Raw genomic sequence first — 57,671 nt, forward strand, 5'->3', positions numbered from 1 at the left:
ACGGTAATGTTCAAACTGTGGAGCACCCGTTATTTTCTTTTGCTGATTTATCGGATATTTATGTGAGCAGTGTATACCCAGGAGTAGAAGGCTATTCTACAATTGCAACGGTCGATAATAAGCCCTTTATACAGGTATCACCCAAAGGCGATGTAGTCGTGCTTTCCGATATACAAATGACTGATTGGCCATTAAGTCCTTCCTTCCCATTATTTATGTGGAGCGTAAAAGAACAGCTATCCAATAGTAATCTATATTTAGGAACATTTACTCCAAATGAAAGAAAACCTCAATCGTTAGGCAGTACGACGAACGAATGGGAAATATATACGATGGAGGACTCCTATTTATATTCTATTGAAAATGGAGGAGCCTTTATGGCACCAAGGGAGCCCGGTGTGTATGTTATACGTTCAGGTGAAAAAGAAAAATACTTTACGGTAGCATTATCACAAAAAGAAAAAGAAATTTCCAAAGGAGCTTCTTATTCCATTGGTGCTCAGAAAACAGATAAGCAATCCGAGAATCATGAACAATTTTCGCTAGTTCCATTTCTAATTGTTTTATTGCTCTTGTTGTTTGTTATCGAGTGGGAGGTGCAAAGACGTCGTGGATTTACGAGTTGATCAACCACTATTGCTATTAATATCACTACCTATTCTTATTTATTTTATATGGATATGGAATAAAGACAGAAAGCATTGGAAGAAGGAAGGTCTTGTAGTTTTCTTTATCCGCCTGCTTGCTATTTTTTGTTTAATACTTGGTCTTACGAATCCGTATCTATTAATGCCGATCAAAGAGGAACAGGTAGTTTTCCTTATTGATCGTTCTGCTTCTGTTCAAGGTACGGAACAACAGGTTTCTGAGTGGATTGAAAAAAGCTTAGATGCTCAAACAGACAAACATCTAGTTGGAGTTTATTCTTTCGCTGAGAATTTTCAGTCAGAGATAGCATTAACGAATGAGGATATAAAGCTACCTGTCTTCAGCCCAATGGATTTACCTGGTAATACAGATATAGCTAAAGCGTTGCAATTATCTACTGGAATAATTGATCCCAACAAAGCTACACGAATTGTTCTCTTTACCGATGGAATTGAAACAAGTGGCTCGGTGGCAGACGAACTCATGAAAATGACAGGTAGTAATGTAACTGTTGATGTGGTGGAGCTTGAGAGAATATCATCAGAGGATGTAGCGATTACTACATTTGAGACACCACCTGTAGCCTTTGAAGGAGAACAACAGCAGCTAAATGTAGAGTTAGAGGCTACTAAGGCAACTAATGCAGAGCTATTACTTTATCAAAACGATGAATTACTATCTAGAGAACAAGTATCCTTAGAACAGGGCTCCAATAGTTTTACATTCCGTAACACGTCTAAGGGTGAAGGTCTGTTGAAATATGACGTACAGGTGATCGTTCAAGGGGATGCTTTAATCGAGAACAATAAGCTTACGAGTGTTACGAATGTAGAGAACTCTCCAAGACTGCTGATTGTCACTAATGAGGATGCTACAACTAATATTACTCAAGTAATTGACCAAGAGGCAATTACTACAGATGTTATCTCTGCTAGTTCCTTGCCATATGATTTATCAAATTATCTAGCCTATGATGCAATTATTTTCGACAATGTTCCAGGGCATCTTGTTGGAGAGCAAAAAATGAACGTCATCGAACAGGCAGTCAAAAATTTTGGTACTGGATTTATGATGGTTGGCGGACAAAATAGCTTTGGACTAGGGGGATATTTTAAAACACCTATAGAAAAGTTATTACCCGTTGAGATGGAAGTGAAAGGGAAGCAACAATTACCTTCATTAGGACTTATTATAGTGATGGATAGGTCAGGAAGTATGGCTGGCTCTAAAATGGAGTATGCAAAGGAGGCCGCTGCTCGTTCGGTTGAAATGCTAAGAGATGATGATCATTTAGGCTTCATAGCCTTTGATGATAAACCATGGCAGATCATTGAAACAGAGCCACTCACAGACAGGGAAGACGCGGTTGAAAAGATCCTTTCTGTAGGCGCAGGGGGAGGAACTGAAATATATTCAAGCCTTGCGCAAGCATACGAGCAGTTACAACCATTGAAGCTACAACGAAAGCATATCATCTTACTGACAGATGGCCAGTCAAGCTCGTCTAATGACTATCAAACTTTAATAGAAGATGGAAAAGAGAACAATATAACTGTTTCCACTGTAGCGGTTGGTCAGGATGCAGACCGTGCTTTATTAGAAAGCCTTGCAGAAATGGGAGGTGGAACTTTTTATGAAGTACAGGATGAATCTACCATTCCAGCGATTATGTCTACTGAAACGGCGATCATCTCCAGAACCTATATAGAGGATAATCCGTTTTACCCTACTATTTATGGAGACCCGACCTGGTCTAGTTTGTTTGTGGAAGGAGTTCCACAGATGAATGCATATATTGCAACCACTGCAAAACAAACTGCAAATGTTATTGCACAAAGTGAGAAGGAAGATCCAGTTTTAGCTGAATGGATGTATGGGTTGGGAAGAACACTTGCCTTTACTTCTGATTCTACTGGTGCCTGGAGTGGAGATTTTGCTCGTTGGAATAATTGGGGAGATTTTTGGAACACAGCAGTCTCTAGAATGCTCCCATCCTATAGTGAAGTGCCATATACGATTCAAAAAGCAAGTGATGGAAGCTATACGGTAACAGATCCATCTGGAAAATCATCCTTTATAGAAGTGGCAGCGGTCAATGAAAAAGGGGAGGAACTAGAAGTAAATTCAGAGCCATTGGCGCCTGGAAAATCACGTGTCACGGTTGAGAGCGAGCCAGGACTTGTATTTTTCCGAGTTTCCAATGAACAGGACGCTGTCTATCAAGCTGGAATATCAATTCCTTATAGTGAAGAATATAAGGTCCAACAGCCAGATGTCCAAAAACTACAGCTTATAACAAATAGAACTGGTGGAGAACTTTTAAGTGAACCAGCAGAGGCGTTTCGAGATATGGATGTCACTAGCTCCGAAAAACAGCCTATTAGACAGATATTAATATTAATTGCGATAATCCTTTTCTTTATCGATATAACAATCAGGAGATTTGGATTTAAACAGCTAATTTTACCATTTAAGAAACCTAAAAAAGCAATTACCCCTTCCACTACAACAAAGTCCAGTAATATGGAAAAGCTAGTGAGAGAAAAGAAAAAACGATAAAATGTAAAAGCGCAACAGAGGCTTGTTTCCTCTGTTGCGCTTTTATCATAGAATGACAGGTTTCTTCTTTTTAACCCAAACAAGTGTAATGACCCAAGTGCAAAGTAAAATTACAGCACCTACTAAAAACGGTATGTTAATATTTACGTCAAATAATATTCCAGCAAGTGCTGGGCCAATCATATTACCTAAGCTCATATAAGCATTATTCATACCAGCAGCAAACCCCTGCTCATTGCCAGCGAGCTTAGAAACGATGGTATTAACAGCTGGTCGAATCAATGTAGTAGCAATCGAGAAGACTGTTGCTAAAAACAAGATAAGCCAAAAGGAATCTACTAAAAAGAATAGAACTAATGAGACGGCTCCCACAACTAAGTTGACAAGAATAACGTTTAATTCACCAAAACGTTTAAATAAGCGATCAATGACAACTGTTTGAATAACCACTCCCACAAATCCACCTACCGTTAAAATAGCGGCTATTCTTTGCGGACTATATTCGTATTTGTGATCTACATATAAAGAAAAGGTTGCCTGGAAGTTGGCGATTCCAAAAGAAAATACAAAAATAATAAATAACATCATAAAGTAAGGTGTATAAATCGAGCTTTTCATTTGAGTAAGAATATTTTCACGTTTTTTTATAGCTGGATTTAAATCAGTTATTACATTTTTAATATCAGGCAAAATGATTAAGGATACTATTGCGGAAAGAAAAGAAACTACCGCGGCCATATAAAATGGAAAGGATAAACTAACTCCTGCTAAAAATCCTCCAATAGCCGGCCCAATCATAAAGCCTAGTGACATGGAAGCTCCAATGAACCCCATACCTTTCCCACGTTCTTCATAACTTGTGATGTCAGCGACAAAGGCCATCGTTGCAGGTACTAAAAATGCTCCTCCAACTCCACCCATAAATCTTGCAATATAGAGCATCCATTCTTGAGTAGCTATCCCAAACCATAATTGTGAAACAGCGAAGATGATCAAGCCAATAATGATCATTTTTTTTCTTCCATGTTTGTCAGATAGTTCACCCGCTAATGGGGAAAATATAAATTGTCCTAAGGCATAGGATGCGATAATAAAACCTAAGGCTTGCCCAGCAACTCCAAAAGTTTCTAAATAAGAAGGCATTACTGGAATAACAATTCCTATCCCTGACATTACAATAAACATATTGAACATCAGAATATATAATGCGAATTTATTTCTTTTCTCTGTCATAACGACTCCTGCTTTCTCTCGTACTATTATTCATCTATCGATAATATCATATTTTCCCATTAATACATACTTTCGTGTCCCGAAAAGTTATACAATTTTCTTCAATTAGAGTACTGTGTAAAATAAATAATAGCAATATAAAGTATTAATGATATAGCTGGTTTAAGCATATACAGAGGACGCTTTCGACGGGGGAAGTGGATAAGTCATCATTCGTCGCGACAATGAACGTAAGAGTAGGATTAGATTGAATGATCTGCAATGATATTTATGAAGACTAATTTTAATAAAAATTGGGAGGTTGTTCAATAAAATAGCTTACTTCGCGCCATAAAAAAAATACCCCCCAACAGGTAAACAGTTTCATCTGTCTACCTATTGGGGAGCATATCAAAATTAATTTCACGTTTTAATTTATAATTAATATGTTGAAATTAATTATCTCCCATTTTAAATTTCAAGAATAATTCATTGTAGTGGCCTAGCATTTCGAGACCTAGATTTTTGTATACTTCTAAATTATCTCTAGCTTCCTCCGTAGGATAGAAACGCTCGTCTGCGATAACCTCTTCATCCATTATTTCCATCGCTTCAGTATTAGGAGTGGAATAACCAACATAATCTGCATTTTGGGCAGCAACCTCTGCATCTAACATGAAGTTAATGAATGCATGAGCACCATCGACATTAGCGGAGGTTTTTGGAATTACCATATTATCAAACCATAAATTAGAGCCTTCTTCAGGAACAGAATAGTCTAGTTCTTCATTTTCCCACATCATGTCAGCAGCTTGTCCAGACCAAGTAAGGGCTACAGCTGCTTCCTCATTTACCATCAGCTGCGTTACTTCATCGCCAATAATAGCCTTTACATTAGGAGTCAAGCCTTGAAGCTTTTCAAGAGCACTTTGAAGCTCATTTTCATCAGTAGAGTTTAAGGAATAACCTAGGCTATTTAATCCCATTCCAATAACCTCACGTGCTCCATCTACTAACAATACTTTGCCTTCTAAGGATGGATCCCATAAATTATCCCAGCTTTCAAATGTTTGTCCCTCCAATAGGGAAGGATTATAAACAATTCCTACTGTTCCCCAAAAATAAGGGATAGAAAACTCATTTTTAGGGTCAAAAGGTAAATCTAAAAAGTAAGGATCCACATTTTGTAGATTCGGTAACTTGGAAGGATCGATTGGCAAGAGTAAATCATTTTCCTTCATTTTTTCAATAGCATACTCTGAAGGGACAGCTATATCATAGGAAGTCCCACCTTGTTCAATTTTTGTCATCATGGCTTCGTTTGAATCAAAGGTTTCATAAACCACACGATATCCGGTTTCTTCTTCAAACTGGTTTATCAACTCAGGATCAATGTATTCTCCCCAGTTAAAGACAGTAACAGTATCACTACCGGCATTATTTGCACTTTTTCCTAAATAATCGTTTGTGATAAATAATACGATACATACAACTATAATGGCTACAGCTGCTCTTACAATCTCTTTCATTTACGTATCCCCATTCCTGTCAGGTTTTTACCGCCTCGTTGGCTAATGAAGTAGTAACCTACAACTAAGAACAATGTTACGATAAAAATAATACCTGAAAGTGCATTTATCGTTAAAGTAATTCCAGCTCGAGCCATGGAGTATATTTCAACAGATAGAGTACTAAAACCATTTCCTGTTACAAAAAAGGTGACTGCAAAATCATCTAAAGAATAAGTAAGTGCCATAAAGAAACCTGCGAAAATACCTGGCTTGATGAAAGGGATGATAACCCTTCTTAAAATGTCTCTTCTAGTTGCACCTAAGTCAGCTGCCGCATCGATTAATGAGCTGTTCATCTCTTGTAGCTTTGGAAGTACCATTAAAACAACAATAGGAATACTAAAAGCAATATGAGAAATAAGCACAGAGGCAAATCCTAGCTTAACGCCCACCATAGTGAAAAGAATTAAAAATGACGCACCAATGACAACGTCAGGACTTACGATTAACACGTTATTTAACGATAAAATCGAATTTCTTAATGATTTGTTTCTAATATAAACGATTCCTAAGGAACCTAGAACTCCAATAGCCGTTGAAATTAAAGCAGATAGTAATGCGACTATAACTGTGTTTATAAGTATCATAATTAAGCGAGTATCAGAAAATACTGCTGCGTAATGCTCCCAAGTAAAGGAGTCAAATTCATTCATCGTACCGCCGCTGTTAAATGAATAGAATATCAAATAAAAAATAGGAGCATAAAGAATGACGAAAATAAGGACTAAATATATTTTTGCTGCCTTACTTGTGTTTCCCATTGGAAGTTGCCCCCTTATCTCTTTGCCCTGTAATAATCATTACGATTACCATGAAGATGATTAAGAATACAGCGATCGTTGAACCCATTCCCCAGTTTTGAGTTACGAGGAATTGTTGCTCAATAGCTGTTCCTAAAGTAATTACTTTGTTACCAGCGATTAAGCGGGTAATCATAAATAGGGATAAAGAGGGAATAAATACTGCTTGAACTCCAGCCTTTACACCATTTGTTGTTAAAGGGAAGATAACCTTTCTAAAGGTTGTCCAACCAGAAGCTCCCAAATCTTTACTTGCATCAATAAGAGAAGGATTTAACTTATCGAGTGAGTTAAAGATCGGAAGAATCATAAATGGTATAAAAATATATACCGAAACGAAAATAAAACTGAAATCAGTAAATAGTATTTGTTGCTCTCCTATACCGAATACATTTAAGAAAGCATTAATTGGGCCGTATAAGCCGAAAATACCGATAAAGGCATATGTTTTTAATAATAGGTTTATCCATGATGGAATGATGATTAAAAGTAACCATAATTGTTTATGCTTTGTTTTAGTCAAAAGATAAGCTGTTGGATATGCGATTAATAATGAGAACAAAGTAATTAGGAACGCATACCAGAAAGAGCTAAGTGTTAGTTTTAAATAAACAGACGTAAAGAAATTTTGATAGTTATCTAAAGTAAAGTTTCCGCTTAAATCGAAGAAGGAATAATAAGCGATTAATGCAATTGGAGCTATTACAAATAACAGAATCCAAGCATAGTAGGGTATTAGATAAAGTGCCCTAGCTTTTTTAGTTTCCATAAGCGTCTTCTCCGTAAGATTCTAGGCGTTTATCAAACTCTTCTTCTGTTTCATTCAGACGCATAACATGAATAGACTCTGGATCAAAATTTAAGCCAATCATTTCACCTACGGCTGCCTTTTTAGTTGAATGTACTAACCACTCATTTCCTTCTTCATCATAAGTGGAAAGCTCATAGTGAACTCCTCTAAACAATTGGGTATCTACTTTAACTTTCATTTTTCCTTTATCAATCGTTGTGATTTCTAAATCCTCTGGACGAATAACAATATCGACTTTTTCATTTGGGTTTAGACCTTGGTCTACACATTCAAATTCCTTGCCACCGATACGAACACGGAAATCTGCTACCATTGTTCCTTCAACGATATTAGACTCCCCAATAAAGTCTGCAACAAAACGATTAATCGGTTCATCGTAAATATCCATAGGCGTACCACTTTGTTCAATGTTCCCAGCATTTAGGACAAAGATTTCATCCGACATTGCAAGTGCTTCCTCTTGGTCATGGGTAACGAAGATAAATGTTTTACCTAGACGTTGTTGCAGCTCACGAAGCTCGTATTGCATCTCGGATCGTAGTTTTAAGTCTAATGCTGAAAGGGGCTCATCTAGTAGTATAATTTCAGGGTCATTGACAATAGCTCTAGCAATAGCGACACGTTGTCTTTGTCCTCCAGACATCTCTGCTATTTCTCTATTTTCATAGCCGTTTAGGTTAACGAATTTTAACGCCTCTAATACTCTGTCCTCTATTTCTTTTTTCCCTAATTTTTTGATACGTAGCCCGAATGCTACATTTTCAAATACATTTAAGTGAGGGAACAAAGCGTAGTCCTGAAACACTGTATTTACTTGGCGTTGGTTAGCTGGCACATTGTTAATTAGCTTCCCGTTAAGATAGATACTGCCATTTGATGGCTGCATGAAACCAGCTATTAAGCGAAGGATAGTTGTTTTCCCACAACCAGATGGGCCTAACAATGTATAAAACTTTCCACGCTCTAATTCAAAATTAATGTCTTTAAGAACTGTTGTGTCCTCATCATAAAATTTAGTAACATTTTCAAAGCGAATAATAGGTGTCTCTGACATAATAACCCTCCATTTTCATAAATAAGAATTCGTGACGACATAAATAACCTTGGAGATATCATCTGATGCATTTTTCAAAAGATGATGATCTGCCGCTTCAAAATAGAGGGACTCTCCAGCCGAAGCAAAGTAGTGTTGTTTGCCAAGTTGTAACTCGACGCGACCTTGTAAAACATATATAAAAGTTTGAGATAAGGAAGGTTCAAACTCTTTAAACTGACCGCCTTTATCAAAAGTGATCAATACTGGCTCCATATCGTTTTCATTGGATTCAGAAATAAGCCAGTGAAGCTTGTACTTTTTTTCTTCATCTATGTAAACAGTCTGCTCCTCTTCTTGGAAAACCACCTTAGTTCTACTATGTTCATCGTCAAAGAAATCCTTAGGCTTACAACCTAAAACATTTAGGATAGAAAAAAGTGTTTCAATGGAGGGAGAATTTAGATCTCTTTCCAGCTGGGATATGAAACCCTTGCTTAAGTCCGTTCTCTCGCCTAGTTCTTCCTGTGTTAGACCTTTTTTCAGCCTTAACTGTTTAATTTTTCTACCAATTTGCATGTAATTACGCTCCTTCTCTTTTGTAAAATAAAGAGCTTTTCCATAAAACAAAGTTTATTTTAACATAACTTTAAGTTTACTTTAACAACTTTTTAAAGATAATACAAAAAAAAAATTTTCCAACTATTAGATGCAACTGTCTCTTAGTTGCATAGACTGAATATGGATGACGGATAAAGGAGAGATATGGATGAATTTGAGAGAGGAGTTACCGGAGTTTCCTATTACGACTAAATGGTTAAACGGCTCATGGACAAAGGGACAGTTATTAGGTACAAAGCCTTTGCTTGTCTATTTTTGGTCTGTTAGCTGTGATGCCTGTAAGGTTGCTCCACCATTAATAAATAAATGGAAAGAGAAGTATGAAAATCAGTTTAATGTCATTGCTATTCATATGCCTAGGTCTCCTGAAGATGCGAGTAAAAGCTTGGTGAAGTCGACAGCTTCTGCTGCAGGAATTTATGACTCGATTTGTCTAGATCATGATTTGGTGCTATCTGAAATGTACCAGTGTAAGCTTGTACCAAATTTTTATTTGTTTGATAAAAAAGGTCGACTGCGACACAGACAGGCTGGCGAGAGAGGGCTGCAAATGTTGGAAAAGCGACTTGTCCTCTTGATAAAAGAGATCTAATTTTTAATAATAAGCATGGGTTTAAAAAATGATGGAAATCTAGATAGCAGTAGAACCACTGTTGTGTTAAACTAATGGCAATTAGTTCTAGGAGGCGCAGCTATGCAGAAGGAATTTGTTGTTATTGGTTTAGGTCGTTTTGGTGGAAGTATCGTCAAAGAGTTAATGGAGCAGGGCGCCGATGTTATGGCCATTGATAAGGTACAAGAAAGAGTTGATGAATTTGCCTCCATAGCAACCCAAGCAGTGATTGCGGATACGACAGACGAAGCAGTCTTAAAATCGCTCGGGATTAGAAACTTTGAGCATGTTATTGTTGCAATAGGTGATGATATTCAATCTAGTATTCTTACAACGCTTATGCTAAAAGAAATAGGTGTGAAGAAAATTACAGTAAAAGCTCAAAATGATTATCACGAAAAAGTGTTACGTAAAATTGGAGCCGATCAAGTAGTTCATCCAGAGCGGGACATGGGGATACGAATCGCTCATAACATTCTGTCCAACAATGTCTTAGATTATTTGGAGCTTTCCGATGAGCATTCTATTATGGAGATTAAAGTAAATGAAAAAATTGCTGGATTCTCTATAGTGGACTTGGATATACGAGCTAGATACGGTATTAATATAGTTGCAGTAAAAAGGGGAAAAGAGATTATTGTATCTCCACAGGCACAGGATAAGATGCAGCTGAATGATGTGCTCATCATCATTGGAGCAGACGTGGATATCAATCGTTTCGAAAAGAAGGTTCTTTCTTAAATAAATGAAGTGTTCATTCTGTCGAAAAATTAGTTGGCAGCTTTTTGCTGGATGAGCGATATGCTATCAGTCTATCCATCACGGGATATTTTAATAGACTCGTTTATCCAGCTAGATTTAAGGACATCAATTTATAACCGCAATCTCCCAAAAAGTAGTTGCTTTCCTACTTTTTTCCCTTACAATATTATTACATGATCTAAACGGGGCATTAGCTCAGCTGGGAGAGCACAACACTGGCAGTGTTGGGGTCAGGGGTTCAAGTCCCCTATGTTCCATCATTTTGTTTACTATAGAGTAAGTAACTTAGCGAGTAGGGTATGTTTACCTACTCGCTTTTTGTATGCATAAAATTTTTTGTATTATTTTTGTAAACAGCATTTTACCGATTAAACACGAACATTTTCTCTATATTGATTGTAGCGGTAGGCGGCGACTCCAGCGGGAGGAGGGAGACAGATAAGGCATCACAACCACGCGCGTAAGCGATGGGGGGGTGGCTTTTCGCTCCCCCCGCGGAAAGCGTCCGAGATATGAGCGAAAATCAATACTACTTTATTGACTAAAGCATTTAATTTTCATTATTCTCTTTTAATTATTCGTGTTTACTATAAATAAGCAATTATAAAATTAAAAAACGACTGCAATCACGCACGAAAACCTCGTGGATGATTGCAGTCGAAGATATTTAGTAGAAAGCTACTAGATTAGATTATACTATTTACACTTCCATAATGATTGGTAAAATCATTGGACGGCGTTTAGTCTTTTCATATAAATAAGGGCTTAAAACATCTGTAATTTCGTTTTTCAATTCAGACCATTCTATTGCTTTGTCTTGAATGGTAAATCTTAAATGTTTATTTAGCATTTGCTGTGCTTCATTAATCATGGTGCCAGATTCACGCATATACACGAATCCTCTAGAAATAATATCTGGACCCGAAACAATTTTCTTTCTTTCCATATCCGCACTAACAACTACTATTACTAAGCCTTCTTCAGAAAGAATTCTACGATCTCTTAATACAATATTACCAATATCCCCGATACCACTACCATCAATATAGACATCTCCAGATGGGATACGTCCTGCGATATGTGCTTCGTTGGAGCTTAAAGCTAAAACTTGTCCATTCTCCATAATAAACGTGTTTTCGATAGGAACATCACAATCTGCCGCTAATTCTGTATGGATTTTTAACATACGGAACTCACCGTGGATTGGCATAAAGAATTTTGGCTTCATCAAACGTAGCATTAGCTTTTGTTCTTCCTGAGAGCCATGCCCAGAAGTATGGACATTGTTCAAGGAACCATGAATAACTTCAGCACCCGCACGGAATAACAGATTAATCGTTCTATTAACGCTTGCTCTGTTACCTGGGATAGGAGAAGAAGAAAATACTACGGTATCTCCTGGCTGAATCTGAATTTGTCGGTGAGTACCATTAGCAATTCGAGAAAGAGCTGCCATTGGTTCCCCTTGACTACCTGTACAGAGGATTAAAACTTCGTTAGCAGGTAATCGGTTTAATGCGCTTGTATCAATGAACATTTCCTTAGGGGCTGTAATATAACCTAGCTCTCGTCCAATTGTAATATTGTTGTCCATACTTCTTCCGAAAACAGCAATTTTGCGATTATGATGAATCGCAGCGTCTATTACTTGTTGAAGTCTATGGATATTCGAAGCAAAGGTTGCAAAAATAATACGACCATTTACTTTACGGAAAATGGAATCCATACTTTCTCCAACTTTGCGTTCGGACATTGTGAAGTTAGGAACTTCAGCATTAGTACTATCTGAAAGAAGACAAAGAACGCCATCACGACCGATTTCGGCCATTTTCGTTAAGTTTGCAGGTTCGCCGACAGGAGTAAAGTCAAATTTGAAATCTCCTGTATGCACAATATTACCAGGTGGAGTTTTTACCACAATTCCAAAAGCATCAGGTATACTATGCGTAGTTCTAAAAAAGCTTACAGCTGTTTTTCTGAACTTAATCACATCGTCTTCTTCGATTACATTCATTTTCGTTTGACGAAGTAAGCCATGCTCTTCTAGCTTGTTTCGAAGCAGACCCAATGCTAGCTTACTTCCGTAAACTGGGACATTGAGTTGCTTTAGTAAGTAAGGAATTCCACCAATATGGTCTTCATGTCCGTGGGTAATAAAAAGGCCTTTAATCTTGTCCACATTTTTGACTAAATAAGTATAGTCTGGGATCACATAATCGATTCCTAAAAGATCATCCTCTGGGAATTTAATACCAGCATCAATTAGAATAATTTCATCTTGAAATTGAACGCCATACGTATTTTTGCCGATTTCACCTAGTCCGCCGAGGGCGAAAACAGCTGTTTGGTCATTTTTTACAAATTTCATGAATTACAACTCTTCTACTTTGAAATTTGGACTTGCTTGTTCGTATTCCAAGTGGTTACCTTCAAGCAGCTGGATAAGTTCAATGTTATACTTGCGGTCTATAAGAAGTGAACGAACCTCACGCTCTGATTCAGCCTCTACGTATAAGCTTTTAGTGTTTTCGCGAACTGGTACCTCTAGTGCGTTTTCTTGATAATAAACTTTATAAATCATTTTTATACTCTCCTTTTTCACGTTCAAAATAAATCAATTCTCTTTATATTATCACGCTACTTATTTAAAATAAAGAAAAGCCCTCCAATTTTTGAAGGGCAAGACATTTGACTTAAGCAATAGTTTTGTTTCTGAGCATTCCGCCGAGTCGCCGCAACAGTTTTCTTTTCAAGCGTTTCAACATGGCAATCCACTCCTTATGACGTATTATATATGAAATTGTGGAGTTTGTAAAGGATTTTAACAGAAAAGTCAAATAATTTAACTTGAAAAGGGAGAAAAAAATAATGGAAAAAAAAGTATTGATTTTCGATATAGATGGAACCATTTTAGATTTAGAGAAAAATATTCCTGAAGGGGTAGAAGAAGCATTTAGACAAGCGAGAGAAAATGGACATATTACTGTAATCGCTACTGGGAGAGCACCATTTCTTGCTAAAGCAATCGTAGATCAACTTCAAATTGATTCTTATATAACTTATAATGGTCAAATTGTTCAATTTGAGGGCAAAACCATACATAAAGGTGTTATAGATAAGGAAGAGCTTAAAAAACTTTCGGAGTTTGCAGCTTTGAAAGACCAACCTTTAGTATATATGGACAGTCATGAGATGGTTTCTAATGTACCTGATCATCAAGATGTAATTGAAAGTATTTCAACTTTAAAGGTCGGTTTTCCTAGACAGGCAGAAAACTTTTATTTAAATAATGATATTCATCAGGCGCTTGTCTTTTGTGAAGAAGAAGTACAAGAGGAGTATGAACGTGCATTTCCTAACTTGTCCTTTGTAAGATGGCACAGAGTATCTTGTGATGTGCTCCCTAAAGGCATGTCTAAAGCTGTTGGGATTGAGATACTTTTAGAATACTTAGGAGAAACTCGTCAAAATGCAGTTGCATTCGGGGACGGATTAAATGATGTAGAAATGCTGAAGTTCGTAGGTACAGGTGTAGCTATGGGAAATGCTGTAGATGAACTTAAAAAACACGCAACAATCGTTACAGAACATGTCTCAGAAAATGGTTTAGTAAATGCGATGAGGCAATTAAAGCTAATTTAAAGGAGTATCACATGATAGAGCAAAGTAATAAGTACGTATTAGTATATGGCGATGCCTTTGTTGACTATATTTCAAAGGATCAGACAAATAAGAGCTTTAAAAAGTTTTTAGGGGGAGCCACTGTAAATGTAGCTGCAGGTATTGGCAGACTAGGCTCTTCTTCCTCTTTTATAACTATTATCGGAGAAGATGATACCTCTAAATTTGTGAAAAGGGAGCTAGAAGCAGAAGGAGTTGACCTTTCTTATATACAGGTCGACCCGGAAAAATCTATAAGTGGAGTTTATGTGCACTTAACAGAAAATAACGATCGTCATTTTCATACTTATTTAGATGATACCCCTGACTTACAAGTAGATTTCTCTATGATAGACTTGAATGCTTTTTATCAAGCAAGTGCTTTCCATTTTTGCTCCGGGACATTATTTCATGCAATCGCTAGAGAGACTACTAGAAAAATAGTAGATGAAGTGAAGAAATCTAGTGCGCTAATATCGTTTGATGCTAATATTCGCCCTTTAAGATGGAATACTGAACAGCAATGCAGAGAGACAATTTGTTCGTTTCTTCATGACGTAGATATATTTAAAATCACGGAGGAAGAACTTCTCTTTTTAACTCAAGCTAATACTCAATTAGAGGGTCTTAATAGATTAGCGGAATATAATATTTCCGTAATCCTTGTAACAGTTGGAGCAAATGGAACATACGCCATGATCGAAGGGGAACTGGTTCATATTCCAACTGAAAAGGTAATAGCTGTTGATACAACCGGTGCTGGAGATGCATTTATGGCAGGAATTCTATCAAAAATCCAGTCAGAAGGTAAGCCTGAAACTAGAGAAGAATGGATCAGATATATTGCTTTTGGGAATAAGCTCGGATCTATTTGTGCTACAAACTTTGGAGCGTTGTCTGCTATGCCAAAATTGTCCGATATAAACTAATGGGTAGTTGCTTTAGGAGCGGAGCATTTATTAGTAAAAAAAGATTGGTCTCCGTAGAGGCCAATCTTTTTAATTATTTATTTTCGTAAGGAAATGCATCTGCTATTTCCGCATAAGGATTTTGTGGATTAATATGGTCATAAAACATAATGCCATTCAAATGGTCTAATTCATGTTGGAAGGCGATAGCAGCCAGACCTTTTAGACGTTTCTTAAATGGAGTTCCATCTGGATAAAATCCAGTTGCTGTAATTCTGGCATATCGAGGAACATACCCTTCAATAACTTCGTCTACAGATAGACAGCCTTCACCAGAAGGTATATATGTTTTTTCTACGGAATGGCTAATAATTTTAGGGTTAACTGCAACAAAGCTTATTTCCTGATCGTTCTCATCCATTAGGTGTATGGCAAACATTCTTTTAGATTGGTTTACTTGGGGTGCAGCAATTCCAATTCCAGGACGAAGGTTGTATTTTTTCACCATTTCATCATCTTGGCTATTTATAACGTACTCCAATAAATCATGTGCCAGAGCTTTTTCATCCTCAGTGAGTGGAAAGGTAAGCTCTTCCGTTTTCTTGCGTAGAGTAGGATGTCCATCTCTAATAATGTTAGGCATTAAAATCATCTTGATCGTCCTTTCAAATTTCATATTTCTATTATATCGAATTATGTCGTTTTACTAAACAAAAAGGTATATAAGTCAGTTGAATTTAGTAACTAGAACAATTATAGTTGAAAATGGGTATAGGAGGTTACGGAATGAAAAAATTAATATTCGTGGTTCCTTTCATGTCACTTTTACTATTGTCTGCCTGCTCTTTTGGAGAAAGTACTCAGGAAAAATTATCTGATGTTTTAACTGAAATCTATGAAGCAGAAGAAGGCTATAGAGAAGTTCAGACTTCCTTGAAGGAAACAGAGTTAAAGGAACAGGGAAATTTTCAAAGCATGATGGAATTAACTCAGGACCAAAAAGAAGAGCTTAGTGCTCAAGTAGATGCAACTGCTAATCTATTAGAAGAACGTATGACACTGGTAGAAAAAGAAAAAGATTCCATTTCGAAAGCAAAGGAGAAGCTTACAGACCTAGAGTCAGTTATTTCTGATGCTAAAGAGGAATCCGAAAAGGAAAGTATCCGTTCAGTAGAAGATGCTTTTAAAAATCGATATGATTCGTATGATAAGTTGGTTGAACAATATAACTCTCTTGCAAGCTTACAAGACGCTCTTTATAATATGCTTTTAGATGAAGAAGCGGACGTATCTAAAATTCAAGAGCAGGTTGCAGAGGTTAATAAGCAGAATGAAGCTGTGCAACAAGCAGTTCAAGAATTTAATGATTTAACAAAACAATTAAATGAAGTAAAAGATCAGGCTTTTTCCACACTTCAAAAAGAAGAATAATAGATTGCCTTATGAATAGTTGCCCCGCAAATGTTAGTAACATAATTAACATTTGCGGGGTATTTTTATATTTAGGCTCTGATAAAGGGGAGGGTTGATTTATATGATGCAAATAAATTTTTAAATCTGAAGGTTGATTTCCGCACCACCCAGAAGCTTTCCTCTGGGTGAGCGATAAGCTCAACATTAGGAGTCAAAACATATAGAGACTGATTATTAATGGTCGAGTTGTAACGGAAAGTGAATCACTAGAATTTTTATTAGAGTTATCCTATTAATCTTTAAGGTGATTTTCTATGAGCATAAAAATAAAAAATGTGTAAAAAATAGAAGAGGTGGTATGTATATCGAAAAGGTGGTTTATATACCAGTATAGAAATTCTGTTTGAAAAAGGTGTAATAAAAATCAGGCGATTTCTTCAAACTGATATAGTACAGATTAAATTAATGAGTAGTACAGAATTAAACTTTTTTAATATTCTAATATAAAAATGGTAGAGTTCTAGATGATTGACCGACCATTTATTCTTGAGTATACTAAGAAGTAATTGATATTGTACCAATCAATGTGCAACTTTATTTTAATACAGAGAAAAAGGAGAGGTGCTTTATGGCTTCAAACAAAGAAAACCAGTTTGACCCAATGAAAACGCTTCATGAAATCGAAGAAAAGTTTGAAATGTTCCAGATTTTAAATGAAGACGGGGAAATTGTTAATGAGCAAGCAGACCCTAATTTATCGGAAGAAGATTTAGTTGAATTAATGAGTCGTATGGTTTACACAAGAATATTAGATCAACGTTCTATCTCGTTAAATCGTCAAGGGCGTTTAGGATTCTATGCACCTACAGCAGGGCAAGAGGCTTCCCAGCTTGCTTCCCATTTCGCATGTGAAAAAGAAGATTTCATCCTACCAGGCTATCGCGATGTTCCACAAATAGTTTGGCATGGCTTACCATTATGGCAAGCATTTTTATTTTCACGTGGTCATTTTATGGGTAACCAAATTCCAGAAGGTGTAAACGTGTTCCCACCACAAATTATTATTGGTGCGCAATTTATTCAAGCAGCTGGAGTAGCTTTAGGTATGCAAAAACGCGGTAAGAAATCTATTGCTATTACATATACAGGAGATGGTGGTTCTTCACAAGGGGACTTTTACGAAGGTATTAACTTCGCAGGTGCCTTCCGTGTACCAGCAGTGTTTATCGTCCAAAACAACCAGTATGCTATTTCCACTCCTCGTGAGTTACAAACAGCAGCAAAAACAATTGCACAAAAAGGTATTGCGGCTGGTTTACCAAGTATCGTAGTAGACGGTATGGATCCACTTGCAGTATATGTTGCAACGAAGGATGCTAGAGACCGTGCTGTTAAAGGTGAAGGACCAAGCTTAATCGAGACGGTTTGTTATCGATATGGCCCTCATACAATGGCTGGTGATGATCCTACACGCTACCGTACATCTGAAACGGATTCAGAATGGGAGAAAAAAGATCCTCTAGTACGCTTCCGCAAGTATTTGGAAGGTAAAGGTATTTGGAGCGAAGAAAAAGAAGCAGAAGTAATTGAGAGAGCAAAAGAAGAGATTAAAGATGCTATTAAAAAAGCAGATTCTGCTCCAAAACAAAAAGTAACTGATTTAATAAATATTATGTATGAAGAAAATCCATATAACTTAGATGAGCAATTAGCTTACTATACAGAGAAGGAGTCGAAGTAACCAATGGCGCAAATGACGATGATTCAAGCGATTACGGATGCTCTCCGTACTGAGCTTAAAAATGATGAAAATGTGTTAGTCTTCGGCGAAGACGTTGGTAATAACGGCGGAGTATTCCGTGCAACTGAAGGGCTACAAAAAGAATTTGGGGAAGACCGCGTATTTGATACTCCACTTGCAGAGTCAGGTATTGGTGGACTGGCAGTTGGTCTTTCATTACAAGGATTCCGTCCAGTTCCTGAAATCCAGTTCTTTGGTTTCGTATATGAAGTGATGGATTCCATTAGTGGGCAATTATCTCGTATGCGTTTCCGGACAGGTGGTGCTTTTAATGCGCCAGTAACTATTCGTTCACCTTTTGGTGGAGGAGTTCATACACCAGAAATGCACGCAGATAGCTTGGAGCTTTTAATGACTTCAACTCCTGGTGTGAAAGTAGTTATTCCATCTACACCTTACGATGCAAAGGGTTTACTAATATCCGCTATTCGTGATAATGATCCAGTTATTTTCTTAGAACATATGAAATTATATCGTTCTTTCCGAGGCGAAGTTCCTGAGGAAGAGTATACTATTCCTCTCGGCAAAGCAGACGTGAAACGTGAAGGTACTGATTTAACGATCATTGCTTATGGTGCAATGGTTCAAGAAAGCTTAAAAGCAGCTGAGGAACTAGAAAAAGAAGGACACTCTGTGGAAGTTGTGGATCTTCGTACTGTACAACCATTAGATATCGAAACAATCATTGCTTCTGTAGAAAAAACAAACCGCGCAATTGTTGTACAAGAAGCGCAAAAACAAGCAGGTATTGCAGCAAACGTAGTAGCAGAAATTACTGAAAGAGCAATTCTAAGCCTAGAGGCTCCAGTTCTACGTGTAGCAGCACCAGATACTGTATTCCCATTCTCTCAAGCAGAGACAGTTTGGTTGCCAAACTCTAAAGATATAATAGAAACTGCGAAGAAAGTATTAAATTTCTAAAAGAAACGAACAATAGAAAGGGTGAGCACTTTGGCATTTGAATTCCGCCTACCGGATATTGGAGAAGGTATACATGAAGGAGAAATCGTTAAATGGTTTGTTAAAGCTGGTGACGAAGTTGATGAGGACGATATCCTTTGCGAAGTACAAAATGATAAAGCTGTCGTAGAAATTCCTTCACCTGTAAAAGGAAAAGTAACAGACGTGTTGGTAAGCGAAGGAACTGTTGCTGTAGTTGGCGACGTACTAGTTAAGTTGGATGCACCTGGCTATGAGGATCTTCAATTTAAAGGCGATCATAGTGGTGAAGAAAAAACAGAAGCTCAGGTTCAATCTACTTTAGAGGATGGTAAGGAAGTGGAGAAAGAACCTGTAGATGCTTCTAAAAACCAACAACCACCTACTAAAACAGAGGCTAAAGCATCTACGAATGAATCGAAGCCTGAGCCAAAAGGCGACACTCGTGTAATTGCGATGCCTTCCGTTCGTAAATTTGCACGTGAAAATGAAGTGAATATTGCAGACGTAAATGGTACAGGGAAAAACGGTCGAGTTTTAAAAGAAGATATTGAAGCATTCTTATCTGGAGATCAATCAGTAGAAGAAACAAAATCTTCTCCAGCTCAAGCAAAAGAGGAAGTGCAAGAAACAAAATCTTCTGCACCAGTTAGCTTAGAAGGAGAATTCCCTGAAACTCGTGAGAAACTATCTCCAATGCGTAAGGCAATTGCAAAAGCAATGGTTAATTCCAAGCATACTGCACCACATGTAACGCTTATGGATGAAGTGGATGTTACTGAGCTAGTTGCACATCGCAAGAAATTCAAAGAAATAGCTGCAGAGAAAAATATCAAGTTAACTTATTTACCTTATGTAGTGAAAGCTTTAGTAAGTACATTGCGTGAATTCCCAGCCTTAAATACTTCGTATGATGACGATTCAAACGAAGTTATCCATAAGCATTACTACAACATAGGGATTGCAGCTGACACGGACAAAGGTTTATTAGTACCTGTAATTAAAAATGCAGATCGTAAATCAGTATTTGCCATCTCTGATGAAATCAACACTTTAGCAACTAAAGCTCGAGACGGTAAACTAGCTCCAGCTGAGATGAAAGGTGCATCATGCTCAATTTCTAATATTGGCTCTGCTGGTGGACAATGGTTTACACCTGTTATCAACCATCCGGAAGTGGCAATCCTCGGAATTGGTCGAATTTCAGAAAAACCTGTAATAAAAAATAGTGAAATTGTAGCCGCTCCTGTGTTAGCATTATCATTGAGCTTTGATCATCGCATGATCGATGGTGCGACTGCCCAACATGCGTTGAACCATATAAAACGTTTATTAAGCAGTCCAGAATTATTATTAATGGAGGCGTAAAAAATGGTCGTAGGAGATTTCCCGATTGAAACAGACACTTTAGTAATAGGTTCAGGTCCTGGAGGTTATGTAGCTGCAATTCGTGCTGCACAAACAGGACAAAAGGTAGTAGTTGTAGAGAAAGAACATATCGGTGGAGTATGCTTAAACGTAGGGTGTATCCCTTCTAAAGCGTTAATCTCAGTTGGTCACCGTTTTGAACAAGCAAAACATTCAGATGACATGGGTATCACGGCATCTGATGTTAAAATTGACTTTTCAAAAGCACAAGCTTTCAAAGAAAGTGTTGTGAAAAAATTAACTAGCGGTGTTTCCGGATTATTAAAAGGTAACAATATTGAAGTGGTTTCTGGTGAAGCTTACTTTGTTGATGCAAATACAGTTCGTGTAATGGATGAGAAGTCTGCACAAACTTATACTTTTAAACATGCGATAATCGCTACTGGATCTCGTCCAGTAGAAATTCCAACATTTAAATATACAAAACGTGTTATTAACTCAACTGGTGCTTTAAATCTTCAAGAGGTACCTGAAAAATTAGTAGTAATTGGTGGAGGGTACATTGGAACTGAGTTAGGTTCTGCATATGCTAACCTAGGTTCACAAGTTACAATTATCGAAGGCGGAGACGATATTTTAGCTGGCTTCGAAAAACAAATGACTACTATTGTTAAAAAAGGCTTGAAGAAAAAAGGCGTAGATATGGTAGTGAAAGCATCTGCAAAAGGTGTTGAAGAATCTGATACTGGCGTAGTCGTAACTTATGAAGTTGGTGGAGAAGAGAAAAAAGTGGAAGCTGACTATGTATTAGTTACAGTTGGCCGCCGCCCTAACACCGATGAAATTGGTTTAGAAGAGCTTGGTATTAAATTTGCAGAACGCGGATTAATCGAAGTAGATAAGCAATGTCGCACTAGCATTAGCAATATCTTTGCTATCGGTGATGTAGTAGCGGGGCCACAGCTTGCTCACAAAGCTTCTTATGAAGGTAAAGTAGCTGCTGAAGCGATTGCTGGTCAATCATCTGTTGTAGATTATCTTGCAATTCCAGCTGTTTGCTTCACAGATCCAGAGCTAGCTACAGTTGGTTTATCTGAAGCACAAGCAAAAGAACAAGGATTTGATGTAGCAGCTGGTAAGTTCCCGTTCGGAGCTAACGGTCGTGCACTTGCTCTTAACGCGACAGAAGGCTTTGTAAAACTTGTTTCACGTAAAGAAGATGGATTATTACTTGGCGCTCAAATCGTAGGTCAAGGTGCATCTGATATGATCGCTGAACTTGGTTTAGCAATTGAAGCAGGTATGACGGTTGAGGATATCGCTATGACTATTCATGCACATCCAACGCTTGGAGAAATTGCAATGGAAGCTGCAGAAGTAGTAATGGGTCACCCAATCCATATTCTATCTAAATAATAAGTAGGTCGATAAAACCGTGTAGAAATACTCTACACGGTTTTCTTTTTGACTGTTAGAATGGAAATAGAAGGGATATGGTGATTATATTGAAACTTACAACTTGGTTATTACCCGCAGCACTAACTTTTTTATTAGTAGGATGTAATGCAGAAACAACGGAAGTTCAAAAAGAGCTTGGAGAAAAAAATGAAGTTAATAAAGAAACGGTAGAAACAAAGCCGGAAGAAACTGAAAAAGTGGAAGAAATAAAGCCTGTAGAGGAAGTTATTGAGGAAGAACCAGTTTCAGAAATAAAGTATGAAATTAATGAGGCAAATTGGACAATAAAACCAATTGCTGATGCGAATCCTAAGGCTGTGCTTTTAACGATTGACGATGCTCCAGATAAATATGCTGTCGAAATGGCGAAAACATTAAAAGAACTTGATGCTCCAGCTATCTTTTTTGTGAATGGTCATTTCATAGATTCAGAGGAAGAACAAGCTAATTTAAAAGAGATATATGATTTAGGCTTTTCTATTGGAAATCACACTCAAACACACGCGAATTTAAAAAATAGCAGTGAAGAACAGCAACAAGAAGAAATAATTAAAGTAAACGAGACGATAGAAGCAGTGATCGGTGAGAAGCCTAAATTTTTCCGAGCTCCTTTTGGTGTAAATACTGATTTTAGTAAGTCCTTGGTTCATCAAGAAGGAATGGTCTTGATGAATTGGACATATGGATACGATTGGGAGAAACAATATATGGAGGCTAATAGTTTAGCAGATATTATGGTTAATACGGAGTATCTAGTAGACGGAGCAAATTTGCTAATGCATGATCGAGAATGGACCGCAGCAGCTCTTTCGAAAATTGTAGAAGGCTTACGAGCAAAAGGGTATGAATTGATTGATCCAAAAACTATTAAAACGATAGAATAATTTTTCGAATCTAGTTCTGACAAAATACCTCGAGATATAAATCTTTTGAGGTATTTTGTTATTTGGAATGATATTGAGGTAAATTCCTCTAATCTAGTTTTTAGACGCTACATTAAGTTTCTCATATGAAAATACTAGTTGATTGGAGTGGAAGGTGGCGACTCCAGCCGGAATAGCATGAGGTGAAGACCCCGCAGGAGCGTAGCGACGAGGAGGCTGAGGCCATGCTGGCGGAAAGCGTCCACCTGGAAGGCAAATCATCCGATTCATTCCAAACAAGTAAACTGATTTTCTACTCATGGACATACTAAAAGAGAAGGCGTAAAATTATTTCTATTATCAGCGTTTATGGAGGTGAAACTTTAAAAGAATAAACTTTTAAAGTACATAATGAACAAAATAAAAAAAGTAGGTCGAATCATTTTTCAAGTAATTATTCTTTATTTATTCTCTACTCTAGGATCTTTTGTAGTGGAATTATTACCGTTTTCCTTTCCTGGAAGTATTGCTGGATTATTAATACTATTAGCGTGCCTCCTGCTAAAAATACTTCCAGCCAATCTTATAAAAGATGGGGCTGGTTTTTTACTTGCATTTCTTGCCTTATTCTTTGTGCCGGCGACCGCAGGGATAATGGATTACCCTCAGTTAGCCTCGTTAAAAGGGGTTTTTATAATAATCGCTTTAATAATTAGTACAATGTTTACAATTGTAGTAGCAGGAAAGGTATGTCAATACTTTGAAAGTAAAATAGTAGGGGAGGATTTGAAATGATTTCTCTAGCGATGGTAATTGGTACAATCATTATTTTTATAGGGATGACTTTTCTCTATAGAAGGTTCACCTATCCTTTACTATTACCTATTTTAACTACTACGATTATCCTTGTAGTAGTGTTAAGTTTTTCAGGAGTTTCTTACGATACATATATGTCAGGTGCCAAGTGGATTGATGCAATGCTCGGACCAGCGGTAGTAGGGATGGCTTACCCTTTATATATACAGCGAGAAAAAATTATAAAAAACAAGGTGACGATTATATTAGGTGTTACTGTAGCAATGCTTTCTGGACTAATTAGTATTGTTATAATAGCTAAACTTATGTCTTTTGAGGAGTTTCTTCAAAAATCCTTATTACCAAAGTCAATTACTTCTCCAATTGCGATGCCTATTAGCGAATCAATTGGGGGTATTCCAACTTTGACAGCAGTTTTTGTAATTTTAGCTGGTTTAATAGGAGCATTAGCTGGACCGTTTCTCTTTAAACTATTTCACATAGATACCGCAATCAGCAGGGGGATATCTATAGGTAGTGCATCGCATGGCATCGGCTTATCTAAGCTATCCGAGTATGGGGAAGAGACGATGACGATGGGGTCAGTGGCAATGACTCTTAGTGCTATTTTAGGGGCCTTTATATGTCCAGTGTTTGCCTTTTTAATTTTTTGATTCTATTAAAAAACAGACTTTGACGACGTTAGCCGTCAAAAGTCTGTTTTTGATTGGAGCTGAAAGTTTAATATACTAAATGATAGCCTGATGCTCTTTAATAACATGAATCATTTCTAATGTGTCGTCTTCTGGTCCCTGTACTGGTAAGCCTGCCTCTAGGTTCATCAAGATATAGTCAATATTTCCTTGAGTAATTATTTCCCCGGGAATAAAAATAGGAATACCAGGAGGGTAGACCATTACGAATTCAGCAGAAATACGGCCACTGGCTTCTAATAGTGGAATAGATTCAGTTTCTGCGTAAAATGCATCTCGAGGTGACATAGCTAAACCAGGGATGTCTGGTAAGGTTACAGCTGATTCTACTATTGTTGCTGCAGATTCATATGCCACTACCATTCTCGATAATGCATTAACAAGCATGTCTACTTCTTTTTTTGTATCTCCTAGCGTAATCAGGCAAAGGATATTATATAAATCAGAAAGCTCTACTTCAATATTCGCTTTTTCTCTAAGCCAAATTTCAGCTTCAAATCCAGTGATTCCTAAATTTTTAACGCTAATTAGTAGCTTAGTTGGATCCATATCGTAAGTAGCGGAGGATTGTAATATTTCTCTTCCTACACAATGGATATGTTCAATTTCATTTATACGTTTACGAGTTTCCTCAGCAATTTCGATTGCTTCGCCTATTAAATCCTCTCCATGTATAGCTAACTGTCTTCTAGCGGTATCTAGAGAAGCTAAAAGAGGATAGGATGTAGAAGTCGTTGTAAGCATGGAAAGGATTGATTGTACCCTTTTTGCAGAAACTAGTCCTTCTCTTACATTCAGGACGGAGCTTTGAGTCATAGATCCTCCAAGTTTGTGTACAGATGTTGCGGCCATATCAGCACCGGCAGACATTGCCGAAATAGGAAGGTCATTATGAAAGTGGATATGTACACCATGAGCTTCATCCACTACTACAGGTATACCGTGCGCATGAGAAATATCTACAATTCTCTTTAAATCGGCTGCTAAACCAAAATAAGTTGGGTTGATAACAAGTAAACCTTTTGCATCTGGATGTGCTTCTATTGCTTTTTCTACGGATTCCACAGAAATACCATGCGAAACACCAAGTTCTTTATCTACCTCGGGATGTATAAATACGGGTATAGCACCTGCAAATACAATGGCAGACATAATAGATTTATGAACATTTCGTGGAACAAGGATCTTATCCCCAGGTCCACAAATAGTAAGGATCATTGTCATAATAGCTCCACTCGTACCTTGAACAGAGAAAAAGGTTTCATCTGCTCCAAAAGCTTCTGCAGCTAGATGTTGAGCTTTTTTGATGGCTCCTTTTGGAGAATGTAGGTCATCTAATGGAGCTATATTGATTAAATCAATTGAAAGTACATTATCTCCAACAAACTCTCGAAATGCAGGGTCCATCCCTTTCCCTTTCTTATGACCAGGAATGTGGAACTGAATTGGATGACGATTTCGATGCTTCAATAAAGCATCGAAGATAGGAGTTTCTAATTGTGACAACGCTTATACCACCTCTAATTAAATTTTTGTGCATGTAAACGATTCTAGTAATTATTAATAGAGACGTTGATGCAATGTTAAAAACAAAAGAATTATAGCATTTAAGGAAATTTATTACTATAAAAATAATTCAAAATTATTAAGATGCATTAATTTTGCTGGACAAATAGAAAAGAAATCGAGAGGTTTGCTTCTACAAGTATTTTAAAAGTCATTTGTTTTTAAAATCATTTTATAATGAAGAACAGTTAACAAGCATTTAAGCAGTAAACGATAACCTTATGCAAACTTGTATGTTTTTCCTACGGACTTGTCTTGTTAGAGTCTTCTAATACATACATAACCTACTTTAAGGATTTAAAACGGCTCATTTAAAATTCTATCCTTTAATAGATAGATTGAATCCTAATTAAATTTTCTTTACACTACTATAAAGGGAGGGGATTAGTTTGTCATTTCAAACAAGGGTTACAGATCTATTAGGAACAAAATATCCTATAGTACAAGGTGGACTAGCATATCTTGCGTATTCGGATCTATGCATTGCGGTTTCAGAAGCGGGTGGCTTAGGACAGATAACTGCTATGAGTCTCTCAACACCGGAGGAGCTTCGCCAAGAGATTGATAAAGTGAGAGAACATACAAATAAACCTTTTGGCGTAAACTTTGCTATTGGGCAAACAGGTAGACCTTATGAACATATGCTTGAAGTCGCTATCGAAGAAAACGTTCCAGTAGTTTCAATGACTGGAGGCAATCCTGCGCCAATTTTAGATGCCCTAGATAAGACGAATATCAAAAAGCTTGTTTTAGTCGCATCTAAGCGACAGGCTTTAAAAGCAGAACAGCTAGGGGCCGACGCTGTGATGGTTGTAGGGCAAGAGGGTGGCGGTCACTTAGGGAGAGATGATATTGGAACTATGGTACTTATCCCTCAAGTTGTAGATGCTGTTTCATTACCTGTCATTGCTTCTGGTGGCATTGGAGATGGGCGAGGCTGGATGGCTGCTCATGCTCTAGGAGCAGAAGGGATAGAAATGGGGACTCGTTTTATCGCAACAAAGGAATGTATCCATGCATCGGAAGCATATAAAAATGCCATATTATCAAAAGAGGAAACAGATACAGTTGTTATTAAAAAAGAGCTAGGGTCGCCAGCAAGGGCTATCCGTAATAGTTGGACCGAAACTATTTTGACTATGGAAAAGGAAAACCCTACATATGAGCATTTGAAGCATCATATTAGTGGAGAAGCCAACAAGCAATTTATTTATAACGGTTTCGAAGACCAAGGCTTTGCTTGGGCAGGGCAAGTAATAGGTATGATTCATGACATTCCTACAACGAAAGAGCTCATCGACAGAATGGCAGCTGAGGCACTAGATATACGAAAAAAATGGAAATTATAGGAGAGTTGAAAATGGAATACACATACCCTTTTTCGTTAGATTGGTCTACAAAAGAAATAGTAGACGTAGTACAGTTTTTTGAAGCAATTGAAAATGCTTATGAAAAAGGCATAAAGCGAGAAGAACTGATGAATAAATATCGTCGCTTTAAAGAAATAGTTCCGTCTATAGCGGAAGAAAAGACATATTTTCGGGAGTTTGAAAAAGAAAGTGGATATGCAAGCTTCCCAATCATAAAAAAAATGAAAGAACAAACTAACGAAGCAATTATAAAGGGATAAAGTAATCCCTCCTTAAAAAGGAGGGAAAGCTTGTCTTATTTTATATTGGTCATAGTTTTGTAAATGGGTAGAAGCTGTTCAAACGTATTTTCTACTAAGTCGAATAATTCTGTTTCTGTTAATTTAACAGCTTCTTCTTTAGGTATATGACGCCCAACTAAAAATTCACCCTTTTTAACGTCTCTCAGACGCGTTAGAAGCTCTTCTACTCCCTCTTGATTAACTTCCCTCAAGGAAGAGGCCTCTGGCTTCATATGGTCCCCAGAAACGATAAAATCATCTGGAAGCTTTTTAAATAGACTCATTTGTTGCAGCAAACGCTCTGCAATTGCAACTTTATCGGGTGCTTCATAAATAACTGCTACTATGATAAATAAATGCGTACCCCATAAGCCAATTTGAAAATGAGGCAAAGCCTTGTAACCACGTTTGTAAGGAGCAAAAGCTACCCAACTATCCTTTGGAGGGTTAACTGATCGACGAGCGTGCTTAGCTACATGGCTAAAAAACTCATCTCCAAGAACACCAGAAAAATAAAGGCTATATTGTTTACCAAGTTCTTCAAACTTAGGTCGAACATTCTCTATAAGAGCAGTCATTCTATTTTCTAATCCTTCAATTTGAAACACTTCAAAATCTTTTTCTTGCCAAAAAGTTTTACTCATATATTAACTCCTTTCAATTTCTATGTTTATTTTAGCGGATTTTTGGGTAAAAATCTTGTAAGCAGTATTTATTAACACAAATCGATTTGTAGCATAATGTAAGTATAAAGTTCTGAATATTAAGATAAAATGATTATGGAGAGGTGTTAACTATGAAACAGGTTGTGCATATAATTCGTAAATATGATATGGAAAAGGAAAAAATTCAAACATTGAAATTGGAAATGGATTATCAATTAGCTACTTTATACGATGCAATGCAAGATGGAGACCAAGAAGTAATTAGCGAAGCGAAGATGCGATTAACAGAGCTTCATCAGTCACTGGATGAACTAAATGCGTTTACTTAAGTTGTCGTCACTAATAGCACCATGAAAAACACCAGCTAATCTTGAAAGACAGCCGGTGTTTTTTTCTTTATACTAAGACTAAGTATATGCAAAGCATGTATGACGGTCAGTTAACAGGAACATAGAAGGGGTGGTAACATGGACTTACATATGCTTGATAAGTATGCAAAATCATTGATTAAACAAGCTGCGACTCAAATAAGAAGCTCATTCTCGGAGGAGTTAATTATCGAATCTAAGTCGGAAGCGAATGACTTAGTTACTAATATTGATAAGGAAACAGAAAAGTTTTTTATTAGACATATTAAAAAAGATTTTCCAAACCATCGTATATTTGGAGAGGAAGGGTTTGGAGATAAGATAGAAAATTTGGATGGCTACGTTTGGATGCTAGATCCAATTGATGGGACTACTAACTTTATTCACTTCAAGAAAAACTTTGCTATATCGTTAGGTATTTACAAGGACGGCGAAGGAATTCTTGGTTATATTTATAATGTTATGGATGATGATTTACTAAGTGCTGCTTCGGGACAAGGGGCATACCTAAACGACGTGAGGATCCCTCGGCTTGAGAGTACGACAGTAGAGAAATCTATTATAGGGGTGAATGCTAGTTGGGTTGTACCAAATCGAATGGTGCATCACGATGGAATGATAGAGCTCGTGCAAACGTCTAGAGGAACTAGATCCTTTGGGTCTGCTGCAATTGAGATTGCCTATGTAGCCACTGGAAGATTAGATGCATATTTGTCCATGAGACTTTCACCATGGGATATCGCTGGAGGAATGGTAATAGCAAACGAAGTGGGAGCAGTTGTTACTAACTTATCTAACGAGCCTATAAATCTGTTAAAACAAAATTCATTTATAGTCTCTAAGCCTAATCTTCATGAACAACTATTATCAAAATATATTATTTTAAAATAAATGAGTTCGTTTCATATATTTAAAAAATATAATAGAATCATATAAAATTATATTGTCGAAAACCATACAAGTAATCGTTGATAAGAATTAAGGCTTTAAAAAAAGAGACTGGTCAGTGACGTTAGTCAGGACCAGCCTCTACTGAAGTAGAAAGAATTGATAAACTACCCAGCTATAATTATAAAAAACTCGGGCTTATTTAGATTTTCCTATTCTAATAACCCTTGTTCACGCATTTTCTTTTTCGTTTTAAAGCCAAATCCCATTACTACAAATAACATTGCTAAAAACAATAATGCTAACGGAATATTACGTAATGCAATAGCAACTCCTATTAAACCCATAGACAACATTGCGCCTAGAGAAAACAATACAAAAACCCATTTAATGTTACTCAAAACAATTACCCCCAAGAAAATAATTAAAAATATTATAACTTTAGTTCTACTTGTGTTATAATAGCACAGTTATGGACATGAAAAAAGAATATGGAGTGGAAATATGACAAAATTACGTCAAGATTTAAGAAACATAGCTATTATAGCACACGTTGACCATGGAAAAACGACTTTAGTCGATCAATTATTAAAACAATCAGGAACGTTCCGTTCTAATGAACACGTTGACGAAAGAGCAATGGACTCAAACGATATAGAGCGCGAGCGTGGAATTACTATATTAGCAAAAAACACAGCTGTAAATTATGAAGACACACGCATCAATATTTTGGATACACCTGGCCATGCTGATTTTGGTGGAGAAGTAGAGCGTATCTTAAAAATGGTAGATGGTGTTTTACTAGTTGTAGATGCATATGAAGGTTGTATGCCTCAAACACGTTTTGTATTGAAGAAAGCATTAGAACAAAAATTAATACCAATAGTTGTAGTTAACAAAGTAGATAAAGATTCTGCTCGTCCACTAGAAGTAGTAGATGAAGTATTAGAACTTTTCATAGAGTTAGGTGCAGATGACGATCAATTAGACTTCCCAGTAGTATATGCTTCAGGTGTTAATGGGACTGCTTCTTTAGACGCTGACCCAGCTAACCAAGAAGAAGATATGAAGTGTTTATTTGAGAAAATCATTGAATCTATTCCAGCGCCAATTGATAATTCAGATGAGCCATTACAGTTCCAGGTTGCATTACTTGACTATAATGACTATGTAGGCCGTATCGGTATTGGTCGCGTATTCCGCGGTACAATTGAAGTAGGTCAACAAGTTTCATTAATGAAATTAGATGGCAAAGTTAAAAATTACCGTGTTTCTAAATTGTTTGGTTTCTTCGGTTTAAAACGTGTAGAGATTGAATCTGCAAAAGCTGGAGATTTAATAGCGGTTTCTGGTATGGAAGAAATTAACGTAGGGGAAACAGTTTGTCCTACAGACCATCCTGACGCTTTAATTCCATTACGTATCGATGAGCCAACGCTACAAATGACATTCTTAACAAATAACTCACCGTTTGCTGGTCGTGAAGGTAAATGGGTTACATCTCGTAAAATTGAAGAACGTCTTCGTTCACAATTACAAACAGATGTTTCTTTACGAGTAGAAGATACAGATTCACCTGATGCTTGGGTTGTTTCTGGTCGTGGAGAACTCCACTTATCTATATTAATAGAGAACATGCGTCGTGAAGGTTTTGAGCTTCAAGTATCTAAACCTGAAGTTATTATTCGTGAAATTGATGGCAAAAAATGTGAGCCGGTTGAACGCGTTCAAATTGATGTACCAGAAGACTGTGTAGGTTCAATCATTGAGTCTATGGGTACACGTAAAGGCGAAATGGTAGATATGATTAATAGTGGGAATGGCCAAGTACGTTTGATTTTCATGGTTCCTGCCCGTGGATTAATCGGATATTCAACTGAATTCATGTCCTTGACTAAAGGGTTCGGAATCATTAACCATACATTTGACAGCTACCAACCAGTAGTGGCAGGTCGCGTTGGCGGACGTCACCAAGGTGTACTTGTTTCTATGGAAACAGGAAAAGCAACAACTTATGGTATGATGCAAATTGAAGACCGTGGAACTCTATTCGTAGAGCCAGGTACTGAAATTTATGAAGGTATGATTGTTGGTGAAAATACTCGTGATGCTGATATCACAGTAAATATAACTAAAATGAAACAAAAAACAAACATTCGTTCAGCAAATAAAGACCAAACAAATGTTATTAAACGCCCACGTATCTTAACTTTAGAAGAAGCATTAGAATTCCTTGGCGATGATGAATACCTGGAAGTAACACCAGAGTCTATTCGCTTACGTAAAAAAATTCTTGAGAAGAGCGAACGTGAACGCGTAACGAAGAAAAAGAAAAGTGCAGATCAGGAATAGGAACTGAAAGGGTGACAAGCCTTGGAGGAACAAGATCTAGTAATGGGTAGAATGTCTTCTATCGCTAGGTTTATATATGAAACAATGCCCAACTTTACTGTATCAGGCTATGTTTTATTTATCGTCATATTTTTATTGTCGGTGCTAGTGTACAAGCTTGGATTTGCAAAGAAGTTAGTGTTTAAGCAAAATGTAGTTATCTATATTTTCCTTTTGTTAGGTTGCTTAATGTTGACCTTCTTAGCATTTTTCCTTCCGGTAGTGGAAGCATTGTTAGTTGCTGCATTGATATTAATCATATATAAAATACGATTAAATCTAGAAAAAAGAGGTTCGACTACTTAGGTAGACTACTTTAAATCTATAAACGAGGCTGAGACATAATCCACCTCAAAATTAAAAGCAGATCAAATTTTACGATGAGTAAAATTCGGTCTGCTTTCTTTTTATATCTTCTTCCGAAACCATGTAGAGATTATCTGCTTATAGAAGTAATATTAGTTGTTCGGAGTGAAGGTTGCGACTACTAGAAAGAGACTATAGGCCACAGGAAAGCGTTCACAGTAACGGAGAACAATGGCTACCCCAGTTAGGCGTTCTAGGAAAGACGAAGTTAGACGAAGCTCTTGGGCTCGCATCCATGGTCACAAATTTTAGAAAATATGCAGTACGAGGATGGCATCTCATTATATATTTTCAAGGCTCTGTTAAAGGCTAGGGTTGTTTTTTCGTGAAGCGATTTAGTTTGTGAAATGTTATACTTAAACTAATGAGGTAGTTTAGTTTAAGTAGTAGGTATTATTAAATGTAAGTGTTTATAAAGAGAAAGGGGTTATGACGTTGAGAAAAACAAAAGAAAAAAATGAATTATTTGAATGGATAAAGACAATAGGAATTGCACTTTTATTTGCATTTGGTATTCGATTTTTCCTATTTGAACCTATTGTGGTTGACGGTGCCTCTATGATGCCAACGTTTGAAAATGGTGACAAAGTAGTAGTGAACAAAATCGGACCAGAATTGATTGATTATCAAAGATTTGATGTAATTGTATTTGAAGCCAAAGAAGATACTAACTACATCAAACGTATTATTGGTATTCCTGGTGACCGCATTGCTTATGAAAACGATGAACTTTTTATTAACGGTGAGAGGTACGAAGAACCCTACTTAGAGGAATATAAAAAAGCTTTGTTAGACAATGATACACTTACTGGAGACTTTACATTAGAGGAAAAATTAGGTGAAACAACTGTACCAGATGGTACTTTTTTTGTACTAGGAGATAATCGCCGTGATAGCACAGATAGCAGGGACCCTCGTGTTGGATTTGTTTCAGAGGAAAAAATATTAGGTACCGCAAAAATAGTATTTTTACCCCTAGATAATTTAAAGATAATAAAATGATAAAGTGGTTTGTAAGTGAAATGAGGAAATATTTATTAAGCTAACGAGTGCTTTAGTAAAAACTCAGTATCAAAGTAAAATGAGCCAGGAGGAAATATCCTAGCTCATTTTTATGTGTATTTAAAATCAACCTTTACCTTTAACATAGCCACTTTCAAAATAAAACGCAAAAAGAGAATTCCACAAAGCAATTCTCTTTTTGCGTAAAATGAAACTAATTATGTACTAGCTTCGTTTTTATTCTCTTATAAGTAAAAGCAGAAAAAAAGACCTAGAAATTTTCTGTAAGTAAAAATTTTAGGTCTTTTTGATTTGGAAGATAAGTATGGTCCTAGTCTTGATTAATTAAAACTCATTTTCAATTAATCGAGAACTTTTGTAGGAGATATACTTACCAGTAGCTAGGCGTTCCTTCGTTTTATACTCGATTCGATCATGACATTCTTCGCACATATAAGTATGAATAGGTCGATTTCTTAGTTTTTTTGCTAGTGGTAAATCAGAAGAAATTTCATCAATTCGATCGCATATCACACATTGCACTTTCATATACAACACTCCTACTCTAATCGAAATGCAGTTACGTATCTAATCGGATCATTCAGGTTAGTTCCATCTTTTTTTATAATATGGACGGGACCATCTTCACGAAGTGGCTTGCCCTTGTGACTAAATTTAACTAGAATATCATCCATTTCATCTAAGGAGATAGTATGATTTCCTTCGCTTGTTTCAATTATTAAGTGCTTTGCCTCTTTTAATGGTTCAGCATTTTGGATAAATGGTTTTAGCTCAATGCCATAAGTGTTAGAAAGCATTTTAGTCTTTTCATACTTCTTTTCTGATTTTAATGTAGGGGGATTTGTAGATCCCTCTATAATCTCACGAGACCAATGAGCTGAAGTGACCTTTGTGTATTCCTCGTCTAAATCTTTATACTCGTATTTTCCTTCAAAAAACTCATCTAGGTCAATTCTTCGATCGTCAAAAATCCACACAGTGGGATCCAACGTTATATTAAATTTAACTGCTCCTGTAATAGGTATTATAAATTCCATGCAAATTGCCTCCTCTTAACTGTCTAATCTATATTAGTATACAGATAAAAGGTGAAATTTAAAAAGAATATTTCCTTTTCGATTAAACCTAAGCGAGAGAACACTTGCAATTTTTCCAATCAAAAGATACACTTTAGGGAGGTAAAGAACAAGAAATAATAATAATGGGGGCGTCCTCATGGATACTAATATAGAACTTTCCTATCAAGATAAAGCTTTAGTGCTCTTAAAAAAAGATGCTGAAAAAATTGCCCAATTGATAAAAGTGCAAATGGATAACTTAACAATGCCTCAATGCCCTCTTTATGAAGAGGTTTTAGACACGCAAATGTTTGGATTATCTCGTGAAATAGATTTCGCGGTAAAACTTGGACTTTTAGAAAAAAGTGAAGGTAAAGAGATTATTGCTTCACTTGAAAAAGAGTTGTCTGTTTTACACGAGATTCACACAGAAAAATAATGTTAAAACTCAAACAAGCAGACTGTTTGAGTTTTTTTCTATAAAGAAATTGAGGTCTTTCATATGAATGCTTATATAAAACGTTTTATTAAAAACTTTGACTATCCTGTATTTTTTGTTTACATCGCTCTTTGTTTATTCGGTCTAGTAATGATATATAGTGCGAGCATGGTTTGGTCCGTTGAAAGGTATGGATGGACCCCAGATTATTTCTTCAATAAGCAAAAGCTTAATTTGTTATTATCTTTGCCTGTGTTTTTTTTAGCTGCGTTGTTTCCGTACAAACATTATAAGAGTCGATTTATGATGCAGTTGATGCTTGGAGTAATGTTTATCCTACTCATTCTCGTTCATTTTATTGGAGTAGGTGGAGAAAGTGGATCCCAAAGTTGGCTGAGTTTAGGTTTTGGTAATGTACAGCCATCAGAAATTGCTAAAATTGTAATAGTCTTATACTTTGCTAGTATCTTTACGAAAAAATATCAAAATGGCACGCTAGACAAGCTAAATGAGTCTGTAGGTCCTCCTTTGTTAGTTTTAACTTTTGTGTTTGTTCTCATTATGCTTGAAACTGATGTGGGTAATACAATGATTATAAGTTTTGTAGCCATTTCAGTTATTGCCGCAAGTGGCATTAAATTCAAATCATACTCCAAATTGATAGGATTAATCAGTATACTAATAGTTATTGCCTTAACTTTTATATATTTCTTAAAGGACTCTCTTCTTACAGAACGCAGGTTAGGTAGACTTGAAGCTTTTTTCAATCCTTTTGATTATGAACAGGGCTTCGGCTACCAAATAGTAAATGGATATATTGCTATTGGATCAGGCGGGCTGACAGGGCTGGGCTTGGGAAATTCTAACCAAAAGTATGGATATTTACCAGAGCCACATACAGATTTTATCATGGCCATTATTGCTGAGGAGTTAGGCTTGGTAGGTGTTCTGATTGTGTTATGCGGTTTGTTCTTCCTAGTGTTTAAGGCGATAATGATTAGTATAAAAACTAGAGATCCTCAGGCTAGAATGATAGCTGCTGGAATCGCAAGCATCATAGGGTTTCAAACATTTGTCAACCTTGGCGGTATGCTTGGAATAATCCCGCTTACTGGTGTACCACTTCCTTTTATAAGTTACGGGGGGACCTCCATCATTATCTTATCTGCTGCCATTGGTATACTGATGAATGTGTCAATGTTTGTTAAACTTGAAAAGACTAAATCATAAGGAGTGTGCAATGGGATGAATAATATTAAAAAAATAGTAGTAGCAAATAGAGGCGAGATTGCTATTCGTATATTTCGTGCTTGTACCGAGTTAAATTTGCGTACCGTAGCTATTTATTCAAAAGAAGATAGCGGTTCCTTCCACCGCTTTAAATCAGATGAGTCTTACTTGGTGGGTAAAGATAAAAAACCGATCGATGCTTATCTAGACATTGAAGATATTATTCGCATTGCAAAAGAAAGTAAGGCCGATGCTATACATCCAGGCTACGGTTTTCTATCAGAAAACGTAGAGTTCGCAAAAAGATGTGAAGAAGAAGGCATTATTTTTATTGGTCCAACATCTAAGCATTTAGATATGTTTGGAGATAAGGTAAAGGCACGAGAACAAGCTGTAAAAGCTGGAATTCCTGTTATACCGGGAAGTGATGGACCACTAGAAGACATGGAATCCATTCGTGATTTTGGTAAAAAGCATGGCTACCCTCTAATGATTAAAGCTTCTCTTGGTGGTGGTGGTCGTGGAATGAGAGTAGTACAAACTGAGGAAGATCTTGAGAGCGCTTACGATAGAGCAAAATCAGAAGCAAAAGCGGCTTTTGGCTCTGATGAGGTTTACGTAGAAAAGTGTGTATATGAGCCAAAGCATATTGAGGTTCAAATTTTAGGAGATAAAGAAGGAAACCTAATCCATCTATACGAGCGAGATTGTTCTATTCAACGTAGGCATCAAAAGGTTGTAGAGATTGCTCCTTCCAATTCATTAAGTCCTAAGTTAAGAGATGAAATATGTCAGGCAGCTGTAAAGTTGATGAATAATGTAGGTTATATAAATGCAGGAACTGTAGAATTTTTAGTGACGGATGATGAATATTATTTTATCGAAGTAAACCCACGCATCCAGGTAGAACATACGATTACAGAAATGATCACGGGAATAGATATTGTTCATGCTCAAATAAAAATAGCAGATGGGATCCCTTTAAATGCTCCTGAAATGGGTATACCTGACCAAGCTGACATTCCGTTATTTGGTTTTGCAATTCAATCGCGTGTAACTACTGAGGATCCTTTGAATAATTTCATGCCAGATACAGGTAAATTAGCCGTTTATCGTTCAGGAGGAGGATTTGGGGTCCGTCTAGATGCAGGTAATGGCTTCCAAGGTGCTATTATTTCTCCATATTATGATTCTTTGCTAGTAAAAGTTTCCACATGGGGAATGTCATTTAAAGAAGCAGCAGCTAAAATGGATCGGAATTTACAAGAATTCAGGATCCGTGGTATTAAAACAAACATACCATTCCTAGAAAATGTAGTTAAACACCCTTCGTTCCTGTCAGGGAAATTTAATACAAGTTTTATAGATTCTACACCTGAATTATTCCTGTTTCCTAAAAGAAAGGATAGAGGGACTAAACTATTAAATTACATTGGTAATGTAACGGTTAATGGGTTTCCAGGTATAGAGAAAAAGATAAAACCAGAGTTCGGCTCGGTTAGAAAGCCAACTTTCGATTTATCCTCTAACCCACCAGCAGGGACAAAAGATATTTTAGATCAGCGAGGCGTTGATGGTCTGATTCAGTGGGTAAAGGAGCAGAAGGATGTTCTATTGACAGATACGACATTCCGAGATGCCCACCAGTCTTTACTTGCAACTCGAGTGCGCTCTTTCGATATGTTTAATATTGCCAAAGAATCTGCACATGGTATGCATAATCTTTTCTCATATGAAATGTGGGGAGGAGCAACGTTTGATGTAGCTTATCGCTTCTTGAAGGAAAATCCTTGGGACCGCTTGATCAAAATGCGTGAAATGATCCCAAACACTTTATTTCAAATGCTATTCCGAGGAGCAAATGCAGTAGGCTATAAAAACTATCCTGATAATGTGATTCGTGAATTTATAGCAAAATCTGCTGAAGCAGGAGTAGACGTATTCCGAATATTTGATAGCCTTAACTGGATAAAAGGAATGGAAGTAGCGATTGATGCTACGCGTCAATCCGGTAAGATTGCAGAGGCAGCTATTTGTTACACTGGAGACATTTTAAATGACTCTAGAGACAAATATACCGTTCAATACTATAAAGACATGGCAAAAGAGTTAGAGGCTTTAGGGGCTCATATTTTAGCGATTAAGGATATGGCAGGATTGTTAAAACCGGAAGCAGCCTATCGTTTAGTGTCAGAATTAAAAGAAAGCGTAGATATTCCAATCCATCTACATACACATGATACAAGTGGAAATGGTATTTATACTTATGCTAAAGCAATTGATGCTGGAGTAGATATTGTTGATACAGCATTGGGAACTATGGCTGGATTAACATCACAACCTAGTGCTAGTAGCTTAAGCTATGCCATGCAGGGATCTGGTCGCAATGTTATTGGTAATGTCGAAGCATTTGAAAAACTTTCTAGCTACTGGGAAGATGTTCGTAAATATTATCAAGACTTTGAAAGTGGCATGATTAGCCCGCATTCTGAAATATATGTCCATGAGATGCCTGGAGGTCAGTATAGCAATCTTCAGCAGCAAGCGAAGGCTGTAGGACTAGGGGATAGATGGGAAGAAGTAAAATCGATGTATTCACGAGTGAATCTTTTATTTGGAGACATCGTAAAGGTTACCCCTTCGTCTAAAATTGTTGGAGACATGGCTTTATTTATGGTTCAAAATAACCTAGATGAGCTATCCGTTGTTACGAGAGGGAAGAAAATTGACTTTCCAGACTCTGTTATCGAATTTTTTGAAGGATATATCGGACAACCTCATGGTGGTTTCCCTGAAGAGCTTCAAAAAGTGGTTTTAAAGGATCGTGAACCTATTACAGTGAGACCAGGTGAACTATTAGAGCCAGTAGACTTTAATGCGGTTAAAGAGCTTCTATTCAACAAATTAGAGCGTCCGGTAAATAGTCAGGAAATATTAGCTTATACTTTATATCCAAAAGTGTTTGATGAGTACTGTGCAACTGAGAAAAACTTCGGTGACGTCTCGGTTCTTGATACGCCTACTTTCTTGTATGGAATGAGACTGGGTGAGGAGATTGAGGTAGAAATAGAGGTTGGTAAAACCTTGATCATTAAACTAGTTTCAATTAGTAAACCAGACAAAGAAGGAAATAGAATTATCTATTTCGAGCTAAACGGCCAGCCACGGGAAATAACTATCCAGGATATGAACATGGAAGTTAGTAGTTTTTCTAAGCTTAAAGCTGAACCGTCTAATGAAAGCCACATTGGTGCTACTATGCCAGGAACTGTATTGAAAGTAGAGGTTGCCACGGGTGATGAAGTAAGACGTGGTCAGCATCTAATTATTACAGAAGCAATGAAAATGGAGACGACCGTCCAAGCTCCATTTGATGGCATTGTAAAAGCTATCCATGTAGGAGCAGGCGAAGCAATTGCAACCGGTGATTTATTAATTGAAATGGAAAAATAATAAGTAAAATAGCTTAAAGGTATCAGAGTTAAAATATATGATATCTAAGACTGTAGGCAAACACCGTGATTTATGGATTTTGCCTACAGTCTTTTCTTTTAAAAAGGAGATAAAGTTGATTACCAGATGCGAGCGAATCTTCTATAGGATATTAAGCAAGCTGGTAAGCTATTGGATTCTTTAGTCCATATATGTCTTTATTGAGTTGACCAATGAAAAAAAACGTAAGCATGCTAGAAGGATACTAGTCTGCTTACGTTTTTTTAAAAGAAAAGAAGAATCTTACTGCTAAGTCTATTTTACTTCTGTATTTAGTTGCTTGTTTTACTTCTCGATAACAATAATATGAGATAACATAACAAACCAAATAAAAGAGAAATAAATAAAGAATGAAGTAAGGCGATATAAAGGTTTAATTTAGTTAATACTACAACCATACCTGTAACTACCTGGCAGGACACAAGTATGAGGGAAATAATCCAGCCCCAGTAGATTGCACGTTGATCCTTATAGTTCTTGATGACATGAATAGCAATGATTAAAATCCAGATAAAGATTAGGCCGGCAGCTGCTCTGTGCCCCATTTGAACCCATTCATACATATTGGTTGGTAAGGCAAAGCTATCATTGTTACATAGTGGCCAGTCATTACAGATTAAACTTGACTCGGTATGACGAACTAATGCCCCCGTGTATATAACAATGTAGGAATATAAGGCCACGCCAATGGTATGAAATCTCAGTGTCTTACCGATTTTAATCTTATCAGTATCAAATTTTCTGTCTACCTCGAAAATTAGAAGTGTCAAAAGTAATACTGCTGCAAAGGAAATTAGGGAAATTCCAAAATGAAGTGCGAGGATAAAGTCGCCCTGTCCCCATTTAACTTGAGCGGCTCCGATTAATGCTTGCAACACAAGGAAAAAGAAAGCCATAAAGGATAAGAACTTAGTCTCACGAACATGACCCAATGCGCGCCAAGCCCATACGGATAATGCTACAATTAATATTCCAACTGCCCCTGTAACTAGGCGATGTGAAAACTCAATTAAAACTTCAGCGGTAATTACATCTGGTATAAGCTGTCCATTACAGCCAGGCCAATGTCTACCACAACCCATGCCGCTGTCAGTCTTTGTAACAAGTGCTCCACCTAAAAGAATTAGGAGCATACCAATTGTTGAAGCTACAGCTAGCCATTTTAAATATTTGTTTATATGCAATACGTCACCTACTTTATGTATATATTGCTCGCTTAATAAAAGCGGTATCTGCTACTAGATAATATCGAAACCTGAGCAAAAATACAATGTAAAACAACGAAACACTTAAATAAGACAAACTCTATTCACAAATTGTTCATAAAATCGTTAATTAGTATTCACACATGAGGGGGGCAAATGATTTACTATTGATATGTTCAGTTTAGAAACATAAATTACTAGGTACTATTATGCGAAAATTCTTTTCAGTGTAGAAATATGTTATAGTTTTCGCTATAGTATAAGGTAGCGGAATATGCTTACAACTTTGAAAGGAGGGTGCAGCATGTCAAATGGTCATACTATAACCGCTACGACCAAAACCGACAGAGATCCGGTAACTTCTTCTTTTTTGAAAGACTTCCTTTCATTGATTAAAATTGGAATTGTCAATTCTAATTTAGTTACTACTTTTACAGGTTTATGGTTAGCTTTCCAGTTTACGAATACAAACTTTCTTCACGAGCTAGATTTATTGTTTTTCACGCTTTTTGGTTCCGCGTTAATAATTGCAGGTTCCGCTGCGATGAACAATTTTATCGATCGTGATATCGACCCAGTGATGAAGAGTAAGAAGGGTAGACCAACTGTCACAGGTAGATTTAACCCGACAGCCGTGCTCATTACTTCTTTCACGTTTTTAGTTGTAGGTGAGGCTTTCTTATTTATGGCATCTACTTCCGCAGGTATATGGGGATTAGCTGGTATAATCAGTTATGTCGTTTTGTACTCTATGTGGTCGAAAAGAAAGCATGTCAGTAATACTATTGTGGGTAGTATCTCTGGTGCAATCCCACCGGTAATCGGCTGGGCGGCTGTAGAGCCAGGTTTAAGTTTAGGAGCATTAGGCTTGTTCTTCATTATGTTTGCTTGGCAACCACCTCATTTCTACGCTTTGGCTATGAAACGTGTGGAAGAATACCGTGCAGCTAATATTCCAATGCTACCTGTAGTCAAAGGTTTCAAGCGTACAAAGGTTTCTATGCTACTGTGGGTGATTTTACTATTCCCACTTCCACTATTTTTGATGGAACTAGGAACAGCTTTTGTTGTACTTGCAACAGCGTTAAACATTGGATGGCTAGTTTTAGCTGTTAAAGGATTTAAAGTAGAAGACGATATTAAATGGGCGACTAAAATGTTCGTTTATTCATTGAACTACATGACAATTCTATTTGTATCAATGATTATCTTCTCTATGTTTGTTTAATTTTTGGGATTCTTTCTTAGTCAACAAGAATTCATATAAAAGAACCACAGTCCAAATGTACTTGAAAACAATAATGAAAGAGGGGTTTGATTTAGCTATGATGAAAGGGCTTAAAAAATGGCGACTTTTTTCACTGTTAGCAGCTCTTACGATTTTTCTGTCGGGTTGTGGCGAAGAATATTTATCAACGCTATCACCTGCGGGAGAAGTCGGAAGAGATCAATTTAATCTATTACTACTAGCATCAGCTATTATGGCATTAGTTATTATAGTAGTAGTGATAATTTATGTAATTGCTCTAACGAGATATAGTCGCAAAAAGGTTGGAGAAGATGTGATTCCTAAACAGGTTGAGGGAAGTCACACACTTGAAATTATTTGGACAGTTATTCCAATTATACTTTTAGTTATTCTTGCAATTCCAACTGTTTATTACACGTATAAGCATGCAGATGTTGCAGCTATGGATCAAGTGGATGAAGAAGGAAACAAAACAAACCTAACAGTAAACGTAACTGCAAAGTTATACTGGTGGGAATTTGAGTATCCGGACTTAGGAATAGTAACTGCACAAGAACTAGTTGTTCCTACAGATGAGCAAGTATTCTTCAATTTGAAGGCTGCTGATGTAAAACACTCATTCTGGATTCCATCAATCGGTGGTAAATTAGATACAAACGTTGAAAACGTAAACAAATTCTACCTTGTATTCGATAAAGAATCTGCAGGATTAGAAGATGGAGTTTTCTACGGAAAATGTGCTGAATTATGTGGACCATCCCATGCATTAATGGACTTTAAAGTAAAATCAATGAATCGTGAAGATTTCAATGAGTGGGCAGAAGCAATGAAAACCACTGTACATACTGCAGAAGGGGATCTTGCTCAACAAGGGGAAGAATTATTCCAAACAGCTACTTGTATTGGATGTCACGCAACTGGTGGCGAAGGTATGGCTGGTCAAATGGGACCAAGCTTAGCTACATTTGGAGATCGTAACCGCGTAGCAGGCTTCATGGAACACAATAAAGAAAATATAAAAAAATGGATCAGTGATCCTCAAGAGTATAAACCAGGTAACATCATGCCTGCTGATGAACAATTAAATGGCGGTAAACCATTTACAGACGAGCAATTAGATGCTCTTGCAGAATACTTAATGGGACTATCTATTGAAAAATAATTCCATAGATAAAAATGAGGGAGGTAAAAAGTTGTGAGTTCTATAGCTAAGAAAAAAGGCTTTGGCGCAACTTTATGGGACTATTTGACAACAGTAGACCATAAAAAGATTGCTGTCCTGTATCTCGCTGCCGGTGGTTTGTTCTTCGTAATCGGTGGTATCGAGGCAATGCTTATTCGTATCCAATTGGCTAAACCGGATAACGACTTTGTAAGTGCAGGTCTTTTCAATGAAATTATAACAATGCATGGTACAACGATGATTTTCCTTGCAGCCATGCCGATATTATTTGGTTATATGAATGCCGTCGTGCCACTACAAATCGGTGCACGTGACGTAGCATTCCCGTTCTTAAACGCACTTGGATTTTGGTTATTCTTATTTGGTGGTATCTTCCTAAACCTTTCTTGGTTTATGGGTGGAGCTCCTGATGCTGGTTGGACTTCTTATGCATCACTGTCCTTAGCATCCCCTGGTCACGGTATTGACTTCTATGCACTCGGACTACAAATATCCGGTGCTGGTACGTATATTGCCGGGATTAACTTCCTTGTAACAATTATTAATATGCGTGCGCCTGGTATGACTTATATGCGTATGCCATTGTTCACTTGGACTACATTTGTGGCAAGTGCATTAATTTTATTTGCATTCCCACCACTTACAATCGGTCTTTTCTTCCTTATCATCGACCGTATGTTTGGAGGACAATTCTTCAACCATGAAATGGGAGGAAATACAATTATCTGGGAGCATTTATTCTGGATATTTGGACATCCTGAGGTATATATTCTGATTTTACCTGCTTTCGGTATTTTCTCAGAAATCTTCTCATTATTTGCTCGTAAACGTCTATTTGGATATTCATCCATGGTATTTGCGACAGTATTGATTGGATTCTTAGGATTCATGGTTTGGGCCCATCACATGTTTACAGTTGGATTAGGGCCAACAGCTAACGCAATTTTTGCAGTTGCAACAATGGCAATTGCTGTACCAACTGGTATGAAAATATTTAACTGGCTGCTTACAATTTGGGGAGGAAGTATTAAAGTTACAGTTCCGATGCTTTACGCATTAGGATTTATCCCTTCATTCGTAGCAGGTGGTGTAACTGGTGTCATGCAAGCCGCGGCTCCACTTGACTACCAAGTACATGATTCTTACTTTATCGTTGCCCATTTCCATTATGTAATCGTTGGTGGGGTAGTACTAGCTATCTTAGCTGCATTACATTTATATTGGCCTTTAATGTTCAACCAAATGTTAAGTGAAAAATTAGGTAAGTGGACTTTCTGGTTCTTCTTTATCGGTTTCCATCTAACATTCTTTGTTCAACATTTCTTAGGATTAATGGGTATGCCACGTCGTGTATTCACTTTTGGAGCAGATCAAGGTTGGGACTTATTCAACGCAATCAGTTCCGGTGGTGCCGTATTTATGGCAATCGGTGTAATTATCCTTGTAATTAATATCATTATGACAATTGCTAAAAATGAAAAAGTTGGAAATGACCCTTGGGAAGATGGACGTACATTGGAGTGGGCTATTCCACAACCAATTCCATTCTACAACTTTAAACAAACTCCACTAGTTCGTGGTTTAGATACTTTCTGGATTGAAAAACAAGAAGGAAACAAAGAAGGCATGACATATGCAGAGCCAATTTCGGATATCCATATGCCTAACAATTCTTTCATTCCTTTCGTAATGACATTAGGTTTATTTATCGCAGCGTTCGGTGCACTTTACAATGGCGAAAAAGATTGGGCTGTTCCAGTATTAGTACTAGGACTTGCAATTACAGTTGCTTCTATGGCTGTTCGTTCATTGAAAGACGACCACGGATATCACATTCATAAAGAAGATTTAATGAATGACAAAGGGGGTAAATAAGATGGACGTGAATAAAAAGTACACCCCACAAACTTGGCCAGATCATCCAGAACAAGCAACAATGGAAGGTAAGAATAAATTCTTAGGTTTCTGGTTGTTCTTAGCCGGTGAAACTGTACTATTTTCTAGTTTGTTTGCTACTTATTTAGCCCTTAAAAATAAAGGGCCAGAGGGTATGGAATTCAGTACAAATACGTTATTTGAATTACCTCTAGTTTTTATCATGACAATGATTCTGTTAACTTCATCGTTAACAAGTGTTTATGCTATGTACCATATGAAAAACCATAATTTCCGCGGTACACAAACTTGGATGGCTATTACTGTAGTGTTAGGTCTAGTTTTCCTAGGATTAGAAATTTATGAGTTCAATCACTATGTACATTTAGGATTCCACTATGGACAAAGTGCTTTCTCAACAGCTTTCTTTACTTTAGTTGGTACTCACGGTCTTCACGTAGTTATTGGTTTAGGATGGATCATCTTATTACTTCTACGTAATGCTAAACGTGGATTCAACTTATACAATGCACCAAAATATTATACTGCATCTTTATACTGGCACTTTATTGACGTTGTGTGGGTATTCATCTTTACAGTAGTATACTTGATGGGAGTGGTGAACTAATGTCTTCACATGACAATCATGTTTACGTTAGATCTCAAACTGAATTTGAATATTTGAAGCGAAAAAGAAGAGAGAATATGCGTACACAAGTAACGACATTCTCTATCATGATTTTCTTGACGTTAATTTCATTTACAGCAGTAGTAGCAGATTTCTCAAAATACTACATTATCCCAATCATTTTATTGTTAGCTGCAGTTCAAGTAGTGTTACAACTTTACTACTTCATGCATATGAGTGAAAAAAATCATAACATTCCTGCTTATTTCATCTATTTTGCAGCAATGGTTGGTTTTACATTCCTACTAACTTTCATAACAATTGTTTGGTGGTAATACTAAAAGAGCTAAGATTTTTCTTAGCTCTTTTTTTTTAGATAAAATAACTTCATAATTCCTGTTTTAATATAAAAATACGGACTAAATTCAACTTCTGGGATGCTTTCCAGGTGCACGTTATGATATATTATCTGCACCAATGGAGGTGACGCCTGTCTCTGAATCATTAATAGAACTGATCGTGCAATTAACCGGCAGAGAGTGATTCATGAAATTTGATTTCATTATCATCGCCTTTATATCTAAATCAATGTGTGACAGTCTGTCACAAATTTTATAATAGTAATAATTGTCATAGTTCGTTCATTTGATGTTAATTGAACTGCCCTATATAATAGGGGTAGCAACTTAAAAAGGAGCGTATAAGTATGTCTATTAGCATATTCGGCTTCCAAGCTTTATGGAGTCCTATTCTTTTAGGATTATTAGTTTGTATAGCTATTTTATATTTCTTGATTACTGTCAAATGGAGAAATGACTTTAAAGTTTCCGAGCCACTAAAAAGAAAAGAAGCAATTTATTTTATTTCTGGTTTAGTTCTTTTATATATTGTAAAAGGCTCTCCTATGGATTTAATGGCACATATCATGTTTACATTCCATATGGTTCAGATGGCACTTCTGTTATTACTAGTACCACCCTTACTTATGAAAGGGATTCCATGGTGGGTATGGAAAGTGGTTCTTGAGTTACCGGTATTAAGAAAGCTCATTCCTTTCTTTACAAAGCCGCTGTTATCATTAGTATTATTTACTATGACTTTCTCGTTGTATCATATTCCTTTGGTTTTTGATGCTATTAAGATGAACGAGGTTCTTCACGGGGCTTATACTTTAATGCTATTTTTAACGGCTGTCTTTATGTGGTGGTCCATTGTGGACGTGCTGGAGTCGGAAAAAAAATTACATGGCCTAAAGAAAATTGGTTTTATCGTTGCGAGTGCAGTATTAATCACCCCAGCGTGTGCACTAATCATTTTCTCAAATAGTCCAATGTATGACACATATACAGACTCTGATGTTTGGTTAAAGAACATGGAGTTATGTGTACCTACAGATACATTAGCCGGTCTAAACCTATCTGGTCCTGAGTTGTTCTCTAACTTAGATCCACTAGAGGATCAACAGCTGGGCGGAATAGTAATGAAAATTATTCAAGAAATTATATATGCTGCATTCTTATTCTCCATCTTCTTTGCATGGTATAAAAATGAGCAGGATAATGCAGATCAAATAACTCAAAAAGCATTAGACGACTTAAAGGTACAAGCTAAACTATAATTTTTATATATGAGGAGAATGAGAATGAGTGTTCCAGTATTACCTACAATCAGCACATTTTTTATTGTTTTAAGTGCTGTGCTTGTTGCGGTTGGTTGGATTTTAGTTAAGCAGAGAAAAATAGAAGCTCATAAAAAAACAATGTTTGCAGCCGCAATCTCAGCGCTTACGTTTTTCATAATTTATGTGTCTCGAACATTATTTATAGGAAATACAGCCTTTGGTGGGCCGGATGATATTAAAATTTACTATACGGTATTTTTAATATTCCATATTATTTTAGCCACTACTGGGGCAGTATTTGGATTAGTTACAATTTATTTAGGATATAAGAACAATATAAAGAAACACCGTAAGCTTGGACCTATTACTAGTGTTATATGGTTCTTTGTCGCAATCACAGGAGTGGCAGTGTATTCATTGCTTTATATATTCTATAAAGGTGGGGACACAACCTCCGTGTTCAAAGCAATTCTCGGTGGATAATAACTTATATTTCTTGTAGTTAGTAGACTCATTTCTAAGCAAGGGAATTTCAATAAGAAATAGAATGACAAGGCTTGGGGTAAAATTAGTCTCAGCAACATAAAAAGGTGAAATTGCGACATGCAATTTCACCTTTTTTGTGTTGTATATTTGTAATCAAATTATAATTTAAAATTTAATCGAATCATGCCCGCTTCTCTTGCGGTTATAAATAATATGACGACAAGTGGCCCGATTAGGAACCCAAGGAAGCCAAACAATTTAGCACCTATAAACATGGCGATAAGAATCGCTAAAGGGGATATACCCATTTGACTACCCATTAACTTAGGCTCTACAGCTCTTCTAATTATAAGTAAAATTATAGCAAGAACCGTAAGCTTTGTGGCGAATACAGTATCACCTACAAGGAATAAATATCCTGCCCATGGAGCCAATACTGCAATGGAACCTAAAATAGGAATAACATCTATGATCCAAATAACTAGAGACATTATGATGGCTATTTTAAATGGAACAATAAATAACAATCCTATTAAAGAAACGCCTAAAATGATGAAGCTAGCTAATATTTGAGCCTTCATAAAGCCAATGGTTACTTTCTTTACGCTAGAAGTCATGACGCGTACCTTTTCAGCAGTCCCATCCTTCAGAAAGAAAAAGAATTTTTGGCTTAGGTTTTCTAGGTCTAACATAAATAGAAAAAGAGCAATTATAAAAACTATGAAGTTTATAAGAAACTCAGGAATATTAGTTAGCAGGGCCGAAATATTTGAGTAGCTTAAAAGATCTAGAAGCGCATCCTTCATACTTGTTAAGGTAGCATTAAACTTATCCTGTATGGACTGTACTACTTCAAGAGGTAGTCCTTCGGTATACTGAAAGACGTTATTCTGAATATTTATCCATATCCCAGTCAAACTATTAAGATGATAAGGGATTACTTTTGAAGTATAAAGGAGTTGGCTTATAAGCTTAGTTACAATGAAATATAAGAGAGCCGAAATGATGGTTAGAAAAAAAATGAAGTTGGTAATAACTGCAGGTTTTCGTTTCCATTTAAATACCCTTTGAGTAAACTTTACAACTGGTTCAATAACTATCGCAGTAAGTAACGCTAAAATAATCGGAACTGACACTGGTAGGATGAAAATAGAAATGAACAGAATAAAAATAAATAGGATTATATACTTAATGTTTTCTTTTTTAAACGCTTTGAAAACCATTCTATTTTGCTCCTTTATAGATCGTTCCTTTAAGTATATACAAGGAATACCAGTTTTAACAGATAAAAAAACGTTAGAGAAATTTTTCTCTAACGTTTCATTAGTTAACCTTGGATAGCAAATTCATCTAATTCAGCTTTTAAAGCTGTTAGAGTAGTTACACAAGATTTAACTAAATGGTTCGGGAATACTTCACCTTCACCGTATTCCACACCATGCGGATAATAGTGTTTTCCTAAAACCGGTTTTAAAAGTGTAATGTTAGCTTCGTGTGCACCAACATCTCCTTCTTTTGTAAAACCGAATATACGAAGGTAGAATATACCCTCTTTAATTTCGAATTTCTTATCGTAAGTCACACGTTCATAATCCCATTGTCCGGCGCGGATTAAACCATGTTTTTTCATTATGTCGTCTAATACATTTAAGTCTAAGACTTTGTCTTCTATACCTGTATTTTCAAAATACATCGAATTGTCCTCCTTCACATTGAAGTTATACTAAGAATCTGTTCTTATTAATATTAATTCAAATTCAAAAATGTTGCAATGACAACATTGTGTATTTGTACATATCCTTGATATACTAATGAAAATGAAGGAACTTCGAAGGAGCCAAAAAAGTTGAAAACTTTATTTCATATTTTAGTTGGCATGGCTATTATATTATTAATATTCATATATTTTGATTCACCAGTTCGAGAAAATGATTTAATAACAGGTTCAAATAATAACGGCCAGCTAATTCCAGTTGAAAGAGAAGAAGTAGTCGAAACCGTTAGTATATTCACCAGGCCGAAGGAGGGAATCTCCACTTTAATAGGTAAGTCAGTAAAGGAAGTGAGGGCCCTTTATGGAAATCCTGCTAGAATAGACCCTTCCATTTATGGATATGAATGGTGGGTATATAATAAGACTTTCTCCGACTATATGTTAATAGGAGTTAAAGAAGACAAAGTAACACAAGCATTTGCAATAGGAAATCATGTTGATACTTCCCCTTACAAGATTGGTCAGTCTCTTGAAGACATCTACCGGTTCACACTAGTGCAATCCGAAGTAACGATGAATATTGGCGACAACACATATATATTTTCCTTAAACGAAAATGATATTAAAACTAGACTGCTGGTTCAATTTGATGATTTGTTCGCGATGCTCTATATTGATCAAAAGGATCAACAGCTAGAGGCTGTCAGATTTAGTGACTCACAAACTCTTCTCATGCATAAACCGTATGATATTTTATATAGTGGGGAAGTCATTGAATCTAAAACACCATCTTCCAATCTTCAAGTAAAGGCGGATAGAGCTACTGCTATCCAAGTTGTGGAGATAACAAATATTTTAAGGCTTCGACATGGGTTACGTGTTTTAGAATCAGACGTTAACCTCCAGAACTTGGCTGATATGCACAGTGAAGAGATGGCAAAGAATAATATTGTTACAAATGATAACTTTGAGATACCAAGGTTTAAAGATAAGCTTAAAGAAGCATCACTGGATTTTAATCGCGCTGGTGGTAATACTGCAGCTTTTTATTTTGATGCTGGAGAAGCTGTGAATGGTTGGTTGAATTCCCCAGACCATCGACAAACTTTATTAGGTAGGTCATATACTCATACCGGTGTAGGAGTTTACAGTAATTACTATACGCAAAACTTTATTGAGAAAAAAGATAATCTAGAATGATTATAGATGAACAAAAGTACCATTTGTTTCTTCGTACAAAGAGCGAATATGAAGTGGGACACTATGAAGGGCAGCAAAATTTGCTGCTCTTTTTTGTATGACTTCTACAGGTTCATTTATTTTAAGTTGGAGCTCATCATACGTCATATGGGATATTAACTCCACTTCGCTATTAGTAGAAGGATCTGCTGACATCACTCCTGGCACATTCTTGTAAAATTCTACAACATCTGCTTTTAAATAATAGCCATATACGACAGCCGTTAAATCACTTCCTCCTCTTCCAAGGGTAGTAAAATTGTTACTACCTTCTGTAACTCCTTGAAACCCAGGAACTACGATACATGGGTAGTCCTCAAATGTTTTTAAAATTTGTGTGGTGTCTACATTATCTATATTTGCATTGCCAAATTCTTCGTTAGTAATAATCCCAGCATTTTTACCATACAAAATAGTTGATTGAACACCGTTTTGTTTCAATTCTGCTACTAGTACAGATGCACTAATGAGCTCTCCACATGCAGAAAGTAAATCTGTCTCTACACTGTGTGGCGAGCTTGGTATAAGGTCAAGCAATGTATCGGTAGAGTAATGCTGACCTCTTCTTCCCATGGCGGATACAACAACTAACACTTTCTTATGGGCAGTGATTGCTTTTTGGATTCTTTCGATGACTAATTGTCTATTCGAAGTATCCTGCATCGCAATTCCTCCATATTTTTGCACAATCATATTTTCAACCACTCTTTTCGTGACATTTCAAACACTCCGTTCATAAAATACAAGGAATTCATTTTACTGTATGCGATTTAACAAGAATGGTGTAGGGAGTGAGCTACTATTTATCCAATAAAAGAGCTATTAGAGGGTCTGGAATATAAGATATTTGGAGATTTAAATGGTATAACGGTTCATCGTTTTATAGATCATTCCAAACAAATACAGCTTGGAGATGTATTTGTCTGGGAATCCAACAATCGTACCTTTGTAGAAGAAGCAATCCAAAGAGGGGCTAATCTAGTCATTACTCAGCATTATATTCCAGACTGTAGTGTTCCACAAATCGTTCTTCCATCAGATATGTTTTTGCTAAAAGACAAGATTGCGTATTTAACCTATAAAAAATATGGACAAAAAATAAAGACAGTAGGCATTACAGGTACCAATGGCAAAACTACCGTTGCTTCTTTTATTGGGCAGCTATTGAAGCAACAACAGAAGTCAGTATGTGTAATTGGTACTCTAGGGGTCTATGTGAATGGTGAAAAATTGGAAAGACAATTTAGAAACAATACCACTCTACCTTTTTATGATTTCATCCAGGTAGTGAGGTATTGTTATGACCATGATGTGGAATACATCGTATTAGAAGCCTCTTCTCAAGGCTTGTTGGATAACCGATTAGGAAGTTATCCAATGGACGTAGCTGTATTTTTAAATATTGGAAAAGACCATCTAGAGTTTCATGGCGGGATGGTGCCATATAAAAAATCTAAGGAGCTACTCATTCCATTAGCGAGAAAGCTAGTAGTTAATAATAATGATGAATGGTGTCGTTCAATTGCACAAAAAGCATATATACCAACAATTCGATTCGGAAATCAGAAAGGTAACGATGTAATTTTTAGTAATGAAAAATATTTAAATGAAGAAGTTAAGTATGAATATGAAGTAAATGGAAAAGAGACGTCTGTCATCATGAGGAATAGTGGATATCATAATGGGATGAATTTAGCTGCTGCACTTGGTGCAATGTTAGGGCTTGGCCTCCCATGTGAGATGATCTATCCAGTAAATTTACCGGCTGGAAGGCTACAAAGGGTACAGAATAATAAGGGGATTGAAGTATTGATAGACTACGCACATACACCTGATGCATTAGAAGCTTGTTTGTCTTCTATTACAGTTTATGCGAAGAAAAATATATTCGTTGTCTTTGGGTGTGGAGGAAATCGTGATAAGCAAAAGAGAAAATGGATGGGAGAGGTAGCTTCCAAATATGCTACTAAGGCAATTATCACTTCTGATAACCCACGAAATGAGGAACCAGAAGCAATTATCGCAGAGATTATTCAAGGGATAGACCCTAGCAAGGTAATGGTGGAAGCTAATCGAAGAAATGCAATTCGCTTGGCATTAGCTACCGCTCAAGAAGGAGACGTCGTTCTAATAGCGGGAAAAGGGCATGAAAAAGAACAAATTATTAAAGAAGTTGTTTTACCCTTTTCTGATCTTGAAGTAGTTCAGTCTTATTTTGATGAAGGTGTAATAACAAAAAATGATCCGGTTGCATGAGCAATCTTTTTCCCATCCGGTTGGGTAACCGTGCATTCCATTACTAGCGTTTGTCTTCCTTTATGTAAGTACGTAGATGTAGCAATCAGTTGCTTTTCGGATGAAGCTTTTATGTAGTTAATCGTCATATTAGTTGTAACGGCACCTTTTCCTTCTGGATGAAGGTCTTTGTTCACTAAAAATCCCATAGCATTATCGACCAAAGTTGCAATGACACCACCATGAGGCATATCAAAGCTGTTATGAATTAGTGGGGTAACAGGAAGTGTTACAATACATTGGTTGTCCTCAAAACGAGTGTCCATTTGAAACGTCGCATTTAGGTATGTAGGGGCAAGTCCTTCTTGTTTCTTTTTTAATCCGGTAAGGAAGTCTGTCAGTAAGCCTTTTTCCGTTTCTGAAGCTTCTTTTGTAACTTGTTCAAATAGAGTTTGTAAATTTTCCATAGAAATTCTCCTAACACTTAAGTTATTAGTTTAACAATTGTCTCCAGTTTTCTGTTATGATAAACAGGATTGGAGGTTTTATTTATGATTATGACTGATGAATGGGTGGATATAATGGATCACTCAGACCTATTATGTACAATGATTTTATCCTCTGAACCATTTTACCTTTACTTAAATGCACATCGTGCTGTATATACAAAACCTGAACTAGTGCGGGAAATCAACAGCTTTACCCGACTGAAGGACCAATATGAAGAGGTTCAACGCTTTGGAAAATACCATCCAGATTACTCAAGAGTCATGAAAGACATTCGTGTAACTAAACGTAATCTTGATATGGTAGATGAAATAGCAGCTCTTAAGGTGGCTGAAAACGAGTTACAGGACCTCCTCGATGAGGTAAGCTTGATTATTGGTAAAACAGTCTCAGAAGGAGTCAAAGTACCTGTAAGTAATCCATTTTTCGCTTCTAGCGGTTCAAGCTGCGGTAGTGGCTGTGGAACCGGCGGGTCGTGCTCTTGCTCAGCTTAAGAAAATCACAAAATTAAAAGTCAGCTAATCAAACAAATGGATAGCTGCACCAAATAAATTAGGAAGGATGTGTACATTAATTGTGCACATCCTTTTTTTACTCATAAAATTCTAGTTCAACTTTAATACATCAATTGCTAGGTCAGGTCTATCTGTAATAATCCCTTTTGCTCCATTTTGAATAAGCTTTTTCATTACCTCTGGATCATTGATGGTCCAATAATGTACTGGGATATTTAAAGTAGATAAAAATTTTATAAATCCAGGACTGTCCAGAGAAACCATTTTGGCTCTTAGCGGTAACTGAAAAATGTCCGCCTTGGGATGATATAAATGTCTAAATTGTGAAGTGTAAGCTGTGTATGCTTTTTTGACTTCTTTTTCTCCGGCACCTAAAGCAACTCTGTTTTGAGCGTAGAGGTTGAACCGATCAATTTGTTCATCAAAGAAGCTTGTTACAACTACCCGATCAAAGGCTTGTTTTTCTTCTATCAATCTCCATAGCTTAGATGGCATCAGACTACCTTCATAAGTTGCGGGGTTGTCCTTTATGTCCATATTAATGAGCATTTGTGGATAAGCATCGATTAACTCACCAAGTGTTACCACTCGTTCACCTTTGCCTCTATAAGAAAAGCCATCTTTTATATCTTTAAAATGATACCCTATATCTGCATCTCTAAGCTCAGACAACGTGTAGTCTGCAACCTTGCCTGTAAGATCTGTTGTTCTTTCTAATGTTTCGTCATGAAATACAATGATTTCTTCGTCTTTAGTTAATCTCAAATCAATTTCAAAGCCATGGACTCCTAATTTTGCAGCATTATCAAAAGCAGCCATGGAGCCTTCAGGAGCAAGGGCTAGTCCTCCTCGATGTGCAAGAATAATGGGATGTTCATACTTTAATGCTTCCTTTGAAGGGCGGCTATCAGGCTTTGATAAAGCTTTTGTACTAGCCCAAGCGGCACCTGCAGCAGCAGCAATTGCAAGAGCTACATTAGATTTTTTCCCCATATTTTAATCCCCCTTTTTGGACTTATTCAAATTGTAGCAAGATAATAAGAACTTAACTCACTTATGTTTGCGACGATTTCTTTAATTATAGCCAATTGATATTTAGCTGTCAGCTAGTTGTTGTTGCTATCAAAATCCTCCATATGTTATTCTTGAAGGAAGAAATGAGGGGAAGCGTATGACAGAAAGACAAGGACTAATTGTCTATGTGCATCATTTAAAGCAGGCTAAATCTTTAAGAAAATACGGGCATGTCCATTATATTTCTAAAAAAATGAAATATGTCGTTTTATATTGTGATCAGGATCAGATAGAAGCGGCTAAACAAAAGATGAATAAACTTCCTTTTGTAAAAGAAATATTAGAGTCCTATCGTCCGTTTGTAAAAACAGAATTTGAAAATAGTAAACCAGATAAAGCTAAAGAGTATGATTATAAAATCGGTCTATAGCATTTTATTGGAATGGTGGTATATAATGGTTTAATCTTAGGATTCCAATGATATACTGATAAAATAAATGCGTATCTGCAAACGTCGAGGAATGCTTAATAGATATTTGTATTGGTTCAACCTGTAACTCGTTTAAAGTTTCTTTAAATGTACTTAGTCTTTTGGATTCTGGCTGTGACTGGGGAATGCCCTCACGGCAAATGTAAATTGGGAAAAATTTGGTATCATTTATGGGTTTTAGAGCAATTGCTATAGAAATATAGTCCTTCCCATTTTTGGGTGAAGAGAAGATAAATGCTCTGTAAATACGTTCCTTGTTTACACGTGCTAATTCACATAGCTCAAATGTATCTCCGTAACCTTCGCCAAGTTCTATAAAACGTTGGATCAATGAAAACACTTCCTTTCCAATTCATCTTACCACTATGTTGGAGGACAATTCCATGAAAATTATTGTAGGCTTTATATCTATGCTTTTAGTAGTAACAAATTGCGTTTTATTATTATTTCAATATGAGGTGTACTCCTCCAATATAGATGAAGAAGTACAGGACTTTTCATATGAGCAAGAAGTAGATATCCAATTATTTGAAAATAGTATACAAGTAAATCATCACTTTTTTAACTTACCAAAGGAGAAAGTCTCTATTTTATGGCCAATTGCTAGTGAAAATAGGAGCTGTTTAAACGGTGCTGGAAACAGCTGTAAACGTTTTGCAGAAGACTTGAGTAGCTTTCTTGAAGATGAAGTCTCCAGTCAAAGTGTATCCTATACTTTTCCTTTGCCAAATGGCTTAAAAGAAGGAGTCGTTCTTTCTGATTTTCTCTTAAAGCTAGAAAATGGTGATGTAACCTATACAACATTACATATAACAGACTCTTTAAAAAGAGGCGGAATGTGGGTAAGTGGACTACCTAAGATTGGTAACTCTTCTTTAGACTTAATTGACTACTCACTTTCTATTGGAGAAGGTACTGTACAAGAGTTATATTGGCAACAAGAAGCTTTACCGATTCAATACCAAAATGATCATTATTCGGTCTATTCCAAGGAGCCGGTAGCGGCTGGTCTACAAAAGCTTTTAGATGAATTACAATTACCTAACACTAGACATTCTTCTATTTTAGTTGAGGATAATAAGTACAAAGTGAACGCATCCAATATTTTATTTTTGGAAAATGAGGACTTGCCTTCTATACAGAGAGATATAGCTGTTAAAAATATTCAGGATGGCTATAATTTACCGACCGAAAATCTTTTGCTAGCAGAAGTAGTAAGCAGCTTTCTAATGGAGTCTCCTGTGGGGGCTGAAAAGTCAATATGGATGTATGAGACCTTAACTAATTATTTGACTAATAGTCAATTGTCCGAATGGAAGTCCTTGTTGGAAAATCAGAAGGAGTTAAGTGCGGAGAAGTTGGATAAGCTATTGTCATCTCTTCTGGATTCCAAAACTTCATTTTTCGAATGGAATGATCTGCAAAACGACAAGTTCCCATTGTTGTTTGAAGATTCACGACCTGTATATATTAACGATGGCATACAAAAGGACATCGACGTCCTATTTAAGGATGGAAAGGTTTTGTATGCAGCAGAACCATTATTAGATGTGTTGGGCTATACGTATGACGACACAGATAAAGGTTTATACGTCCAAAATGAAACTAGGGCATTTAGATTTCCTATTCAAGAACCATTTTATGTTTATAATCAAAAAAGATATGATGCCATGTCCGAGCCCTTTGAAAAAATCGGTTCAAAATTTTATATAGAAGAGACGTGGATGATTCGTTTGTTTTTGTTGAACATAGATAAAGAGGACGGACGAATTCATTTACAAGAAGAAACGTCTAATTAATGCTGGGAGAAATAGTATGAGAGTTATTTCAGGAACTAGAAAAGGATTACCATTGAAGGCAGTACCAGGAACTAATACAAGACCTACTACAGATAAGGTGAAAGAGTCTATTTTTAATATGATTGGGCCGTACTTTAATGGCGGAACGGCTGTGGACTTATTTGCAGGCAGTGGTGGACTAGGGATTGAGTCTTTAAGTAGAGGTATTGAAACATGTATTTTTATT

The 57,671-nt window shown here is 36.6% G+C and carries 58 protein-coding genes and 1 tRNA gene (2 of these 59 cut by a window edge); 38 read left to right on the plus strand and 21 right to left on the minus strand.

The genetic code is table 11. The features are described from left to right. A protein-coding gene (locus HF876_RS04700; protein ID WP_169358909.1) for a vWA domain-containing protein crosses the window boundary here: on the plus strand, positions 1-626 show its final stretch. Its footprint begins 1,135 nt before the window's first position; only the last 626 of its 1,761 coding nucleotides appear in the window; its start codon lies off the left edge, out of view; it ends in the stop codon at positions 624-626. Beyond that, entirely contained in the window at positions 610-3,207 is a 2,598-nt protein-coding gene (locus HF876_RS04705; RefSeq protein WP_169358910.1) for a VWA domain-containing protein, read from the plus strand. The genes HF876_RS04700 and HF876_RS04705 overlap by 17 nt, the downstream gene beginning before the upstream one ends. A 45-nt stretch (positions 3,208-3,252) precedes the next feature. On the opposite strand, the gene HF876_RS04710 is transcribed toward HF876_RS04705, so the two are convergent. From HF876_RS04710 to HF876_RS04735, 6 genes are all read right to left on the minus strand, one after another. Then, entirely contained in the window at positions 3,253-4,440 is a 1,188-nt protein-coding gene (locus HF876_RS04710; protein WP_169358911.1) for an MFS transporter, read from the minus strand. 434 nt (positions 4,441-4,874) lie between these two features. After that, positions 4,875-5,948 carry an ABC transporter substrate-binding protein gene (locus tag HF876_RS04715; RefSeq protein WP_169358912.1) on the minus strand — a complete coding sequence of 358 codons (1,074 nt, stop codon included), beginning with the start codon at positions 5,946-5,948 and terminating at the stop codon, positions 4,875-4,877. Beyond that, positions 5,945-6,751 carry an ABC transporter permease gene (locus HF876_RS04720; protein WP_169358913.1) on the minus strand — a complete coding sequence of 269 codons (807 nt, stop codon included), beginning with the start codon at positions 6,749-6,751 and terminating at the stop codon, positions 5,945-5,947. Before HF876_RS04720 ends, HF876_RS04715 begins: the two co-directional genes overlap by 4 nt. Further along, positions 6,735-7,559, minus strand: coding sequence for an ABC transporter permease (locus HF876_RS04725; protein WP_169358914.1), 825 nt, complete (start codon positions 7,557-7,559; stop codon positions 6,735-6,737). Before HF876_RS04725 ends, HF876_RS04720 begins: the two co-directional genes overlap by 17 nt. Beyond that, positions 7,549-8,655: an ABC transporter ATP-binding protein gene (locus tag HF876_RS04730; RefSeq protein ID WP_169358915.1), complete on the minus strand. Its 1,107-nt coding sequence runs from the start codon at positions 8,653-8,655 to the stop codon at positions 7,549-7,551. Before HF876_RS04730 ends, HF876_RS04725 begins: the two co-directional genes overlap by 11 nt. Before the next feature lie 15 nt (positions 8,656-8,670). Further along, positions 8,671-9,213 carry a helix-turn-helix domain-containing protein gene (locus HF876_RS04735; protein WP_169358916.1) on the minus strand — a complete coding sequence of 181 codons (543 nt, stop codon included), beginning with the start codon at positions 9,211-9,213 and terminating at the stop codon, positions 8,671-8,673. 190 nt (positions 9,214-9,403) lie between these two features. Here HF876_RS04735 and HF876_RS04740 point away from each other — a divergent pair, with 190 nt between their 5' ends. The 3 genes from HF876_RS04740 to HF876_RS04750 all read left to right on the plus strand — a co-directional run bounded on the left by HF876_RS04740 (position 9,404) and on the right by HF876_RS04750 (position 10,887). Next, positions 9,404-9,847, plus strand: a complete 444-nt coding sequence (locus tag HF876_RS04740) for a TlpA family protein disulfide reductase (protein WP_169358917.1) — start codon at positions 9,404-9,406, stop codon at positions 9,845-9,847. Positions 9,848-9,949: 102 nt separating this feature from the next. Further along, on the plus strand, positions 9,950-10,609 hold the full coding sequence (locus HF876_RS04745; RefSeq protein ID WP_169358918.1) for a potassium channel family protein: 660 nt from the start codon (positions 9,950-9,952) through the stop codon (positions 10,607-10,609). Positions 10,610-10,814: 205 nt separating this feature from the next. Beyond that, a tRNA-Ala gene (locus tag HF876_RS04750) sits at positions 10,815-10,887 on the plus strand. A 443-nt stretch (positions 10,888-11,330) separates the two neighbouring features. Here the strand turns inward: HF876_RS04750 and rnjA are convergent. Beyond that, entirely contained in the window at positions 11,331-12,998 is a 1,668-nt protein-coding gene (gene rnjA, locus HF876_RS04755; RefSeq protein WP_169358919.1) for a ribonuclease J1, read from the minus strand. 3 nt (positions 12,999-13,001) lie between these two features. Continuing rightward, entirely contained in the window at positions 13,002-13,211 is a 210-nt protein-coding gene (locus HF876_RS04760; RefSeq protein ID WP_169358920.1) for a DNA-dependent RNA polymerase subunit epsilon, read from the minus strand. 287 nt (positions 13,212-13,498) lie between these two features. Here HF876_RS04760 and HF876_RS04765 point away from each other — a divergent pair, with 287 nt between their 5' ends. Then, a complete protein-coding gene (locus HF876_RS04765; protein ID WP_169358921.1) occupies positions 13,499-14,272 on the plus strand; it encodes a Cof-type HAD-IIB family hydrolase in 774 nt (257 codons plus the stop codon). 11 nt (positions 14,273-14,283) lie between these two features. Then, the gene (locus tag HF876_RS04770) at positions 14,284-15,219 is read left to right on the plus strand and encodes a carbohydrate kinase family protein (RefSeq protein WP_169358922.1); all 936 of its coding nucleotides are present in this window, start codon (positions 14,284-14,286) and stop codon (positions 15,217-15,219) included. A 73-nt stretch (positions 15,220-15,292) separates the two neighbouring features. Here the strand turns inward: HF876_RS04770 and def are convergent, their stop codons facing one another. Continuing rightward, positions 15,293-15,850, minus strand: coding sequence for a peptide deformylase (gene def / locus HF876_RS04775; RefSeq protein WP_169358923.1), 558 nt, complete (start codon positions 15,848-15,850; stop codon positions 15,293-15,295). A 134-nt stretch (positions 15,851-15,984) separates the two neighbouring features. Between def and HF876_RS04780 the strand changes: the two genes are divergently transcribed. From HF876_RS04780 to HF876_RS04815, 8 genes are all read left to right on the plus strand, one after another. Then, entirely contained in the window at positions 15,985-16,629 is a 645-nt protein-coding gene (locus HF876_RS04780) for a YkyA family protein (RefSeq protein ID WP_169358924.1), read from the plus strand. Between the two features lie 610 nt (positions 16,630-17,239). Then, the gene (pdhA, locus tag HF876_RS04785) at positions 17,240-18,352 is read left to right on the plus strand and encodes a pyruvate dehydrogenase (acetyl-transferring) E1 component subunit alpha (RefSeq protein ID WP_169358925.1); all 1,113 of its coding nucleotides are present in this window, start codon (positions 17,240-17,242) and stop codon (positions 18,350-18,352) included. Positions 18,353-18,355: 3 nt separating this feature from the next. Further along, a complete protein-coding gene (locus HF876_RS04790; RefSeq protein ID WP_169358926.1) occupies positions 18,356-19,333 on the plus strand; it encodes an alpha-ketoacid dehydrogenase subunit beta in 978 nt (325 codons plus the stop codon). A 30-nt stretch (positions 19,334-19,363) separates the two neighbouring features. Beyond that, on the plus strand, positions 19,364-20,719 hold the full coding sequence (locus tag HF876_RS04795; protein ID WP_169358927.1) for a dihydrolipoamide acetyltransferase family protein: 1,356 nt from the start codon (positions 19,364-19,366) through the stop codon (positions 20,717-20,719). Positions 20,720-20,722: 3 nt separating this feature from the next. Further along, positions 20,723-22,135 (plus strand): dihydrolipoyl dehydrogenase, encoded by a 1,413-nt coding sequence (gene lpdA, locus HF876_RS04800; protein ID WP_169358928.1) that lies wholly within the window; start codon positions 20,723-20,725, stop codon positions 22,133-22,135. A 77-nt stretch (positions 22,136-22,212) separates the two neighbouring features. Next, positions 22,213-23,061 (plus strand): polysaccharide deacetylase family protein, encoded by an 849-nt coding sequence (locus HF876_RS04805; protein ID WP_169358929.1) that lies wholly within the window; start codon positions 22,213-22,215, stop codon positions 23,059-23,061. 390 nt (positions 23,062-23,451) lie between these two features. Next, entirely contained in the window at positions 23,452-23,835 is a 384-nt protein-coding gene (locus HF876_RS04810) for a CidA/LrgA family protein (RefSeq protein ID WP_169358930.1), read from the plus strand. Then, positions 23,832-24,509, plus strand: coding sequence for an LrgB family protein (locus HF876_RS04815; RefSeq protein WP_169358931.1), 678 nt, complete (start codon positions 23,832-23,834; stop codon positions 24,507-24,509). The genes HF876_RS04810 and HF876_RS04815 overlap by 4 nt, the downstream gene beginning before the upstream one ends. Positions 24,510-24,584: 75 nt before the next feature. On the opposite strand, the gene HF876_RS04820 is transcribed toward HF876_RS04815, so the two are convergent. Further along, positions 24,585-26,054, minus strand: coding sequence for an aminotransferase class I/II-fold pyridoxal phosphate-dependent enzyme (locus HF876_RS04820; RefSeq protein WP_169358932.1), 1,470 nt, complete (start codon positions 26,052-26,054; stop codon positions 24,585-24,587). A 449-nt stretch (positions 26,055-26,503) separates the two neighbouring features. Between HF876_RS04820 and HF876_RS04825 the strand changes: the two genes are divergently transcribed. Beyond that, a complete protein-coding gene (locus HF876_RS04825; RefSeq protein ID WP_169358933.1) occupies positions 26,504-27,463 on the plus strand; it encodes an NAD(P)H-dependent flavin oxidoreductase in 960 nt (319 codons plus the stop codon). 11 nt (positions 27,464-27,474) lie between these two features. Continuing rightward, positions 27,475-27,744, plus strand: coding sequence for a UPF0223 family protein (locus tag HF876_RS04830; protein ID WP_169358934.1), 270 nt, complete (start codon positions 27,475-27,477; stop codon positions 27,742-27,744). A gap of 35 nt (positions 27,745-27,779) precedes the next feature. Here HF876_RS04830 and HF876_RS04835 read toward each other — a convergent pair whose 3' ends face one another. After that, positions 27,780-28,409, minus strand: a complete 630-nt coding sequence (locus HF876_RS04835) for a YktB family protein (protein ID WP_169358935.1) — start codon at positions 28,407-28,409, stop codon at positions 27,780-27,782. Between the two features lie 152 nt (positions 28,410-28,561). Here HF876_RS04835 and HF876_RS04840 point away from each other — a divergent pair, with 152 nt between their 5' ends. Further along, on the plus strand, positions 28,562-28,759 hold the full coding sequence (locus HF876_RS04840) for a hypothetical protein (RefSeq protein ID WP_169358936.1): 198 nt from the start codon (positions 28,562-28,564) through the stop codon (positions 28,757-28,759). A 138-nt stretch (positions 28,760-28,897) separates the two neighbouring features. Further along, a complete protein-coding gene (locus HF876_RS04845) occupies positions 28,898-29,689 on the plus strand; it encodes an inositol monophosphatase family protein (RefSeq protein ID WP_169358937.1) in 792 nt (263 codons plus the stop codon). 209 nt (positions 29,690-29,898) lie between these two features. On the opposite strand, the gene HF876_RS04850 is transcribed toward HF876_RS04845, so the two are convergent. Further along, positions 29,899-30,087, minus strand: a complete 189-nt coding sequence (locus tag HF876_RS04850; RefSeq protein WP_169358938.1) for a YlaF family protein — start codon at positions 30,085-30,087, stop codon at positions 29,899-29,901. A gap of 103 nt (positions 30,088-30,190) precedes the next feature. Between HF876_RS04850 and typA the strand changes: the two genes are divergently transcribed. From typA to lepB, 3 genes are all read left to right on the plus strand, one after another. Beyond that, positions 30,191-32,038, plus strand: a complete 1,848-nt coding sequence (gene typA, locus HF876_RS04855; protein ID WP_169358939.1) for a translational GTPase TypA — start codon at positions 30,191-30,193, stop codon at positions 32,036-32,038. Between the two features lie 21 nt (positions 32,039-32,059). Then, entirely contained in the window at positions 32,060-32,383 is a 324-nt protein-coding gene (locus tag HF876_RS04860) for a YlaH-like family protein (protein WP_481900278.1), read from the plus strand. Positions 32,384-32,872: 489 nt separating this feature from the next. Further along, positions 32,873-33,445: a signal peptidase I gene (gene lepB / locus HF876_RS04865; protein WP_169358940.1), complete on the plus strand. Its 573-nt coding sequence runs from the start codon at positions 32,873-32,875 to the stop codon at positions 33,443-33,445. A gap of 345 nt (positions 33,446-33,790) precedes the next feature. On the opposite strand, the gene HF876_RS04870 is transcribed toward lepB, so the two are convergent. Continuing rightward, entirely contained in the window at positions 33,791-33,994 is a 204-nt protein-coding gene (locus HF876_RS04870) for a YlaI family protein (protein ID WP_169358941.1), read from the minus strand. An 11-nt stretch (positions 33,995-34,005) separates the two neighbouring features. Next, positions 34,006-34,503, minus strand: a complete 498-nt coding sequence (locus HF876_RS04875) for a peptidyl-prolyl cis-trans isomerase (protein ID WP_169358942.1) — start codon at positions 34,501-34,503, stop codon at positions 34,006-34,008. 178 nt (positions 34,504-34,681) lie between these two features. On the opposite strand from HF876_RS04875, the gene HF876_RS04880 reads away from it, so the two are divergent. The 3 genes from HF876_RS04880 (at position 34,682) to pyc (ending at position 39,646) form a co-directional block, all read left to right on the plus strand. Next, complete coding sequence (locus HF876_RS04880) at positions 34,682-34,963, plus strand: Fpa/YlaN family protein (protein ID WP_169358943.1); 282 nt, start codon at positions 34,682-34,684, stop codon at positions 34,961-34,963. Between the two features lie 63 nt (positions 34,964-35,026). Beyond that, complete coding sequence (locus HF876_RS04885) at positions 35,027-36,193, plus strand: FtsW/RodA/SpoVE family cell cycle protein (protein WP_169358944.1); 1,167 nt, start codon at positions 35,027-35,029, stop codon at positions 36,191-36,193. Between the two features lie 15 nt (positions 36,194-36,208). Next, entirely contained in the window at positions 36,209-39,646 is a 3,438-nt protein-coding gene (gene pyc / locus HF876_RS04890) for a pyruvate carboxylase (protein WP_169358945.1), read from the plus strand. Between the two features lie 311 nt (positions 39,647-39,957). Here pyc and HF876_RS04895 read toward each other — a convergent pair whose 3' ends face one another. Then, entirely contained in the window at positions 39,958-40,869 is a 912-nt protein-coding gene (locus tag HF876_RS04895; protein ID WP_205964009.1) for a COX15/CtaA family protein, read from the minus strand. Positions 40,870-41,194: 325 nt separating this feature from the next. Between HF876_RS04895 and cyoE the strand changes: the two genes are divergently transcribed. The 7 genes from cyoE to HF876_RS04930 all read left to right on the plus strand — a co-directional run bounded on the left by cyoE (position 41,195) and on the right by HF876_RS04930 (position 47,929). Then, positions 41,195-42,118: a heme o synthase gene (gene cyoE, locus HF876_RS04900; protein ID WP_169358946.1), complete on the plus strand. Its 924-nt coding sequence runs from the start codon at positions 41,195-41,197 to the stop codon at positions 42,116-42,118. A gap of 97 nt (positions 42,119-42,215) precedes the next feature. Continuing rightward, positions 42,216-43,301 (plus strand): cytochrome c oxidase subunit II, encoded by a 1,086-nt coding sequence (coxB, locus tag HF876_RS04905; RefSeq protein ID WP_169358947.1) that lies wholly within the window; start codon positions 42,216-42,218, stop codon positions 43,299-43,301. 33 nt (positions 43,302-43,334) lie between these two features. Continuing rightward, positions 43,335-45,197 (plus strand): cbb3-type cytochrome c oxidase subunit I, encoded by a 1,863-nt coding sequence (locus HF876_RS04910; RefSeq protein ID WP_169358948.1) that lies wholly within the window; start codon positions 43,335-43,337, stop codon positions 45,195-45,197. A 1-nt stretch (position 45,198) separates the two neighbouring features. Then, on the plus strand, positions 45,199-45,825 hold the full coding sequence (locus HF876_RS04915; RefSeq protein ID WP_169358949.1) for a cytochrome c oxidase subunit 3: 627 nt from the start codon (positions 45,199-45,201) through the stop codon (positions 45,823-45,825). After that, positions 45,825-46,160, plus strand: a complete 336-nt coding sequence (ctaF, locus tag HF876_RS04920) for a cytochrome c oxidase subunit IVB (RefSeq protein ID WP_169358950.1) — start codon at positions 45,825-45,827, stop codon at positions 46,158-46,160. The genes HF876_RS04915 and ctaF overlap by 1 nt, the downstream gene beginning before the upstream one ends. Positions 46,161-46,531: 371 nt before the next feature. Beyond that, a complete protein-coding gene (gene ctaG / locus HF876_RS04925; RefSeq protein WP_169358951.1) occupies positions 46,532-47,443 on the plus strand; it encodes a cytochrome c oxidase assembly factor CtaG in 912 nt (303 codons plus the stop codon). Positions 47,444-47,467: 24 nt separating this feature from the next. Then, a complete protein-coding gene (locus tag HF876_RS04930; RefSeq protein WP_169358952.1) occupies positions 47,468-47,929 on the plus strand; it encodes a DUF420 domain-containing protein in 462 nt (153 codons plus the stop codon). A gap of 161 nt (positions 47,930-48,090) precedes the next feature. On the opposite strand, the gene ytvI is transcribed toward HF876_RS04930, so the two are convergent. Together ytvI and HF876_RS04940 are read right to left on the minus strand one after the other, a co-directional pair. Next, on the minus strand, positions 48,091-49,155 hold the full coding sequence (gene ytvI, locus HF876_RS04935) for a sporulation integral membrane protein YtvI (protein ID WP_169358953.1): 1,065 nt from the start codon (positions 49,153-49,155) through the stop codon (positions 48,091-48,093). A gap of 104 nt (positions 49,156-49,259) precedes the next feature. Next, positions 49,260-49,625, minus strand: coding sequence for a YugN family protein (locus HF876_RS04940; protein ID WP_169358954.1), 366 nt, complete (start codon positions 49,623-49,625; stop codon positions 49,260-49,262). 153 nt (positions 49,626-49,778) lie between these two features. On the opposite strand from HF876_RS04940, the gene HF876_RS04945 reads away from it, so the two are divergent. Next, on the plus strand, positions 49,779-50,846 hold the full coding sequence (locus tag HF876_RS04945) for a CAP domain-containing protein (RefSeq protein ID WP_169358955.1): 1,068 nt from the start codon (positions 49,779-49,781) through the stop codon (positions 50,844-50,846). Here HF876_RS04945 and HF876_RS04950 read toward each other — a convergent pair whose 3' ends face one another. Then, on the minus strand, positions 50,847-51,578 hold the full coding sequence (locus HF876_RS04950; RefSeq protein WP_277347072.1) for an amino acid kinase family protein: 732 nt from the start codon (positions 51,576-51,578) through the stop codon (positions 50,847-50,849). Positions 51,579-51,749: 171 nt separating this feature from the next. On the opposite strand from HF876_RS04950, the gene HF876_RS04955 reads away from it, so the two are divergent. Continuing rightward, positions 51,750-53,141, plus strand: coding sequence for a UDP-N-acetylmuramoyl-L-alanyl-D-glutamate--2,6-diaminopimelate ligase (locus HF876_RS04955; RefSeq protein ID WP_346764032.1), 1,392 nt, complete (start codon positions 51,750-51,752; stop codon positions 53,139-53,141). On the opposite strand, the gene HF876_RS04960 is transcribed toward HF876_RS04955, so the two are convergent. Beyond that, positions 53,096-53,587 (minus strand): PaaI family thioesterase, encoded by a 492-nt coding sequence (locus tag HF876_RS04960; protein ID WP_169358957.1) that lies wholly within the window; start codon positions 53,585-53,587, stop codon positions 53,096-53,098. The genes HF876_RS04955 and HF876_RS04960 overlap by 46 nt on opposite strands. A gap of 84 nt (positions 53,588-53,671) precedes the next feature. Between HF876_RS04960 and HF876_RS04965 the strand changes: the two genes are divergently transcribed. After that, positions 53,672-54,121 (plus strand): YlbF/YmcA family competence regulator, encoded by a 450-nt coding sequence (locus HF876_RS04965; RefSeq protein WP_169358958.1) that lies wholly within the window; start codon positions 53,672-53,674, stop codon positions 54,119-54,121. Between the two features lie 111 nt (positions 54,122-54,232). On the opposite strand, the gene HF876_RS04970 is transcribed toward HF876_RS04965, so the two are convergent. Further along, a complete protein-coding gene (locus HF876_RS04970) occupies positions 54,233-55,135 on the minus strand; it encodes a glycerophosphodiester phosphodiesterase family protein (RefSeq protein ID WP_169358959.1) in 903 nt (300 codons plus the stop codon). A 178-nt stretch (positions 55,136-55,313) separates the two neighbouring features. Here HF876_RS04970 and HF876_RS04975 point away from each other — a divergent pair, with 178 nt between their 5' ends. After that, positions 55,314-55,586, plus strand: a complete 273-nt coding sequence (locus HF876_RS04975) for a YlbG family protein (RefSeq protein ID WP_169358960.1) — start codon at positions 55,314-55,316, stop codon at positions 55,584-55,586. A 4-nt stretch (positions 55,587-55,590) separates the two neighbouring features. Here the strand turns inward: HF876_RS04975 and HF876_RS04980 are convergent, their stop codons facing one another. Next, the gene (locus HF876_RS04980; protein ID WP_169358961.1) at positions 55,591-55,977 is read right to left on the minus strand and encodes a DUF7147 family protein; all 387 of its coding nucleotides are present in this window, start codon (positions 55,975-55,977) and stop codon (positions 55,591-55,593) included. Positions 55,978-56,029: 52 nt separating this feature from the next. Between HF876_RS04980 and HF876_RS04985 the strand changes: the two genes are divergently transcribed. Further along, the gene (locus HF876_RS04985; RefSeq protein WP_169358962.1) at positions 56,030-57,445 is read left to right on the plus strand and encodes a hypothetical protein; all 1,416 of its coding nucleotides are present in this window, start codon (positions 56,030-56,032) and stop codon (positions 57,443-57,445) included. Between the two features lie 16 nt (positions 57,446-57,461). Further along, on the plus strand, positions 57,462-57,671 hold the beginning of the coding sequence (rsmD, locus tag HF876_RS04990) for a 16S rRNA (guanine(966)-N(2))-methyltransferase RsmD (RefSeq protein WP_169358963.1). The gene runs 366 nt beyond the window's last position; the window shows 210 of its 576 coding nt (coding positions 1-210); its start codon is at positions 57,462-57,464; its stop codon lies beyond the right edge, outside the window.

Source organism: Psychrobacillus sp. BL-248-WT-3, assembly GCF_012843435.1.
Taxonomy (GTDB): Bacteria; Bacillota; Bacilli; order Bacillales_A; family Planococcaceae; genus Psychrobacillus.

Excerpts from the sequence above, each read along its gene's own strand:
- HF876_RS04710 (WP_169358911.1), bottom strand. The coding sequence starts at position 4,440 with ATGACAGAGAAAAGAAATAAATTCGCATTATATATTCTGATGTTCAAT.
- HF876_RS04715 (WP_169358912.1), bottom strand. The coding sequence starts at position 5,948 with ATGAAAGAGATTGTAAGAGCAGCTGTAGCCATTATAGTTGTATGTATC.
- HF876_RS04720 (WP_169358913.1), bottom strand. The coding sequence starts at position 6,751 with ATGGGAAACACAAGTAAGGCAGCAAAAATATATTTAGTCCTTATTTTC.
- HF876_RS04725 (WP_169358914.1), bottom strand. The coding sequence starts at position 7,559 with ATGGAAACTAAAAAAGCTAGGGCACTTTATCTAATACCCTACTATGCT.
- HF876_RS04730 (WP_169358915.1), bottom strand. The coding sequence starts at position 8,655 with ATGTCAGAGACACCTATTATTCGCTTTGAAAATGTTACTAAATTTTAT.
- HF876_RS04735 (WP_169358916.1), bottom strand. The coding sequence starts at position 9,213 with ATGCAAATTGGTAGAAAAATTAAACAGTTAAGGCTGAAAAAAGGTCTA.
- HF876_RS04740 (WP_169358917.1), top strand. The coding sequence starts at position 9,404 with ATGAATTTGAGAGAGGAGTTACCGGAGTTTCCTATTACGACTAAATGG.
- HF876_RS04745 (WP_169358918.1), top strand. The coding sequence starts at position 9,950 with ATGCAGAAGGAATTTGTTGTTATTGGTTTAGGTCGTTTTGGTGGAAGT.
- rnjA (WP_169358919.1), bottom strand. The coding sequence starts at position 12,998 with ATGAAATTTGTAAAAAATGACCAAACAGCTGTTTTCGCCCTCGGCGGA.
- HF876_RS04760 (WP_169358920.1), bottom strand. The coding sequence starts at position 13,211 with ATGATTTATAAAGTTTATTATCAAGAAAACGCACTAGAGGTACCAGTT.
- HF876_RS04765 (WP_169358921.1), top strand. The coding sequence starts at position 13,499 with ATGGAAAAAAAAGTATTGATTTTCGATATAGATGGAACCATTTTAGAT.
- HF876_RS04770 (WP_169358922.1), top strand. The coding sequence starts at position 14,284 with ATGATAGAGCAAAGTAATAAGTACGTATTAGTATATGGCGATGCCTTT.
- def (WP_169358923.1), bottom strand. The coding sequence starts at position 15,850 with ATGATTTTAATGCCTAACATTATTAGAGATGGACATCCTACTCTACGC.
- HF876_RS04780 (WP_169358924.1), top strand. The coding sequence starts at position 15,985 with ATGAAAAAATTAATATTCGTGGTTCCTTTCATGTCACTTTTACTATTG.
- pdhA (WP_169358925.1), top strand. The coding sequence starts at position 17,240 with ATGGCTTCAAACAAAGAAAACCAGTTTGACCCAATGAAAACGCTTCAT.
- HF876_RS04790 (WP_169358926.1), top strand. The coding sequence starts at position 18,356 with ATGGCGCAAATGACGATGATTCAAGCGATTACGGATGCTCTCCGTACT.
- lpdA (WP_169358928.1), top strand. The coding sequence starts at position 20,723 with ATGGTCGTAGGAGATTTCCCGATTGAAACAGACACTTTAGTAATAGGT.
- HF876_RS04805 (WP_169358929.1), top strand. The coding sequence starts at position 22,213 with ATGGTGATTATATTGAAACTTACAACTTGGTTATTACCCGCAGCACTA.
- HF876_RS04810 (WP_169358930.1), top strand. The coding sequence starts at position 23,452 with ATGAACAAAATAAAAAAAGTAGGTCGAATCATTTTTCAAGTAATTATT.
- HF876_RS04815 (WP_169358931.1), top strand. The coding sequence starts at position 23,832 with ATGATTTCTCTAGCGATGGTAATTGGTACAATCATTATTTTTATAGGG.
- HF876_RS04830 (WP_169358934.1), top strand. The coding sequence starts at position 27,475 with ATGGAATACACATACCCTTTTTCGTTAGATTGGTCTACAAAAGAAATA.
- HF876_RS04835 (WP_169358935.1), bottom strand. The coding sequence starts at position 28,409 with ATGAGTAAAACTTTTTGGCAAGAAAAAGATTTTGAAGTGTTTCAAATT.
- HF876_RS04840 (WP_169358936.1), top strand. The coding sequence starts at position 28,562 with ATGAAACAGGTTGTGCATATAATTCGTAAATATGATATGGAAAAGGAA.
- HF876_RS04845 (WP_169358937.1), top strand. The coding sequence starts at position 28,898 with ATGGACTTACATATGCTTGATAAGTATGCAAAATCATTGATTAAACAA.
- typA (WP_169358939.1), top strand. The coding sequence starts at position 30,191 with ATGACAAAATTACGTCAAGATTTAAGAAACATAGCTATTATAGCACAC.
- lepB (WP_169358940.1), top strand. The coding sequence starts at position 32,873 with ATGACGTTGAGAAAAACAAAAGAAAAAAATGAATTATTTGAATGGATA.
- HF876_RS04870 (WP_169358941.1), bottom strand. The coding sequence starts at position 33,994 with ATGAAAGTGCAATGTGTGATATGCGATCGAATTGATGAAATTTCTTCT.
- HF876_RS04875 (WP_169358942.1), bottom strand. The coding sequence starts at position 34,503 with ATGGAATTTATAATACCTATTACAGGAGCAGTTAAATTTAATATAACG.
- HF876_RS04880 (WP_169358943.1), top strand. The coding sequence starts at position 34,682 with ATGGATACTAATATAGAACTTTCCTATCAAGATAAAGCTTTAGTGCTC.
- HF876_RS04885 (WP_169358944.1), top strand. The coding sequence starts at position 35,027 with ATGAATGCTTATATAAAACGTTTTATTAAAAACTTTGACTATCCTGTA.
- pyc (WP_169358945.1), top strand. The coding sequence starts at position 36,209 with ATGAATAATATTAAAAAAATAGTAGTAGCAAATAGAGGCGAGATTGCT.
- cyoE (WP_169358946.1), top strand. The coding sequence starts at position 41,195 with ATGTCAAATGGTCATACTATAACCGCTACGACCAAAACCGACAGAGAT.
- coxB (WP_169358947.1), top strand. The coding sequence starts at position 42,216 with ATGATGAAAGGGCTTAAAAAATGGCGACTTTTTTCACTGTTAGCAGCT.
- HF876_RS04915 (WP_169358949.1), top strand. The coding sequence starts at position 45,199 with ATGGACGTGAATAAAAAGTACACCCCACAAACTTGGCCAGATCATCCA.
- ctaF (WP_169358950.1), top strand. The coding sequence starts at position 45,825 with ATGTCTTCACATGACAATCATGTTTACGTTAGATCTCAAACTGAATTT.
- ctaG (WP_169358951.1), top strand. The coding sequence starts at position 46,532 with ATGTCTATTAGCATATTCGGCTTCCAAGCTTTATGGAGTCCTATTCTT.
- HF876_RS04930 (WP_169358952.1), top strand. The coding sequence starts at position 47,468 with ATGAGTGTTCCAGTATTACCTACAATCAGCACATTTTTTATTGTTTTA.
- ytvI (WP_169358953.1), bottom strand. The coding sequence starts at position 49,155 with ATGGTTTTCAAAGCGTTTAAAAAAGAAAACATTAAGTATATAATCCTA.
- HF876_RS04940 (WP_169358954.1), bottom strand. The coding sequence starts at position 49,625 with ATGTATTTTGAAAATACAGGTATAGAAGACAAAGTCTTAGACTTAAAT.
- HF876_RS04950 (WP_277347072.1), bottom strand. The coding sequence starts at position 51,578 with ATGATTGTGCAAAAATATGGAGGAATTGCGATGCAGGATACTTCGAAT.
- HF876_RS04960 (WP_169358957.1), bottom strand. The coding sequence starts at position 53,587 with ATGGAAAATTTACAAACTCTATTTGAACAAGTTACAAAAGAAGCTTCA.
- HF876_RS04965 (WP_169358958.1), top strand. The coding sequence starts at position 53,672 with ATGATTATGACTGATGAATGGGTGGATATAATGGATCACTCAGACCTA.
- HF876_RS04970 (WP_169358959.1), bottom strand. The coding sequence starts at position 55,135 with ATGGGGAAAAAATCTAATGTAGCTCTTGCAATTGCTGCTGCTGCAGGT.
- HF876_RS04975 (WP_169358960.1), top strand. The coding sequence starts at position 55,314 with ATGACAGAAAGACAAGGACTAATTGTCTATGTGCATCATTTAAAGCAG.
- HF876_RS04985 (WP_169358962.1), top strand. The coding sequence starts at position 56,030 with ATGAAAATTATTGTAGGCTTTATATCTATGCTTTTAGTAGTAACAAAT.